Origin of the sequence: Aromatoleum diolicum (assembly GCF_012910955.1) — a bacterium.
GTDB lineage: Bacteria > Pseudomonadota > Gammaproteobacteria > Burkholderiales > Rhodocyclaceae > Aromatoleum > Aromatoleum diolicum.
The window spans coordinates 1-40,822 of sequence record NZ_WTVQ01000046.1 but is presented as its reverse complement, the minus strand read 5'-3'; the positions used below and the strand labels follow the sequence as shown (position 1 = coordinate 40,822).

39 protein-coding genes are annotated in these 40,822 nt (G+C 63.8%); 18 read left to right on the top strand and 21 right to left on the bottom strand.

Going from position 1 to position 40,822, the window contains the following annotated elements; genetic code table 11:
- On the top strand, positions 1 to 184 hold a 184-nt coding region (locus tag GPA25_RS19895; RefSeq protein WP_169262147.1), incomplete at its 5' end, for an integrase core domain-containing protein.
- 191 nt (positions 185 to 375) lie between these two features.
- On the opposite strand, the gene GPA25_RS19890 is transcribed toward GPA25_RS19895, so the two are convergent.
- A complete protein-coding gene (locus GPA25_RS19890) occupies positions 376 to 894 on the bottom strand; it encodes a GNAT family N-acetyltransferase (RefSeq protein WP_169262146.1) in 519 nt (172 codons plus the stop codon).
- A 212-nt stretch (positions 895 to 1,106) separates the two neighbouring features.
- Positions 1,107 to 1,292, bottom strand: a complete 186-nt coding sequence (locus tag GPA25_RS19885) for a CopG family transcriptional regulator (RefSeq protein WP_169262145.1) — start codon at positions 1,290 to 1,292, stop codon at positions 1,107 to 1,109.
- A 186-nt stretch (positions 1,293 to 1,478) separates the two neighbouring features.
- Between GPA25_RS19885 and GPA25_RS19880 the strand changes: the two genes are divergently transcribed.
- The 9 genes from GPA25_RS19880 to GPA25_RS19840 all read left to right on the top strand — a co-directional run bounded on the left by GPA25_RS19880 (position 1,479) and on the right by GPA25_RS19840 (position 10,605).
- Complete coding sequence (locus GPA25_RS19880) at positions 1,479 to 2,315, top strand: spermine/spermidine synthase domain-containing protein (RefSeq protein WP_169262144.1); 837 nt, start codon at positions 1,479 to 1,481, stop codon at positions 2,313 to 2,315.
- 21 nt (positions 2,316 to 2,336) lie between these two features.
- A complete protein-coding gene (gene hyfB, locus GPA25_RS19875; RefSeq protein WP_169262143.1) occupies positions 2,337 to 4,337 on the top strand; it encodes a hydrogenase 4 subunit B in 2,001 nt (666 codons plus the stop codon).
- Positions 4,334 to 5,281: a respiratory chain complex I subunit 1 family protein gene (locus GPA25_RS19870; RefSeq protein WP_169262142.1), complete on the top strand. Its 948-nt coding sequence runs from the start codon at positions 4,334 to 4,336 to the stop codon at positions 5,279 to 5,281. Before hyfB ends, GPA25_RS19870 begins: the two co-directional genes overlap by 4 nt.
- Position 5,282: 1 nt before the next feature.
- Positions 5,283 to 5,942, top strand: coding sequence for a formate hydrogenlyase (locus tag GPA25_RS19865; protein ID WP_169262141.1), 660 nt, complete (start codon positions 5,283 to 5,285; stop codon positions 5,940 to 5,942).
- Positions 5,943 to 5,944: 2 nt separating this feature from the next.
- Positions 5,945 to 7,402 carry a hydrogenase 4 subunit F gene (locus tag GPA25_RS19860; RefSeq protein ID WP_169262140.1) on the top strand — a complete coding sequence of 486 codons (1,458 nt, stop codon included), beginning with the start codon at positions 5,945 to 5,947 and terminating at the stop codon, positions 7,400 to 7,402.
- A gap of 1 nt (position 7,403) precedes the next feature.
- Positions 7,404 to 8,948 (top strand): hydrogenase large subunit, encoded by a 1,545-nt coding sequence (locus tag GPA25_RS19855; protein WP_169262139.1) that lies wholly within the window; start codon positions 7,404 to 7,406, stop codon positions 8,946 to 8,948.
- Positions 8,948 to 9,493, top strand: a complete 546-nt coding sequence (locus tag GPA25_RS19850) for an NADH-quinone oxidoreductase subunit B family protein (RefSeq protein WP_169262138.1) — start codon at positions 8,948 to 8,950, stop codon at positions 9,491 to 9,493. The genes GPA25_RS19855 and GPA25_RS19850 overlap by 1 nt, the downstream gene beginning before the upstream one ends.
- A gap of 102 nt (positions 9,494 to 9,595) precedes the next feature.
- Entirely contained in the window at positions 9,596 to 9,883 is a 288-nt protein-coding gene (locus tag GPA25_RS19845) for a type II toxin-antitoxin system HicA family toxin (RefSeq protein ID WP_169262137.1), read from the top strand.
- 272 nt (positions 9,884 to 10,155) lie between these two features.
- Entirely contained in the window at positions 10,156 to 10,605 is a 450-nt protein-coding gene (locus GPA25_RS19840) for a MaoC family dehydratase (RefSeq protein WP_169262136.1), read from the top strand.
- Between the two features lie 117 nt (positions 10,606 to 10,722).
- Here GPA25_RS19840 and folE2 read toward each other — a convergent pair whose 3' ends face one another.
- From folE2 to GPA25_RS19820, 4 genes are read right to left on the bottom strand one after another with little or no spacing between them, the layout of a single operon-like run.
- A complete protein-coding gene (gene folE2, locus GPA25_RS19835; protein WP_169262135.1) occupies positions 10,723 to 11,532 on the bottom strand; it encodes a GTP cyclohydrolase FolE2 in 810 nt (269 codons plus the stop codon).
- 56 nt (positions 11,533 to 11,588) lie between these two features.
- Positions 11,589 to 13,451 carry a 1-deoxy-D-xylulose-5-phosphate synthase gene (gene dxs, locus GPA25_RS19830; RefSeq protein ID WP_169262134.1) on the bottom strand — a complete coding sequence of 621 codons (1,863 nt, stop codon included), beginning with the start codon at positions 13,449 to 13,451 and terminating at the stop codon, positions 11,589 to 11,591.
- A gap of 23 nt (positions 13,452 to 13,474) precedes the next feature.
- The gene (locus tag GPA25_RS19825; RefSeq protein WP_169262149.1) at positions 13,475 to 14,344 is read right to left on the bottom strand and encodes a polyprenyl synthetase family protein; all 870 of its coding nucleotides are present in this window, start codon (positions 14,342 to 14,344) and stop codon (positions 13,475 to 13,477) included.
- Positions 14,345 to 14,367: 23 nt separating this feature from the next.
- Entirely contained in the window at positions 14,368 to 14,613 is a 246-nt protein-coding gene (locus tag GPA25_RS19820) for an exodeoxyribonuclease VII small subunit (protein ID WP_169262133.1), read from the bottom strand.
- 129 nt (positions 14,614 to 14,742) lie between these two features.
- Here GPA25_RS19820 and GPA25_RS19815 point away from each other — a divergent pair, with 129 nt between their 5' ends.
- The gene (locus GPA25_RS19815; RefSeq protein ID WP_169262132.1) at positions 14,743 to 15,843 is read left to right on the top strand and encodes an SRPBCC family protein; all 1,101 of its coding nucleotides are present in this window, start codon (positions 14,743 to 14,745) and stop codon (positions 15,841 to 15,843) included.
- A gap of 125 nt (positions 15,844 to 15,968) precedes the next feature.
- Here GPA25_RS19815 and GPA25_RS19810 read toward each other — a convergent pair whose 3' ends face one another.
- From GPA25_RS19810 to tsaE, 9 genes are all read right to left on the bottom strand, one after another.
- Entirely contained in the window at positions 15,969 to 19,046 is a 3,078-nt protein-coding gene (locus GPA25_RS19810) for an efflux RND transporter permease subunit (protein WP_169262131.1), read from the bottom strand.
- Between the two features lie 10 nt (positions 19,047 to 19,056).
- Positions 19,057 to 20,196, bottom strand: a complete 1,140-nt coding sequence (locus tag GPA25_RS19805; RefSeq protein WP_169262130.1) for an efflux RND transporter periplasmic adaptor subunit — start codon at positions 20,194 to 20,196, stop codon at positions 19,057 to 19,059.
- 386 nt (positions 20,197 to 20,582) lie between these two features.
- Positions 20,583 to 21,521, bottom strand: coding sequence for a 4-hydroxy-3-methylbut-2-enyl diphosphate reductase (gene ispH, locus GPA25_RS19800; RefSeq protein ID WP_169262129.1), 939 nt, complete (start codon positions 21,519 to 21,521; stop codon positions 20,583 to 20,585).
- 38 nt (positions 21,522 to 21,559) lie between these two features.
- Positions 21,560 to 21,988 (bottom strand): FKBP-type peptidyl-prolyl cis-trans isomerase, encoded by a 429-nt coding sequence (locus GPA25_RS19795; RefSeq protein ID WP_169262128.1) that lies wholly within the window; start codon positions 21,986 to 21,988, stop codon positions 21,560 to 21,562.
- Positions 21,985 to 22,524, bottom strand: a complete 540-nt coding sequence (gene lspA, locus GPA25_RS19790) for a signal peptidase II (protein ID WP_169262127.1) — start codon at positions 22,522 to 22,524, stop codon at positions 21,985 to 21,987. The genes GPA25_RS19795 and lspA overlap by 4 nt, the downstream gene beginning before the upstream one ends.
- Positions 22,517 to 25,336, bottom strand: coding sequence for an isoleucine--tRNA ligase (gene ileS / locus GPA25_RS19785; RefSeq protein ID WP_169262126.1), 2,820 nt, complete (start codon positions 25,334 to 25,336; stop codon positions 22,517 to 22,519). Before ileS ends, lspA begins: the two co-directional genes overlap by 8 nt.
- Positions 25,337 to 25,360: 24 nt before the next feature.
- A complete protein-coding gene (locus GPA25_RS19780) occupies positions 25,361 to 26,299 on the bottom strand; it encodes a bifunctional riboflavin kinase/FAD synthetase (protein ID WP_169262125.1) in 939 nt (312 codons plus the stop codon).
- 64 nt (positions 26,300 to 26,363) lie between these two features.
- On the bottom strand, positions 26,364 to 27,692 hold the full coding sequence (locus GPA25_RS19775) for an N-acetylmuramoyl-L-alanine amidase (RefSeq protein WP_246265908.1): 1,329 nt from the start codon (positions 27,690 to 27,692) through the stop codon (positions 26,364 to 26,366).
- Positions 27,689 to 28,204 (bottom strand): tRNA (adenosine(37)-N6)-threonylcarbamoyltransferase complex ATPase subunit type 1 TsaE, encoded by a 516-nt coding sequence (gene tsaE, locus GPA25_RS19770; protein ID WP_169262123.1) that lies wholly within the window; start codon positions 28,202 to 28,204, stop codon positions 27,689 to 27,691. Before tsaE ends, GPA25_RS19775 begins: the two co-directional genes overlap by 4 nt.
- Before the next feature lie 57 nt (positions 28,205 to 28,261).
- On the opposite strand from tsaE, the gene queG reads away from it, so the two are divergent.
- Together queG and murI are read left to right on the top strand one after the other, a co-directional pair.
- A complete protein-coding gene (queG, locus tag GPA25_RS19765; protein WP_169262148.1) occupies positions 28,262 to 29,284 on the top strand; it encodes a tRNA epoxyqueuosine(34) reductase QueG in 1,023 nt (340 codons plus the stop codon).
- A 45-nt stretch (positions 29,285 to 29,329) separates the two neighbouring features.
- Positions 29,330 to 30,133 (top strand): glutamate racemase, encoded by an 804-nt coding sequence (gene murI / locus GPA25_RS19760; RefSeq protein WP_169262122.1) that lies wholly within the window; start codon positions 29,330 to 29,332, stop codon positions 30,131 to 30,133.
- 40 nt (positions 30,134 to 30,173) lie between these two features.
- Here murI and GPA25_RS19755 read toward each other — a convergent pair whose 3' ends face one another.
- From GPA25_RS19755 to GPA25_RS19745, 3 genes are read right to left on the bottom strand one after another with little or no spacing between them, the layout of a single operon-like run.
- The gene (locus GPA25_RS19755) at positions 30,174 to 31,037 is read right to left on the bottom strand and encodes a rhodanese-like domain-containing protein (protein WP_169262121.1); all 864 of its coding nucleotides are present in this window, start codon (positions 31,035 to 31,037) and stop codon (positions 30,174 to 30,176) included.
- The gene (locus GPA25_RS19750) at positions 31,034 to 31,396 is read right to left on the bottom strand and encodes a SpoIIAA family protein (protein ID WP_169262120.1); all 363 of its coding nucleotides are present in this window, start codon (positions 31,394 to 31,396) and stop codon (positions 31,034 to 31,036) included. Before GPA25_RS19750 ends, GPA25_RS19755 begins: the two co-directional genes overlap by 4 nt.
- A gap of 60 nt (positions 31,397 to 31,456) precedes the next feature.
- Positions 31,457 to 32,344, bottom strand: a complete 888-nt coding sequence (locus tag GPA25_RS19745) for a DMT family transporter (protein WP_169262119.1) — start codon at positions 32,342 to 32,344, stop codon at positions 31,457 to 31,459.
- 163 nt (positions 32,345 to 32,507) lie between these two features.
- On the opposite strand from GPA25_RS19745, the gene glpK reads away from it, so the two are divergent.
- From glpK to GPA25_RS19730, 3 genes are read left to right on the top strand one after another with little or no spacing between them, the layout of a single operon-like run.
- On the top strand, positions 32,508 to 33,998 hold the full coding sequence (glpK, locus tag GPA25_RS19740) for a glycerol kinase GlpK (RefSeq protein ID WP_169262118.1): 1,491 nt from the start codon (positions 32,508 to 32,510) through the stop codon (positions 33,996 to 33,998).
- Entirely contained in the window at positions 33,995 to 35,584 is a 1,590-nt protein-coding gene (locus tag GPA25_RS19735) for a glycerol-3-phosphate dehydrogenase/oxidase (protein ID WP_169262117.1), read from the top strand. Before glpK ends, GPA25_RS19735 begins: the two co-directional genes overlap by 4 nt.
- Entirely contained in the window at positions 35,562 to 36,479 is a 918-nt protein-coding gene (locus GPA25_RS19730) for a DMT family transporter (protein WP_169262116.1), read from the top strand. Before GPA25_RS19735 ends, GPA25_RS19730 begins: the two co-directional genes overlap by 23 nt.
- 28 nt (positions 36,480 to 36,507) lie before the next feature.
- Here the strand turns inward: GPA25_RS19730 and GPA25_RS19725 are convergent, their stop codons facing one another.
- Positions 36,508 to 36,861 (bottom strand): DUF2917 domain-containing protein, encoded by a 354-nt coding sequence (locus tag GPA25_RS19725; protein ID WP_169262115.1) that lies wholly within the window; start codon positions 36,859 to 36,861, stop codon positions 36,508 to 36,510.
- A 109-nt stretch (positions 36,862 to 36,970) separates the two neighbouring features.
- On the opposite strand from GPA25_RS19725, the gene gcvA reads away from it, so the two are divergent.
- Positions 36,971 to 37,981 (top strand): transcriptional regulator GcvA, encoded by a 1,011-nt coding sequence (gene gcvA / locus GPA25_RS19720; RefSeq protein WP_169262114.1) that lies wholly within the window; start codon positions 36,971 to 36,973, stop codon positions 37,979 to 37,981.
- A gap of 9 nt (positions 37,982 to 37,990) precedes the next feature.
- On the opposite strand, the gene GPA25_RS19715 is transcribed toward gcvA, so the two are convergent.
- Complete coding sequence (locus GPA25_RS19715; RefSeq protein ID WP_169262113.1) at positions 37,991 to 39,343, bottom strand: ATP-binding protein; 1,353 nt, start codon at positions 39,341 to 39,343, stop codon at positions 37,991 to 37,993.
- Complete coding sequence (locus GPA25_RS19710; protein ID WP_169262112.1) at positions 39,340 to 40,101, bottom strand: response regulator; 762 nt, start codon at positions 40,099 to 40,101, stop codon at positions 39,340 to 39,342. Before GPA25_RS19710 ends, GPA25_RS19715 begins: the two co-directional genes overlap by 4 nt.
- 244 nt (positions 40,102 to 40,345) lie before the next feature.
- Between GPA25_RS19710 and GPA25_RS19705 the strand changes: the two genes are divergently transcribed.
- The coding region (locus tag GPA25_RS19705) for a Spy/CpxP family protein refolding chaperone (protein ID WP_169262111.1) at positions 40,346 to 40,822 on the top strand (477 nt) is incomplete at its 3' end.

The window sequence follows — 40,822 nt, the reverse complement described above, 5'->3', positions numbered from 1 at the left end:
GGCCGAACGGGTCAATGGCATTCTCAAGCAGGAATTCCTGCTCCAATTGCCCGACGATCTACACGAGGCTCGGCGCATGGTCAGTCAGTCTATCGCCATCTACAACACGGAACGGCCGCATTGCTCGCTACAATTGAAAACGCCCGATGAGGTTCATCGGGCGTCTATGCAGGCCAGCCATTAGGCCGGCTTATCCGTCACAACAGGTGTCAACCTAATTCAGGACGGGTCAGTGCGCGGGGAGTCTCCAGTCAGTCTCGTCCGGCCTCGGTGATTTCGCGCTGGCCCAGCTGGCGTTGTCTGTGCGCGTCCGGGCAATTTTCACGGTCGTCTGCGTTTCCCCGCGCCTGAGCGCAGCCGCGGCGTCGCACATGCCTAGGGCGCGACGGCTTCGAACTCCGGCTGGTAGAGCATTTTCCCCGGAGCAACCGGACGCACCGAAAGCTGTGCAACGAGCAGGTACTCCGGCGGCACATCGAACGGCGTTGTGATACCGAAGTTTGCGCCCGGGACAAAGCCGAAACGTGGGTAGTAGTCCTTATGCCCGAGTACGACGACTGCGTCGTAGCCTTGTTCTCTCAGGTATTCGAATCCTGTTCGGATAAGCGCGCTTCCGATCCCGGCCCGTTGATGATCGGGGAGCACGGCCATCGGGGCAAGGGCGGCCAACCGCTGCGCAGAACCGAGCAGGTCGGTGAAGAGGATGTGACCCACGATCTGCTCATTCAGCGCGGCAACGAGGGACAGGGCGAACTTTCCGTTCGCACGCAGCGTGTCTACCAGAGCTGCCTCCGTCTCGCGTCCGAAAGCCCTTTCGTTTACTTCGCGAACGGCAGGGATATTGCCCGGAATTTCGACGCGGATGCTGAGTTCGGTGGCCACGATGTCGGTCATGTCGGTATCCATCAAAGGCTCGGCAGGCGCGCAAATGCGGAATCACCGGTTACAGGCATTTTGCCCATGAAGGGCTGGCTCGGCGATCACATGCCGGGCGGTCCGGACAGTCGGAAAGTGCGCGTGTCGGAAACTCGGGCTTGTGGTCAGGTCCGCCTTGCCGCGATCGACGCAATTGGAGCGGGGCGTCAGGGGTGCGCGGATTCTCGCGTTCAGTTGGATCCCTTCAGCCACTCGGGCAAATCCCGTCCGCCCGCATTTTGCTGGATGTACTCGCGTATCAGTCGGCGCACGACTTGGGATGACGTGAGGTCCTGACTTGCGCAGATATCCTCGAAGATCTTCTTCTTCACGGGATCGATCAGGAGAGTCAGGCGCGCGGTTCTGTTTTCCTGCATACGGGTACTCGGATTAACATCAAATTAACATTGAAGATGCTTCATTGCGTAGCGTAATGTGTACGCTGTTATCACGCAATGAAAATTACGCGCCACGATCGGCGTCGACACATCAGACTATGTCGGCGCCAGAGCGCCTGAGTCATCACGAACATCACCGGACATGCTTCGGTTCGGAGCGTCAGCATGAACATGGACCAACTCGCATTGCTGAGATACTGCGGCGCAGCCCTGTCCCATCGCGGTGACGGGCGCCCCTATGTTGTCGATGCCGACGGAATGCGTACGCTGCATTTCGAGGCCCTGACGATACAGAGCCAGATGTGTCTCGACGAGCCGGACGCGCTGGCGATCGACTACACGCGTTCAATGATGGGTTTCCTGCTGTTCAATCCCGAACCGCGCGACATCGTGATGATCGGGCTGGGTGGCGGGTCGATCGCGAAGTACTGCCTGCGCACCTTGCCCGAGACGCGTTTCACGTCCGTCGAGATCAGCCCCGAGGTGATCGCATTGCGTGAGACCTTCGGCATTCCGCCGGACGATGAGCGGTTTTGCGTGGTGTGCGGGGATGGCGCGGATTACGTGCGGGATCGGTCGCATGCGCCGGACGTGCTTCTGATTGACGGGTTCGATCACACTGGCCAGCCCGCGAAACTCTGTTCGGCGGGTTTTTACGACGATTGCCATTCAATGCTCGCCGAAGGCGGCATCATGGCGGTCAATCTGTGGTCTGGCGATCGCCGCTACGGACTGTATGCGTCACGCATCCGGGAGAGTTTTGACGATCGCGTCGTCGCAGTCCGCGCCGAAAAAGACAGCAACCGGATCGTTTTTGCATACAAGGGCAAGATTTTCCCGCCGGCTCGGTCGCAGTTGTTCGACCGTGCGCGAATGCTCGCATCCGGACACCCGATCGGGATAATGTCGACAGCACAGCGCATCCAGCACCGGTTGGAGCGGCGCAGACAGCTTCAGCCGGATCTCTGGCACGGGGGCCGCAACCGCTCCAGCACGTACTGACAAAAATACAGGGGGACACGGGTGTTGCATCTCGACTGGATTCTGGTGCTCGTCGGCGCCTGGCTTGGCCTGGGCCTGATCGGGCTCCTGGTCTTGCGCAATACGGCGTTCGTCGCCCGAGTTCTGTTTCCGGCCGGCGGCGCGGTGGCCATCGCGCTTGCCGCAGTCGCGCTCGCCGCACTGTTCGACGTGCCCGAGACAGCCGTGCTGGTAGTGGGTTTGCCGGATCTGCCGTTCCATCTGCGTCTGGATGGTCTGTCGGCGTTCTTCCTGCTCGTAATCGGCGCGGCGGGGGCGGGCATCTCGATTTTTGCCGCAGGCTATTTTCGCCACGGAGAAGGAACGCCGCCCGGCCTGCTGTGCCTCGAATACCACGTCTTCCTCGCCAGCATGGCGATGGTGCTGCTGGCGGACGATGCCTATGCCTTCATGGTGATGTGGGAAACGATGGCGCTGTCGTCCTTCTTTCTCGTCACCGCCAACCATCGCGTGCCGTCGATCCGCCAGGCGGGGTTCCTCTACCTGCTGGTCGCGCACGTCGGCGCGATTGCCATCCTGTTGTGCTTCGGTGTGCTGCAGGCCAATACCGGCGACTACACCTTCGCCAACATGCGCGCGCAGTCTTTGTCCCCGCTGTGGGCCTCGGCCGCCTTCCTGCTCGCGACTTTCGGCTTCGGCGCCAAGGCAGGCATCGTGCCGCTTCACGTCTGGTTGCCGGAGGCACACCCCGCGGCGCCTTCGCCGGTTTCGGCGCTGATGAGCGGCGTGATGCTCAAGACGGCGATTTACGGCGTGCTGCGCGTCGGGTTCGATCTGCTGTCAGTGCAGATCTGGTGGTGGGGCGTATTGCTACTTTCGCTTGGCCTGATCACGGCGCTGTTCGGGGTGACTTTCAGTGCGGTTCAGACCGACATGAAGCGGCTGCTGGCCTATTCATCGATTGAAAATATCGGGCTGCTGTTTGTCGGTATCGGGCTCGGCGTGCTGTTCAAGGCTTATGGCATGGACTCCCTGTCGGCGCTGGCGCTGACGGCGGCGCTATATCACGTGATCAGTCATGCATTCTTCAAGAGTCTGCTATTCCTTGGCACCGGGTCCGTGCTGCACGCCACCGGCGAGCGCAGCCTCGGCAAGCTCGGCGGGTTGATGCGTCGCATGCCGTGGGTGGGCTGGCTGGTGCTGGTCGGAGTCCTCGCCAGTTCGGGTCTTCCGCCGCTGTCGGGTTTCGTCGCAGAGTGGTTGCTGTTGCAGAGCTTCCTGTTCACCACCGAGCTTCCGGACACCTTCCTCAACATGCTGATCCCGGTCATCGCCGCTGCGATCGCCCTGGTGGCGGCACTGGCCGGTTATGCGATGGTGAAATTCTTCGGCGTCATCTTTCTCGGGCAGCCGCGTGAGCCGAAACTCGCCGAGGCGCGCGATGCTTCGCGCCTCGAACGCGCCGGCCTTGTCTGGCTGGCGTCAGGCTGTGTCTTGCTGGGCCTGTTCCCGGTGCCGATCATCACGGTAATAGACCGCGTGACGCATTTGCTGATCGGTGCGGGAATCGCCGACACGGTGCGTCGCAACGGCTGGATCCTGTTGGCGCCGACTGCGCTCGATCGGGCGAGCTACAGTCCCGTCATCTTCCTTGTCGTTGTCTGTGTCGCGGTATTGCTGTCGATATGGCTCGTGCGTCGGTTCTACCATGGGCGACTGCGCTTTGCTCCACCGTGGGATTGCGGTTTTCCTGCGCAGACCGCACGCATGCAGGATACGGCCGAAGGCTTCGGGCAGCCGATTCGTCAGATCTTCGAGCCGGTGTTCCGCATGCAGCGAGAACTCCCTTCGCCTTTCGACGACAAGCCGGTCTACAAGGTGATCATCGAAGATCATTTCTGGCACTGGCTGTATCTGCCCATCGCGCATGCAACCGAGCTTTTCGCGCGCGTGGTGGGGCGCTTGCAGCAGGGGCGTATCGCCATCTACCTGCTGTACAGCTTCGTGACCCTGATCGTCCTGTTGTTGGTGGTCAAATCATGACGTTTTCCGGCCTTGTCTCGCAGTTGCTCGAAATCGTCCTGGCTCTGGCGTTTGCTCCGCTGCTTACGGGCTGGGTGAATCAGTGGCGGGCGTGGCTGCAGAATCGCAGTGCGCCGGGATTGCTGCAGCCATACCGGCTGCTGCACAAGCTGTTCAACAAGGATTCGGTGGTGGCCGAAACCGCATCGCCCATCTTTCGCATCGCGCCCTATATCGTTTTTGCGTGCATGGCGCTGGTGTGCGGCATTGCGCCGACGCTGTCGACCGACCTGCCGCTCGCACCGGCGGCGGACGCCATTGCCCTGGTAGGCCTGTTCGCACTGGCGCGGGTGTTCATCTCGCTCGCGGCAATGGATATCGGCACCTCGTTCGGCACGCTCGGTGCGCGCCGGGAAATGCTGGTCGGTTTCCTCGCCGAGCCGGCCTTGCTGATGGTGCTGTTTTCGGCATCGCTGATCACCCAGTCGACATCGCTGGCGAACATTGTCGAGTCGCTCGCACACGCGCCGTTCGCGATCTATCCCAGTCTGGCGGTGGCGGGTGTCGCATTCACATTCGTGTCGCTCGCCGAGAACGCCCGCATTCCCGTCGACAACCCGGCCACGCACCTCGAATTGACGATGATCCACGAGGCGCTGATCCTCGAATACTCGGGTCGGCACCTCGCGCTGATCGAGTGGGCGGCGTCGCTCAAACTCTTCGCCTACTCATGCATCGGGCTGGCCCTGTTCTTCCCATGGGGCATTGCGAACGCCGACACCCCGCTCGTGATGATCCTGGCGGTGCCCGTGCTCGTCGCCAAACTGGCGGTCGGGGGAATGCTGCTGGCACTGATCGAGACGATCAACGCCAAGATGCGGCTGTTCCGTGTGCCGGAGTTTCTCGCCACGGCCTTCCTGCTGGCGGTGATCGCACTATTGGTACATGTGCTGCTCGGAGCCTGACATGGAAGCGCTACTCGCCCAGAGCATCAACCTTTTCGCTGCGGTCCTGCTTGTGCTGGCTTTCGCGATGATCGCGCAGCGGCGCATCCTGACCCTGATCCACCTGTTCACGCTGCAAGGGGCATCGCTCGTCGCAGCGACGTTGGTAGTGGCGTATCTGACCGGACAGCATCACCTGTATTACTCGGCGGTGATCACCTTCGTGCTCAAGGTGGTCCTGATTCCCATCCTGTTGCATCGGGTGATCCAGCGGCTCAACGTGCGCTGGGACGTCGAGACCCTGTTTAACATCCCGACGACGATGCTGATCGGCATTGTGCTGGTGATCTTCGCCTTCAACCTGGCAGCGCCGATCGCGAGCCTGTCAGCCTCGATTGCGCACGGGACGCTCGGTATCGCGCTCGCCTGCGTGCTGCTGTCCTTCCTGATGATGATCGTCCGTGCCAAGGCCGTGCCGCAGGTGATCGGTTTCCTATCGATGGAAAATGGGCTGTTCTTCGCCGCTACCGCTGCGACCAGCGGCATGCCGATGATCGTCGAACTGGGCATCGCATTCGACGTGCTCGTCGGCATCCTGATTCTTGGTGTGTTCATGTTCCAGATCCGCGAGCAGTTCGATAGCCTGGACATTCGACACCTCGAAAAACTCAAGGACGAATAGACATGGAAGCCCTTCTGCTGGTCCTCACGATTCCCTTGGTCGGAGGCCTGCTGCTGGCGATCTGGGGCGACAGGCCGGTGGGCCAGGATCTCAATGCCGCCGTGAGCCTGCTGACACTGCTGGCCGCTGGCTGGCTGACTTCCGACATCATCCGTGACGGCCCGCTGCTGGTCTGGGGTGAATGGTTTTTCGTGGATGCGCTCAACGTCTTTCTGGTGACGCTGACCGCTTTTGTCGGCTTCACGACCTCCCTGTTCTCGCGCCCCTACATGCGTGTCGAACGCGATCACGGCAAGATGACGCCAGGACGCATGCGGCTGTTTCACAGCATGTACCAGCTGTTCAACGGCATGATGCTGGTGGCCCTGACCACCAACAACCTCGGCATTCTGTGGGTCGCGATGGAGGCGGCGACTTTGACCACCGTGCTGTTGGTGTCGGTCTATCGTACCGCCGCAAGCCTCGAGGCGGCGTGGAAGTACTTCATTCTGTGCGGCGTCGGTATCGCGCAGGCGCTGTTCGGCACGATCCTGCTGTACATGGCGGCGGAACGGGCCATCGGTGGCGGCGACAGCGCGCTGCTGTGGACCCATCTGGCCGCCGCCAAGCACCTGCTCGATCCGGGCATCCTGTCGCTGGCGTTTGTCTTCCTGCTCCTCGGTTACGGTACCAAGGTGGGACTCGTGCCGGTGCACAACTGGCTCCCGGATGCTCATGCGGAAGGGCCGACGCCGATTTCGGCGGTACTCTCCGGCCTGTTGCTGAACGTTGCGCTGTATGCCGTGTTGCGTTGCAAGGTGCTGGCAGACGGATCGCTGCAGAACGGTCTTCCCGGGCAGATGATGATCGGCTTCGGCCTCATCACGGTGGTCACCGCGGCCTTCTTCCTGTCGCGCCAGCGCGACGTGAAGCGCATGTTCGCGTATTCGTCGATCGAACACATGGGGCTGATGACTTTCGCGTTCGGCATCGGCGGGCCGGTCGCCAATTTCGCTGGTTTGTTGCACATGACCGTCCATGCGCTGATCAAGTCGGCGATTTTTTTTGCCGTCGGCCATGCGGCCCAGAAGGCGGGCTCGCAGTTGATGGACGATATCCGTGGCTTGCTCAAGGTGAGTCCCACCGTGGGCTGGGGGTTGATGCTCGGCTCGCTGGCGATTCTCGGCATGCCGCCGTTCGGCGTGTTTGCGAGCGAGTTCCTCATCCTGACGACCGCCATGCGCGAGGTTCCGTGGGCTACGCCATTTCTCCTGGTTGCGCTGGGTGTGGCATTTGCGGCCATCTTCAGCCGGGTGCAACCGATGGTGTTTGGCGAGACGTCGATGCGGCCACTCGCACATCCGCCGGCTCTGCTGCCGGTGTTCATCCATCTCGGTCTGGGCCTGATGCTCGGGCTTTACATTCCGCCCTATCTAAACGACTGGTACGTGCAGGCCGCCAGGATGATCGCAGGAGGCTGACATGCGCTTTTTCGGAATCGATTGCGAATTCGCACGTCTGGATGCGCCCCTTCCCATCTTTCGTGCGCGGGTGGACGCCGTACAGTGGCAGGATTTGGCACGCTCCGTCGTTGAAATACATGGCCAGCTGGTGAGCCTGTGGGGGGCTGACCATCGTGCCGCGGGAGGCGGATTTGAAGTGTCGGCTGCCTACCGCTGCGCTGACGGGCTGCTGTGGGCGTACCTCGCACTCGATACGGTGCAACCACGTTATCCGGACATCGCGCACCTGTTTCCCGCCGCGAACCGCATGCAGCGGGCGGCGCGCGACCTCGTCGGCTTCGTCGCCGACGGCAGCGGCGATGATCGCCCCTGGCTGCGCCACGATGCCTGGCCGGAAGACTATTTTCCGCTGCGTAATGAAAACACGGGTCAAGAGCGCTTCGATCCTGCCGCCGCCGATTACGCTTTCGTGCGTGTCGAAGGCGACGGGGTGCATGAGATTCCGGTCGGTCCGGTGCACGCCGGCATCATCGAACCGGGCCACTTCCGCTTCTCCGTCGTTGGCGAGAAGGTGCTGCGACTCGAGCAGCGCCTCGGCTACAAGCACAAGGGTATCGAGCGACGTTTTGTCGGCATGACGGTCGATGAGGGCGCGCGGCTGGCGGGACGGGTGTCGGGCGACAGCACGGTAGCCTATGCGTGGGCCTACGCGATGGCGGTCGAGTCGCTGTCGGCGGCCCAGGTGCCGGAGCGGGCATGCTGGTTGCGCGCACTGCTGCTCGAGCGCGAGCGCATCGCCAATCATCTGGGTGATCTCGGCGCACTCGGCAACGATGCAGCATTCGGCATGGCGCTTGCGCAGTTCTCGCGCCTGCGCGAAGACTGGCTGCGGGTGAATGCGAAGTGTTTCGGCCATCGACTGTTGATGGACCAGATCCGCCCCGGTGGCGTCGTCAGCGACCCGCCGCGCGATGCGCGCCAGATGCTGCGCGAACAAACCGCGGTCATGATTTCCGCGGTCAGCGAGTTGCAGTCCATCTTCGATGAGCACGCCGGCCTGCAGGATCGTCTCGTCACCACCGGGCGCATCACGCCGGACCTCGCACGGAAGCTCGGCCTCACCGGTCTGGCCGCACGTGCGAGCGGGGGTGTGGCGGACCTGCGTGCCGATTTTGGATGGGCGCCTTACGGCCACATCAGGTTTAAGCCATGCAGCCAGCAGAACGGCGATGTTGCGGCGCGCGTGAATATCCGTTTCGCCGAGCTGTTCGAATCGCTCCGCCTTAGCGATGCGTTGCTCGACGAACTGCCGCATGGACCGATCCACGCACCGACGGTTGCCCCGGCGAACACGAAAGGTGCCGGCTGGGTAGAGGGCTGGCGCGGAGAGGTCTTGGTGGCGCTGGAGACGGATGCAGTGGGTGCAATTTCCCGATGCCACTGCCACGATCCGTCCTGGCAGAACTGGCCGGTACTGGAGCACGCGGTGATCGGCAACATCGTTGCCGACTTTCCGCTGATCAACAAATCCTTCAATCTCAGTTACGCAGGACAGGATCTGTGATGTGGCAAGTGCTCAAGAGAATTGCGCGTACCGGCATCGTCACCGAACCGAAGCCGCAGCCCGCGTTGGAGTGGCGAACCGACGCCCAGCAGATTCACGCGGAAATCCTTGCCATCCTCGGACGTGCGCTGGCGATTCGCGAGGTGGACGCCGGCTCCTGCAACGGCTGCGAACTCGAAATCAACGCCCTGAACAATCCCTACTACAACATCGAGGGGCTGGGCATCAAGTTCGTCGCCAGCCCGCGTCACGCTGACATGTTGCTGGTGACCGGGCCCGTATCGCGGCACATGGAGATCGCACTGAGGCGCACCTATGATGCGACGCCGGCACCGAAACTGGTGGTCGCTGTCGGTGACTGCGGCTGCACCGGCGGGATTTTCGGCGAAAGCTACGCCAGTTGCGGCAGGGTATCCAACGTCATCCCGGTGGATGTCGCCGTTCCCGGTTGTCCGCCACCGCCAATCGACATCCTGCGTGGAATTCTCGCGGCCGTTTGCACAAGTCATCCGGATGACATTTCTGCCGATGCGGAGTCTAATTGAAAAGGAAAAGTTGGGTTTCCGACCGGGTTGTTAACCTGCGTAGTGCGGCCAATCGTGGCGCGCCGGGTCGCAGTATCGATCATTCAAGAGAGGGCTTCCATCATGAGCCACAAGCACATCAATCTGCTGCGCACGATCTTCCAGGACCCGATCAGCGCGAACATCCACTGGCGTGAGATCGAGTCCTTGCTGCTACACCTCGGCGCGACCATCGAGCCCGCGCATGGAGCGCGTTTCCGGATAGTGCTCAACAAGGTGGAAGGGTTTCTGCACTACCCGCATCACGGCAGCGAGTGTTCGAAGCAGGACATCAAGCAGCTGCGCGAGTATCTCGCCCACGCAGGTGTGAGCCCGTCGGCGTATGAATCTCGCGGCGATAGCGCGCACTGAACCGATTGGCCTCACGCCAGGGGCGTATTCGCCGTCACGAGCGGGCCCGGGTACGAGTTCCATTCGCCCGCTTTCGCTGCCCAAGAAGTCGTGCCGCAGGGCCATGGGACATGCTTGCCTGATGTAACACGATTGGCAAGGTGTTTGCGGTATGCTCTATGTATCGTTCCCGGTCGGCGGGATCGACGACACTTTATTGATTCCTTTCCTCGTATGCAAAGTGCTCACTATGAGGCCGTGTGTGTGGAGAGGGTTTGCAGGATGTGAATGACATGAGCGAACAGACGCGCGATTTTTCCGAGTTTTACGGGTATCAGTTCGAGGATTTGAAGATCGGCATGACGGCAGCGGTGGGACGCACCGTGGGCGAAGCCGATATTCTGATGTTTGCGGGCGTGTCGGGCGACACCAATCCCGTGCATCTCGATGGTGAATTTGCCGATGCTTCGATGTTCGGCGGGCGTATTGCGCACGGGATGCTGTCGGCCAGCTACATCTCGACGGTTTTCGCGACCAAGCTGCCTGGGCCTGGCTGCATCTATCTCGCTCAGACGCTGAAGTTCAAGGCGCCGGTAAAGGCGGGGGATACCGTTGTGGCGCGCGTGACCGTGAAGGAATTGATCACCGCGAAGCGTCGTGTGTTGTTCGATACCGTGTGCACGGTGGCTGGCAAGGTAGTACTCGAAGGCGAGGCCGAGATCCTGGTGCCGGCACGCAGCTGACGGTATGTGGTCCGGCGGCCGGATCGGTCCGCTGCAGAATCGAAAAAGCGGGAGTTCGCAACATGCGACTCCCGCTTTTTGTTGTTGATGGCCTGTCGGCCTTGAGTTCGCGTCGAATCAGTCCTCGATGCGCTTGTCGCGCTCGATCAGCGCATACGCCGAGTGGTTGTGGATGGATTCGAAGTTCTCGGATTCCACGACATAACGGTCGATGCGCGGTTCCGCGTTCATCAGGCCGGCGACGTCGCGCACCATGTCTTCGACGAACTTCGGATTCTCGTACGCGCGCTCGGTGACGTATTTTTCGTCGGTGCGCTTGAGCAGGCCGTAGAGCTGACATGAGGCCTGGCCCTCGACGAGCTGCACGAGTTCCTCGATCCACAGGAAGTCGTTCGTCTGTGCAGTTACGGTAACGTGTGAGCGCTGGTTGTGCGCGCCGTACTCGGAGATCTTCTTCGAGCAGGGACACAGGCTGGTCACCGGAACGACGACTTTCATGTTGAATACGTACTCGCCGTCGGCCTGGATTTCCGCCGTGAAGGTGACTTCGTAGTCCATCAGGCTCTGCACCCCGGAAACCGGCGCAGTCTTGTTGATGAAATACGGAAAGCTCATTTCGATGATGCCGGTTTCTGCCTCGAGCCGCTTGACCATCTCGCGCAGCATCGGCTGGATCGATTCGACCGAGATTTCACGCTCGTTGCTGTTGAGGATCTCGATGAAGCGCGACATGTGGGTTCCCTTGAAATTATGGGGAAGCCCGACATACATGTTGAACATCGCGATCGTGTGCTGCACGCCGCCACTCTTGTCGCTGACCCGCACCGGATGGCGGATGGACTTGATGCCGACCTTGTTGATGGCCAGCTGACGACTGTCCCGGGAGTTCTGGACGTCGGGGATGGCGTGGGTCTCGTGGGATTTCATGTCTCGTTCTCTGATTTGTTGCAGCTGAATGATCGTATCATTCCCGACAAATCCGCTCAACTATTGCAGGCATAGGTGCGTTCAATGGCGGCCAGGATGCCCGCGGGGTGCAGGCCGACCTGTTCGAACAGCTGTGCCTGGTCGCCGTGGTCGATGAAGTGGTCGGGCAGCCCCAGGCGCATCAGGCGCGGGCGCTGCGGCAGATTCTCGATCACGCGGGCGACTTCCGAGCCAGCGCCGCCGATCACCGCGTTCTCCTCGAGCGTGACGAGAAGCTCGTGGTTGCGTGCAAGCTCTTCGATCAGCGCAGTGTCGAGGGGTTTCACGAAACGCATGTTGGCGACGGTGGCGTCGAGCTGCTCGGCGGCCTGCAGCGCATTGGGGAGCAGGCTGCCGAACGCGAGCAGGGCGATCTTCCGGCCCTGACGACGGATTTCGCCCTTGCCGATGGGCAGTGCTGTCATCGCGGTGTCCGGCGCGACATTCATGCCACTACCACGCGGGTAGCGCACTGCTGCAGGACCGTCGTGACGGTAGGCGGTATAGAGCATCTGCCGGCATTCGTTCTCGTCGGCAGGGGTCATGACGACGAGATTGGGGATGCAGGCGAGGTAGGACAGGTCGAACGCGCCATGGTGCGTGGCGCCGTCGGCGCCGACCAGGCCGGCACGGTCGATGGCGAAGACGACCGGCAGGTTTTGCAGCGCGATGTCGTGGATGAGCTGGTCGTAGGCGCGCTGCAGGAAGGTCGAGTAGATCGCCACCACGGGCTTGAAACCTTCGCAGGCGAGACCGGCGGCGAAAGTCAGCGCATGTTGCTCGGCGATGCCGACGTCGTGGTAGCGGTCGGGAAACTCCTGCGCGAAACGCACCATGCCGGAGCCTTCACGCATCGCCGGCGTAATGCCGATGACCTTGTCGTCGCGCGCGGCGATGTCACACAGCCAGTCGCCGAACACCTGCGTGTAGGTGAGCTTGCCGCCCCCCTTGCCGGTCTGGATGCCTGCGCGGTGGTCGAACTTCGACACCCCATGGTAGAGGATCGGGTCGGCCTCTGCGAGCTTGTATCCCTGGCCTTTGCGTGTGATGACATGGAGGAACTGCGGGCCCTTGAGTTTCTTCAGGTTCTGCAGCGTTGGAATCAACGCGTCAAGGTCGTGACCGTCGATCGGCCCGTAGTAGTGGAAGCCGAATTCCTCGAACAGGGTGCCGGGGGTGATCAGCCCCTTGACGTGTTCTTCGACCTTGCGCGCAAAGTCGAGCATCGGCGGGGCGACGCCCAGAACCTTCTCGCCGGCGCGCCGCGCCGCATTGTAGGTGCTGCCGGACAGCATGCGCGCGAGGATCTTGGTGAGCGCACCAACGGGCGGCGATATCGACATCTCGTTGTCGTTGAGGATCACCAGCAGGTTGACGTCGCGCATATCGCCGGCGTTGTTGAGTGCCTCAAACGCCATGCCGGCGGACATTGCGCCGTCGCCGATTACCGCGATCGCGCGCCGGTCTTCGCCACGGTCATGCGCGGCCACCGCCATGCCGAGCGCGGCGGAAATCGACGTCGACGAGTGTGCGGTGCCGAAGGTGTCGTATTCACTCTCGCAGCGCCGAGGAAAGCCGGAAATTCCGCCGAAATGGCGCAGCCCGCTCATCGCGTCGCGGCGTCCGGTGAGAATCTTGTGGCCGTAGGTCTGGTGCCCGACGTCCCACACGATGCGGTCTTCCGGAGTATCGAAGATGTAGTGCAGAGCGATGGAAAGTTCCACCGTGCCGAGGTTCGAGGACAGATGGCCACCGGTCTTCGACACCGACTCGATCAGGAAGGCGCGCAGTTCGGTAGCCAGGGCATGCAGCTCGCGCCGCTCGAAGCGGCGCAGATCGGAAGGCGAGTCGATACGATGCAGCAGGGGGTACGAGGGCATGTTCGTGTCCGGCAGGTCGGAATTCAAAATCTTCGATGGACGATGAAGCTTGCCAGTTCGTCCAGTCTGGCGGCCTGCTCGCCGAAGGGCGCAATGGCGCTGCGTGCATTGGCGAGCAGCGACTCGGCCAGTGCACGGGCGTCCGCCATGCCCAGCAGGGTGACATAGGTGGGTTTGTTGTGGTCGGCATCCTTGCCCGCGGTCTTGCCGAGGGTGGCGGTGTCGGCCTGGGCGTCGAGGATGTCGTCGACGACCTGAAACAGCAGCCCGACGAGCTTGCCATAGTGGTCGAGCCGGGCGAGATCGTCGGGGGGCAGCGGCGTGCCGCATTGCGCGCCCAGCAACACCGAGGCGCGGATCAGCGCGCCGGTCTTGTGGATGTGCATGAACTCGAGTTCTTCGCGGCTCAGTTGCTTCCCGACGGCGTCGAGATCGATGGCCTGACCGCCTGCCATGCCGCGCGAGCCGGAGGCGCGGGCAAGCAGTGTGATCATCGCCAGCTGCACTGCAGGCTCATCACTGAGCGGGGTCTCGGCCAGCGTCTGGAACGCGAGCGCCTGCAAGGCGTCGCCGACCAGCAGGGCGGTGGCCTCGTCGTATTCGACATGCACAGTGGGTTTGCCGCGCCGCAGCACGTCGTCGTCCATGCACGGCAGATCGTCGTGGACGAGGGAATAGGCGTGGATCAGTTCCACCGCGCAGGCGATGCGGTCGAGGCGTTCGGGGTCCGCTCCGGCAAGCTGCCCGGCGGCATGCACCAGCAGCGGACGTACCCGCTTGCCGCCACCCAGCACGGCGTAACGCATGGCGTCGTGAAGACGATTCGGCGCGATGTTCGCTTCAGGCAACAGGGCAGCGAGGGCGGTTTCGGAACGTCGCTGGATGCTCTCCATCCAGGCTGCAAAATGGTTCTGGTTCACTCCGGGCTCCTCTTGTCTTCGGCGGGGGGCAGAGGAGCGAGCATGCCATTTTCGAGCTGGTGCACGCGTTGCTCTGCGGCCTGCAGGGTTTCCTGGCAGTATTTCAGCAGACCGGCTCCGCGCTGGTAACGTTCCAGCGCCTGTTCGAGCGTGATGCTGCCGGTTTCCATTTCCTGGACAATTGTTTCAAGTTCGGCGATGGCCGATTCGAAGGATTTCGGCGTGTTTGCCGTCTTTGCCATGACTCGAGACCGGACAGATAAAAGGAGGGAAAGTAACCGATCGCGCTACTGGCGGTCAAACTACTTCTCGCATAGAATCACCTGCTCATTTTTTCCGAATTTCTTGATCTACACGTGGGAGGTTCGGGGGTGTCCGACCTTGCATCCAAGGCCAAATTGTCCCCGGCGGTTTCTCAGTTGCCGGTATCGACGTACTTCGACGAAAAGATCTTCGAACTCGAAAAGCGTCTGTTGTTCCAGTCGGGGCCCGGGTACGTCGGTCATGAGTTGATGGTGCCGGATGTGGGCAGCTACCGCTCGCTCGAATGGCTCGATCATTCCAAGCTGCTGTTTCATACGGGTGACGGTATTCATCGTCTCTCCAACGTGTGCCGTCATCGTCAGGCGATCATGCTGGAAGGCTCCGGCACGGCCGAGCGCATTGTGTGTCCGATTCACCGCTGGACCTACAATCAGCGAGGTGATCTGCTCGGAGCACCACATTTTCCCGAAAATCCCTGTCTCAATCTGAAACGCGACACCCTGGAAAACTGGAACGGTCTGCTATTCGCCGGGCCGCGCTCGGCGGCGGCCGATCTGGCGGGCATGGACGTGGCGCCGCAATTCGACTTTTCCGGGTACAAGCTCGACCGCGTCGAGATCCACGAGTGCAATTACAACTGGAAGACCTTCATCGAGGTCTACCTCGAGGACTATCACGTTGTGCCCTTCCATCCGGGGCTCGGCAATTTCGTCACCTGCGACGATCTGAGCTGGCAGTTCGGTGACTGGTATTCGGTGCAGCGGGTGGGAATCACATCGCTGGCGAAACCGGGTTCGGCCACCTACCAGAAGTGGCACAAGGCGGTGCTCGACTACTACGGTGACAAGCGGCCGACGCAGGGCGCGATCTGGCTGACCTACTACCCGAATGTGATGGTCGAGTGGTATCCGCACGTGCTGGTGGTGAGCACGCTGATTCCAACGGACGTGAACAAGACTTCCAATGTGGTGGAGTTCTATTACCCGGAAGATATCGTCGAGTTCGAGCGCGAGTTCGTCGAGGCCGAACAGGCGGCTTACATGGAAACCGCCATCGAAGATGACGTCATCGGCGAGCGCATGGACCGCGGCCGTCGGGCTTTGCTGCAGGAAGGACGTAACGAGGTCGGCCCTTACCAGTCGCCGTACGAGGACGGGATGCAGCATTTCCACGAGTTCTACCGACGCATCATGGGGGCGCACTTGTGAGGCGCCGTTGAAGCGCGGTTGCGCGTTGAAACCGAAAGCCGGGTCTGCATCAGCACCCGGCTTTTTGTTGCCCGGGAGTCGGTCATCAACGCAGTGCTGAAATTTCATGTCCCTGCGGTGGGTTCTTACGGGCGAGCTCCCTCGGTGACGGCCCCCCGGTTGCGCCGTTGGCGCCACCAGTTCAGCAGATCATCGACCAGGGTGTAGATCACCGGAATCACCAGCAGGCTGAGGAAGGTGGACGTCACCAAGCCGCCGATCACGGCGATGGCCATGGGAGCCCGGAACGAGGGGTCTACGCCTAGGCCGAGGGCAATCGGCAGCATGCCCGCGCCCATTGCAATGGTAGTCATCACGATCGGGCGTGCACGCTTGCGGCAGGCGTCAATCAGTGCGTCGAAGCGCGTCAGCCCGCGGTCACGCCGCGCCACGATTGCGTACTCGACCAGCAGGATGGAGTTCTTGCTGGTTACCCCCATCAGCATGATGATGCCGATCAGCGAGGGCATCGAAAAACTGCTGCCTGTGAGCAGCAGCGCAACGAAGGCACCGCCCAGTGCGAGCGGCAGCGCTGCAAGAATGGTGAGCGGCTGGGCAAATTCGCGGAACAGTAGTACCAGCACGATGTAGATGCATAGCACTCCGGTCAGTATGGCAATTCCGAAACTGCGGAACAGCGTGCGCATCTCGTCGGCATCGCCAACCGGCTGCCAGCTGATGCCGGCAGGGAGTCGCTGCAGAGTGGGCAGGGCGCGCACCGCATCTTCAACTTCACCCAATGTACGGGTTGTAAGTTCGATATCGAAATTGACGTTGCGCCGACGGTCGAAACGTGAAATTTCTGATGGACCGCTCTCCACGCCGATTTCGGCGACATTGCCGAGCATCACATTTCCCCGGCGCCCGGGAACCGGGAGCCGCGCGAGGAACTCAAGGTCGCCGCGTGCCGCCTCGGGCAGGCGAACGACGATCGGAATCTGGCGCTCCGGAAGGTTGAGTTTTGCCAGTCCGACGTCGTAGTCGCCGGCGGTGGCAATGCGTAGCGAGTCGGATATCGCCGTGGCCGTTACGCCAAGGTCCGCGGCGCGTGCGAAGTCAGGCCGAACGATTACTTCAGGCCGTACCAGACTGGCGCTGGACGACACGTTGCCTATGCCCTGAATTGACCGCAGCTCGCGCTCCAATTCACGTGCGACCCGTGTCAGGACATCGCCGTCCTCGCCGGTCAGCGCCAGCACGTATTTTTCGCCGCCGCCGCCCAGCCCGACTCGCACCCTCACTCCGGGAAGCGCGCGCAGGCTCTCGCGCAGTTGATCTTCAATCGCCTGCTTGCTGATCGAACGTTGCGTGCGTGGCGTGAGATTGAGCGTAAGTGAGGCCTTGCGAACGTCGGGTGCGCCACCGGCGGAAAATGCATCAGTTCCCGCCGTACCCGCCCCGACGGCGGTGTATACGCGGACGACATGTTCGTTGCGGACCAGAATTGCGCGTGCTTCCTCAGCGGCCCGGAGGGTGTCTCGAAAACGGCTGCCGGGCGGCAGCTCGATGGAAACCAGTGTTTGCGACAGATCGTCGGGAGGCATGAAGGCGGTTGGCAGCAACGGGATCAGTGCCAGCGAGGCGATAAAGAATCCGGTTGCGGCAATGAACGTGATGGCGCGGTGGCGCAGGCACGCTTTGGTCATGCGCAGGTAGAGCTCGGTCAGCTTGCCCTCCTGTGGTCGATGGGTGGCCGGTCGCAGGAGATAGGCCGACATCATCGGCGTAAGCATGCGTGCGACCAGCAGGGAGGCCATCACGGCGAGCGCGGCGGTCCAGCCGAACTGCTTGAAAAACTTGCCGGAAATCCCGCTCATGAACGCGGTCGGCAGGAAGACCGCGACCAGCGCAAAGGTGGTCGCGATGACTGCGAGGCCGATTTCGTCGGCGGCCTCCATCGCTGCTTCATAAGGCGATTTGCCCATTCCGAGGTGCCGTACGATATTCTCGATCTCGACGATCGCATCATCGACGAGGATGCCGATTACCAGTGATAGCGAGAGCAGCGTGACGACGTTGATCGAAAATCCCAGGTAGTCCATGCCGATAAGAGCGGGGAGTACCGAAAGCGGCAGTGCGGTGGCGGCGATGAAGGTGGCGCGCCAATCCCGCAGGAAGAACCAGACGACGATGATCGCCAGAACAGCCCCTTCGGCCAGTAGCCACAAGGACCCGTGGTAGCCTTCGCGTACCGGATCGACGAAGTTGTAGGCCTCCGTAAATGCGACTTGTGGATGTGCCGTTGCCAGTTGCGTAAGCGCTTTGGCGACCGCTTCCGCAACCTCGATTTCGCCCGCGCCGCGTGCGCGCACGATTTCGAAACCGACTACCGGTTTGCCATCGAGCAGTGCTATCGAGCGTTGCTCGGCGACGGTGTCTTCAAGCCGCCCGAGCTGCCCCAAGCGAACGTCGCGCCCGTCGCTCAGCACGATTTCCATGGCGGCGAGTTGCTCTGCACTCGTCGCACTGGCAAGAGTGCGAACTGCCTGTTCGCCACCGCCTAACTCCGTACGGCCACCCGAAGACTCCAGCTGAATCCGTTTTAGCTGGCGGGAAATGTCCGCGACCGTGACGTTCAGTGCCAGCAAGCGTGCCGGATCCAGCTCCAGGCGCACCTCGCGCGTCGCACCGCCGACGCGTGACACGCGCCCGACGCCGGGAACAGAGAGCAGGGCCTTGGCAACCGTGTTGTCGACGAGCCAGGACAGTGCTTCCTCGTCGAGTGTGTCGGAGGACAGCGTGTAGGTGACGATCGGCAGGCCTGAAAGGTTGAGCCGCGAAATGACAGGATCCCGCAAGTCGCCTGGCAGTTCGGAACGTACGCGTGAGAATGCGTCACGCACATCATCAACCGCCTCCTGCGTCGGTTTCTCAAGTCTGAATTGTGTGCTGATCGTGGCAACGCCGTCCTGAATCCGGCTGAAGATACGCTTCACGCCCTGAAGCGTGGCGATCGAGTTTTCGATCCGGCGCACGACCTCGGTTTCGAGCTGCGCTGGTGCGGCGCCTTGCAGGCTTGTGCTGAGAATCACCGTCGGCAGATCGATGTCGGGAAAGTTCTGAACCTTCATCCGCTCGAACGACAGTGCCCCGAGAAGGCTCAGGATGATGAACAGCAACACGCCCGGTACCGGGTTGCGGATCGACCAGGCGGAAACGTTCATGCGTTCGCCCTCAGCCCGGTGTGGCCGCAGCGGTTGGCGGTGTGCTGGTCACCTCGACCTGGTCGCCGTCGCTGAGGAAGCCAACGCCGCTTTCCACAACCTGCTCGCCCGCCTCGATGCCGGACAGGATTTCGACGCGATCCCCCTGCCTCCGGCCGGTCACGACGCGCGTCTGTGAGAGTCGGTGGTCGGGTCCGATGCGGAACACGTGGGCAAAACCGTCGCGCAGCAGCACGGCCGACTGCGGCAGGCTGAGTGCCGGCGTCGCCGGCATCGCACCAAGCACGATCTCGCCATTCGCAAACATGCCGGCCTTGGCCCTGTCGCCGCTGACGTCGACATAAACCAGCCCGTTTCGCGTTTGTGGGTCGACGGACGGGGCGATACTGCGCACCTTGCCCGAAAGCTTTGCGCCGTTGGCCAGGCTCAGCGTCGCAAGGTCGCCGGGTCGGACCAGGCCGATGTCGTCGGCTCTGACCTCGGCACGCCATTCCACGCGACCACGAAGTATCAGGCGGAACAGCTCCTGTCCCGCTTGGGGGACCGTTCCCACCGCTGCCATGCGTGCCGAAATCAGCGCGTCGTCGGGCGCTACGATGCGTGTCTGGCGGATTCGCAATTCAGCAAGTTGCAGGCGCGCGGCGGCCACTTCGATGCGTGCCTTTGCGGTTTGCTCGGCCGTCAGATATTGGGTGACCTGCTGTTGACTCATCATTCCCGTCGGCTGAAAGCGCCGGGCACGGTCGGCGTTAGCGCGGGCTTCTGCATGTACGGCGCGCGCCTCTTGCAGCGAGGCCCGCACCTGAGCGAGATCGGCCTGCACAACGTCGTCAGCCAGCACCACCAGCACCTGACCCTTCTTGACCTTGTCGCCGACGTTGGCCCGTACTTCTGCAATGCGCAGCCCGCCGATTTCACTTCCGACGATCGTTTCCTGCCAGGCGGTAATACTGCCGCTCGCGGATATGGCCTTCGCCCATGTGACAGGTGCGGGACTGACGGGGCGCACGGTTAGTGCGGGGCGCGCCGTCTCGATCGCGGCTGGCACGTTCTGTGAGGGCTCTGCGGTTCGCGAGTCGCAGGCGCCCAGGCTTGCCAGCATGGCAAGGGGCGCCAGGAGCATCAGCCAGTCGAAATGCTTACGTTTCATGGCAGCAGTGGGAACCCTCGGGCTGCAAAACCTGTTGCCGGCCCGGAACGTGCGCGGTGAATTGCGCCTCATTCCGCTCAGGTGTGCGATTGACAGCCGAGAAAATTCACCGGCTCACGAGCACTTGCAGCATATTTAGCCTGCTCCTGAACGGGTTGGCAACTAAAGTGCGTGCGAAGGCGCAGAAGTGGTCCTGTGTGCAGCCCGCTACCGGCGGGGCTGCAAGCTGCGGGCGGTGTCGCCGCCCCCCCATGGGCCCGCACGCACCGTGCCGGAAATTTATCTTTCATGCACGGCTGCCTTGCCGTCGCAAGGTATGCGAACGCCGCCGGCTGCCAAGTGCTCGAGGCCGCTGCGCGTGTCGGCGGACGCTGACGGTGTTTCGCTCAGGCGCCTGCCTGCAGTTCCTTTGGAAGTGGGAAGGTGACCCGTTCCGGAACCCCTTCGAGGGTGCGCACCGAGCCGCCACTCAGAACTTTGAGACGTTCGATGACGGCGTCTACGAGGACTTCGGGTGCCGATGCGCCGGCCGTGACGCCCACGCGCTTCTTGCCTTCGAGCCACGCAGGGTCGATACCTTCGGCGTTGTCGATGAGATAGGCCGGCACACCCAGCAGTTCGGCAACTTCACGCAGGCGGTTGGAATTGGAGCTGTTGCGCGAACCCACCACGAACACGATGTCGACGCGCGGAGCCATGAACTTCACCGCGTCCTGGCGGTTTTGCGTGGCGTAGCAGATGTCGTCCTTCTTGGGGCCGACGATCGCCGGGAAGCGTGTCCTGAGCGCCGCGACCAGTGCGGCGGCGTCGTCGACCGACAAGGTCGTCTGGGTGACGTAGGCAAGTTTCTCGGGGTCGGCAACCTGCAGGCCGGCGACGTCCTCCACCTTCTCGACGAGATGGATGCCGTCCTTGACCTGACCCATCGTGCCCTCGACTTCGGGATGGCCCTTGTGCCCGATCATGATTATTTCGCGCCCCTGCTCGCGCATGCGACCGACTTCGAGGTGCACCTTGGTAACCAGCGGGCAGGTGGCGTCGAACACGCGCAGGCCGCGTTTTTCCGCGTCGTTGCGTACAGATTGCGGAACGCCGTGGGCGCTGAAGATCACGGTGTTGCCGGCCGGCACTTCGTCGAGTTCCTCTACGAATACCGCGCCCTTGGCGCGGAGGCCATCGACGACGAACTTGTTATGCACGACTTCGTGTCGCACGTAGATGGGCGCGCCAAAGCGTTCGAGCGCACGCTCCACGATCTCGATGGCCCGTTCCACTCCGGCGCAAAAGCCGCGGGGGGTGGCGAGCAGGATTTCATGTTCGTTCATGCTTGTCTCTGTCGGGGTCAGGGGTGAGGCCGCATGCATCAGAGGATGCCGATCACTTCCACCTCGAAGCGGATGGTTTTGCCGGCGAGCGGGTGATTGAAGTCGACGACCGCGGAGACGGCGTCGATCTCGCGCACGAGCCCCGAATAGCGGGAACCGTCGGGGGCGGCGAATTCCATGATGGTCATCGGTTCGATTTCTTCTTCCGGCATGTGTTCGCGCTTGACGCGTTCGACCAGCTCGGGGTTGTGCGGGCCGAAGGCTTCCTGCGGCGCGAGCGTAAACAGCTGATGTTTGCCGACTTCCATGCCGGCGAGCAGGCGTTCGAGCGTCGGCAGCAATTCGCCGACGCCCAGTTGCAGCGTCGCGGGGGTGCCTTCGAAAGTGCTGATGAGCGGCTGGCCGTTTTCCAGGGCGATGCGGTAATGCAGCGTTACCAGGCTGTTCGGTTGGACGGTCTGGGTCACGAAGGGTTCTCCGAAGTGGGGGTGGTACGCGGGGCGCGGAACTGCGCCCACAGCATCAGGGCGACCCCGACGGTGATGGCCGAGTCCGCGACGTTGAAGGCCGGCCAGCCGTAGCGGCCGATATGGAAATACAGGAAATCGACGACCGCGCCATGCACGACGCGGTCGACAACATTGCCGATCGCGCCGCCGATGATGAGGCTGAACGCCAGCGGCAGGATGGTCTCGCGCTGGTGCTGACGCAACAAGGTGAGCAGCCAGCCGCATACCCCCAGTGCCAGGGCGATGAAGAACCAGCGCTGCCAGCCGGAATGGTCGGCCAGGAAACTGAATGCCGCGCCCGGGTTGTACACCAGCACGAGCTGGAAGAAACCCGTTACGGGAATGTTGTCGCCGAAGTTCATGTTCGACAGCACCAGCCACTTGCTCAGCTGGTCCAGTCCGATCACCAGCGCGGCGAGTTCGAGCCAGCCATAGAATCGCCGTGTCAGCGGATTGCCGCTGCGCGACGCTTGCGAAGCGGCGGGGTTAGGCATGGGTGCGGGATTCCCCCTCGCCGAACAGGTTGGTGTGGCAGCGGCCGCACAGTTCCGGATGGTCGGCGTGGGTGCCGACATCGTCGCGGAAGTGCCAGCAGCGGCCGCACTTGGCGTGTGTGGACGGGGCGGCGTCGATGCCTTGATCAGCCTCGGCCTCGACGTGCAGCAATTCGGCGCGCGAGGTGATCAGTACGAAGCGCAGATCGTCGTCCAGGCTCGCGAGCGCGTCGTGACGTTCGCCGCTGGCGCGCACGGTGACTTCCGCCTGCAGCGAAGCGCCGATGCGGCCCTCCGTGCGCAGGCCTTCGAGCACCTTCTGCACTTCGGCGCGTGCTTCGCGGATCAGGCTCCAGCGGGCGACGGTGGCGTCGGCATCGGCGAACTCAGGCAGGGCATGCCAAACATGGAGCATCACGCTGTCGTCCGCGTTCTTGCCAACGACTTGCCAGATTTCCTCGGCGGTGAAGCTGAGGATCGGCGCCATCATGCGTGTGATCGCCTGCGTGATGTGCCACAGCGCGGTCTGCGCGGCGCGGCGGGCCGGGGCGTCGGCCTGGGTCGTGTACAGGCGGTCCTTGAGGATGTCGAGGTAGAACGCGCCGAGATCTTCGGCGGCGAAGTTCTGCAGCGCCTGCACGATCTTGTGGAATTCGAAACGCGCGTAGTCGGCGGTGACCTGCTCCTGCAGCCGGCGGGTGAGCGCCAGAGCATAGTGGTCGATGTCGAGCCATTGTTCGACCGGCACGCCGTTCTTCTCGATATCGAAGTCGGCCGTGTTGGCGAGCAGGAAGCGCAGCGTGTTGCGCAGGCGGCGATAGACTTCGACGACGCGGTCGAGGATTTCCTTGGAGATCGTCAGTTCGCCCGAGTAGTCGGTCGCGGCGACCCACAGGCGCAGGATTTCGGCGCCGAGCTTGTCGGAGACTTCCTGCGGTGCGACGACGTTGCCTTTCGACTTCGACATCTTCTTGCCCTGGCCGTCGACGACGAAGCCATGCGTCAGCAGGCCTTCGTAGGGCGCACGGCCGTCGATCGCGCAGCCGGTCAGGAGCGAGGAATGGAACCAGCCGCGATGCTGGTCGGAGCCTTCGAGGTAGAGGTCAGCCGGCCAGTGGCTGTCGGCGGCATGCGAGCCGCGCAGCACGGTCCAGTGCGTGGTGCCGGAGTCGAACCACACGTCGAGGGTATCGCGCATCTTGTCGTACTGTGCTGCGTCGGCGCCGAGCAGTTCGGCAGCGTCGAGCTTGAACCAGGCATCGATGCCTTCCTGCTCGACTCGCTTGGCGACTTCCTCCAGCAGTTCGAGGCTGCGCGGATGCGGTTCGCCGCTTTCCTTGTGCAGGAACAGCGGGATCGGCACGCCCCAGTTGCGCTGGCGCGAGACGCACCAGTCGGGCCGGTTGGCGATCATCGAGTGCAGGCGTGCCTTGCCCCACGCGGGGTAGAACTGGGTCTCGTCGATCGCCTTGAGCGCGAGTTCACGCAGGGTCGGGGCGCCGGCTTCGACGCTTTCGCGTCCTGCCAGCCGGTCCATGCCGACGAACCACTGTGTCGTCGCGCGATAGATCACCGGTGTCTTGTGGCGCCAGCAATGCATGTAGCTGTGCGTCAGAGAGCCGGAGGCGAGCAGGCAGCCGACTTCGGCGAGCTTGGCGACGATCTTCGGGTTTGCGTCCCACACCGACAGCCCGCCGAAAAAGGGCAGGCTGTCGGCAAACACGCCGTCGCCCTGCACCGGGTTCAGGATGTCGTCGTTGCGCATGCCGTAACGGGTGCATGTGCCAAAGTCGTCCAGACCATAGGCCGGGGCGCTATGCACGATGCCGGTACCGGCGTCGGCCGCAACGTAGTCGCCGAGGAACACCGGCGACAGGCGATCGTAGAAAGGATGGCGGAAATTCACGCGGTCGAGCGCGACTCCACGCGCGGCGGCGAGTATGCGGCCTTCCAGGGCGTAGCGTTCGAGCGCCGAGGCGCGCAGTTCGGCGGCGAGGATCAGCAGGCCCTTGGGCGTCTCGACCAGTTCGTACATGAACTCGGGGTTCACGTTGAGTGCCTGGTTCGACGGGATCGTCCAAGGTGTCGTGGTCCAGATCACCGCGTACACAGGCTGGTCGGGTAGCGCGGCCAGCCCGAAGGCATGCGCGAGTTTGTTGCGATCCGCGTCGGCAACCGGGAAGCCGACGTCGACGGCCGGTGATTTCTTGTCCTGGTATTCGACTTCCGCTTCGGCGAGCGCCGAGCCGCAGTCGAAGCACCAGTTCACCGGCTTCAGGCCCTTGAACAGGAATCCCTTGCGATACATCTCGCCGAGCGCGCGGATCTCGTCGGCCTCGTTGGAGAACTGCATCGTGCGGTAGGGATTGTCCCAGTCGCCGAGCACGCCGAGGCGGATGAAGTCCTTCTTCTGCCGTTCGATCTGTTCGCTGGCGTAGTCGCGGCACAGTTCGCGCGCGCGGTCGGCGGGCAGATGCTTGCCGTGCTGTTTCTCGATCTGGTGCTCGATCGGTAGACCGTGACAGTCCCAGCCCGGCACATACGGTGCGTCGAAGCCGGCCATGGTCTTGGAGCGGACGATGATGTCCTTGAGGATCTTGTTCACCGCATGGCCGATGTGGATGTCGCCGTTTGCGTACGGCGGGCCGTCGTGCAGGATGAACTTGGGGCGGCCGGCCGCGGCCTCGCGGATCTTGTGGTAGAGCTTCTTCTGCTGCCACGCGGCGATCCAGCCCGGCTCCCGCTTGGCGAGGTCGCCGCGCATCGGGAAGGGGGTGTCGGGCAGATTGAGAGTCTTGCGGTAGTCAGCCATGGTGGTTTCCGGCCTCAGGGGCAATCAGGAGCGAATGGGGTTGTCTGCAAACCAGGCGCGGGCTTGATCCGCATCCCGGCTAATCTGGGCGGTGAGGGCGTCGAGCGAACCAAACTTCATTTCGTCGCGCAGCTTGTTGAGGAAATGCACACGCAGATGCGCGTCGTAGCAGTCGCGGTTCCAGTCGAACAGATGAACTTCGAGCGTGGTCTTTCCCGCGCTGGTCACCGAGGGGCGCACGCCGATGTTGGCGACGCCGGCAACGGGCGTGTCGGCGAGGCCTTCGACGCTGACCGCAAATACGCCGGATAGCGCAGGGCGGCGGTGCTTCATCTGGATGTTGGCGGTCGGGTAGCCGAGCTTGCGGCCGATCTGGTCGCCGCGGATCACGCGCCCGGCAATACTGTAGGGGCGTCCGAGCAGACGTGCGGCGTGGGCGAGGTCGCCGTCGGCAAGGGCTTCGCGAACAGCGGAACTGGACGCGCGCTCGCCGGCGACGTCGAGCGTGTGCATCGCTTCGACGACGAAGTCCTGACTCGCGCCGCGTGCCTTGAGCAGTGAGAAGTCACCCTGACGTCTGGCGCCGAAGCGGAAATCGTCACCGATGATCAGATGGCGGACACCGAGTCCGCGCACCAGGATGTCGTCGATGAACTGGTCTGCGGTGAGCGCGGCGAAACGCGCATTGAAGCGGCACACGTATACCCGGTCCACGCCACTCGCGGCGAGCAGCAGCAGCTTTTCGCGCAGCGAGGCGAGGCGGGCCGGCGCGTCGGCGGGCGCGAAGTATTCGCGAGGATGCGGCTCGAACGTCAGCACCACCGCTGGCAGCGCCAGAGCGCGCGCGGTGTCGGTGAGCATCTGGAGCAAGGCCTGATGGCCGCGGTGCACCCCGTCGAAGTTGCCGATGGTGAGGACCGAGGTGTGTGCGGCGTGCTCGGGAATCCCGCGAAAAACCTGCATAACCGCCTGAAAAAAGCGGCAATTATAACGGCAACGGAGTGCCTCTGGGCGTTCGCGCCGTGGATCAGTCGAGCTGGGCGACCTTGGTGCGGCCGAGCGGCGGGTTGTCCTTGAAGTAGCGTCGCAGCCCTCGCATGATCGCGTTGGCCATTTTGTCCTGGTAGGCGTCGTCGTTGAGGCGTTGCTCTTCCTCGGGATTGCTGATGAAGGCAGTCTCGACGAGGATCGACGGAATGTCCGGCGCCTTGAGTACGGCAAATCCGGCCTGTTCGACATGCGCCTTGTGCAGCGTGTTGATGTCGCCCAGTTCATTGAGCACGGCCTTGCCGAGCTTGAGACTGTCGTTGATCGTCGCGGTTTGCGACAGATCGAGCAGCGTACGCGCGAGGTGACCGTCCTGCTTGGCGAGATTGACGCCACCGATGAGGTCGGCGTTGTTTTCCTTCTGTGCAAGCCAGCGTGCGGCCGAACTGGATGCGCCGCTCTCGGAGAGGACGAACACCGAACTGCCACGGGCGTCGGGGCGCACGAAGGCGTCGGCATGGATCGACACGAACAGGTCGGACTGCACACGACGGGCGCGCGTGACGCGCTGTTGCAGGGGCACGAAGTAGTCGCCGTCGCGCGTCAGTACCGCACGCATGCTCGGTTCGGCATCGATTTTCTGCTTCAGGCGACGTGCGATCGACAGGGTCACGTTTTTTTCGTAGCTGCCGCGAGCGCCGACGGCGCCCGGATCTTCGCCGCCGTGGCCGGGGTCGAGCACGATGGTGACGAGACGGTTCGCGGCAGGGCGGTTGGGGCGTTTCGCGCGCCCTGGCTGGTCCTGCGCATCGGGGCGCGGTTCCGGACGCGCGATCGCGGAGGATGCATCGCTGGTGCCGCGGTCGGTAGCGGTTTCGCCGGCGGCGGCGTCCAACGGCGAGGATTTCTCGATCAGCGCGAGCAGCGGGTCGACCGGGTTCGTCGGGTAGAGGTCGAGTACCAGGCGGTGCCCGTAGTTGCCGACCGGCTCCAGCGGGAACAACTGGGGGTTGATCTCGCTCTTCAATTCGACAACCAGGCGCACGACGCCCGGGCGGTTGCGGCCGGCGCGGATCAGCTTGATGTAGGGGTCGGACTCGAGCACCTTCGACGGCAGCGATTGCAGCACGCTATCGAATTCGACGCCTTCGAGGTCGACGACGAGGCGATGAGGGTCGGTGACGAGCAGGTGGCTGAACTTGAGCTGTGACGTACCTTCGAGGGTGATCCGCGTGTAATCGGCGGCGGGCCACACGCGCACCGCGAGCACAGTGGTCGCGGCCATGCCCACCGGGCTGACGAGCAGTGCAAGAGTAGCGCCGGCGAACTTGAGCAAGTCGCGCCGGCCGATGCCAGGTGTCGCGCTCATGAGGGCTTCCGGTTCAGCTCCGAATCCAGTTTGCTTATGCATGTCCGTCCTGCCTCCGTCAGTGCAGACGCCTCCAGGCGCCGGCCCGGACCGGATACGGTAAGGCACACTTCGAGATCCGGTGCCGCGATATAGGGGATGGCCTTGTCAGGCCATTCCACCAGGCACACCCCGTTTCCGGCGAAGTATTCATCCAGCCCTGCTTCCAGATATTCTTCTGGGACTGCGAAGCGATAAAAATCAAAGTGATATAAGTTTAATCTAGAAACAATATAAGGTTCAATCAAGGTGTAGGTGGGACTTTTCACTTTGCCGACGTGACCAAGTGCGCGCAGCGCCCCGCGTACGAGGGTCGTCTTGCCGGCGCCGAGGTCGCCGCGCAGGTAGATCACCAGTCCTGCGTGCAGCGTTGCAGCCAGTGCCGCGCCGGCCGCTTCGGTGTCGCGTTCGTCGTCGAGGTGCGCGGCAAACCGGCTGCCGCTATCATCTGCCGGGTGAAGAACTTGAATCATCAGGATATCTCTGCGGATGCTGCGTCCGACGCGTCGCTGACGGAACTCGTCGAGCGGATGAAAGGGTGGGCCAGGGAACTCGGTTTCGCGGCGCTCGCCGTGTCCGGCGTCGATCTTTCCGGCGCCGAACCGGGCCTTGAGGCCTGGCTCGCCAGCGGTTTTCACGGCGAGATGGATTATATGGCGCGCCACGGCATGAAGCGCGCGCGTCCGGCGGAACTCGTGCCCGGCACGCTGCGGGTCGTCAGCGTGCGCATGAACTATTGGCCGCAGGCGGCCGATGCGCGGACGGCCCTCGGCGACACGGGCCGGGCGTACATCTCGCGCTACGCGCTGGGGCGTGACTATCACAAGCTGATGCGCAGCCGCCTGCAAAAACTCGCCGAACGCATTGCCGCCGAGGCGCCGCACGGTTTTCGCGTGTTCGTCGATTCGGCGCCGGTGCTGGAGGTTGAACTCGCGAGCCGGGCCGGACTGGGCTGGCGCGGCAAGCACACGCTGCTGCTGAATCGTACCGCTGGCTCGTATTACTTTCTCGGCGAGATCTTCACGGATCTGCCCTTGCCGGTCGATGCACCCGAGGAGGCGCATTGCGGCACCTGCCGCGCCTGTCTCGACGCCTGCCCGACGGGCGCGATCGTGGCGCCGTATCGGGTCGATGCACGCCGCTGCATCTCGTATCTGACAATCGAATTGAAGGGGGCGATCCCCGAGGAACTGCGGCCGCTGATCGGCAACCGGATCTACGGGTGCGACGACTGCCAGCTGGTGTGCCCGTGGAACCGTTTCGCCCAACTCGGCGCCGAGGCGGATTTCGCGCCGCGCCACGGGCTGGATGCGGCGCGTCTGACCGAACTTTTTGCGTGGTCCGAAAGCGAATTTCTGGAGCGCATGGCGGGCAGCGCGATCTATCGCATCGGTTTCGCATGCTGGTCACGCAATCTCGCGGTGGCGCTGGGTAACGCGCCGGGTACGCAGGAAGTCATCGCGGCGCTCCAGGGGCGTGCCGAGGATCCGTCGGAGTTGGTGCGCGAGCACGTCGCCTGGGCGCTCGCGCGACATCGGGCGCGGGCTGCCTGAGCTTGCGTTAAAATTGCGCGTTCTCTCCCGACTCAGGTTCCCTACGTGGATTCCACCCGACCCATAGGCGTATTCGATTCCGGCATTGGCGGGCTGACCGTCGTGCGCGCGCTGATGGAACGCCTGCCGCTCGAGCGCATCGTGTATTTCGGCGACACCGCGCGGGTGCCGTACGGCATCAAGTCGGTGGCGACGATCGAACACTTCACCGCGCAGATCACCGACTTCCTGCTGCAGCAAAACGTCAAGATGCTGATCGTGGCGTGCAATACGATGGCAGCGGTCGCAGCGGATGTGGTGCGTCAGCGCGCGGGCGATATCCCGGTGCTGGATGTGATTGAGGCCGGAGCCCGCGCGGCCGTGGCCGAGTCGCGCAGTCGCAGCATCGGAGTGATCGGTACGCCGACCACCGTCAACAGCAATGCCTATGCCCGTCGCATCCATGCGCTCGATCCCGGGGTGCGGGTGTATTCGCAGGCGTGCCCGCTGTTCGTGCCGCTGGTCGAGGAGGGCTGGCTGGATCATCCGGTGACCCGGCTCACCGCGCAGGAGTACTTGAAGCCGGTGCTGGCCGAAGAGGTCGACAGTCTGGTGCTGGGCTGTACCCACTATCCCCTGCTGAAGCCGCTGTTGCGCGAGGTGCTCGGGCCGGGGGTGCGTCTGGTCGATTCGGCGATCACTACCGCCGAGCTTGCCGCGGCCAAACTCCACGCGCTCGGCATTGCCAGCAGCCATGCAGGGCCGGCGGGATATCGTTTCGTCGTGACCGATGTGCCGTTGCGCTTCCAGACTATCGGCGAACGCTTTCTGGGGCGCTCGCTGGGGGCGGTCGAGAAGGTGGAGTGGTAAGGCGCGGGACATGAGGCCCGGATCACCCGGGCCTGAATACTCAGCTGCCGGGCCCCGTTGCGATCGGTCGGGCGGGGTCGGCGCACCATTCGCTCCACGATCCCGCATACAGCCGCGAACCGGTCAGGCCCGCTGATTCCATCGCGAGCAGGTTGTGGCAGGCGGTGACGCCCGAGCCGCACTGGTGCACGACGCGCCGGGCGTCGCTACCCTTGAGCAAGGTGCCGAATTCCTCGCGCAGCACCGACGCCTGCTTGAAACGGCCATGGGCGCCGAGGTTGTCACGGAAGAAGCGGTTGATCGCACCCGGAATGTGTCCGCCAACCGGGTCCAGGGTTTCGTTTTCGCCGCGATAGCGATCAGGGCTGCGCGCGTCGACTAGCAGCATGTCCGGTCTGCCAAGGTGGTCGAGCACGTAGGAGGCGTTGACGACGCCCGGTTGCAGCGCCACCGTAAACGTTGCCGGCGTGGCCCTGGGGACTTCGGCAGTGAGCGCCTGGGCGGCTTCGCACCATGCGATCAGCCCGCCGTCGAGCACGGCAACGCGGTGATGTCCGAGCCAGCGCAGCAGCCACCACAGGCGTGCAGCGAACATTCCGCCGGCGTCGTCGTAGGCGATCACCTGCGTGTCGTTGCCGACGCCCGCCCGGGCCAGACGTTGGGCCAAGGCGACCGGATCAGGCAGCGGGTGGCGACCGTTGGTGCCCGTCATCGGGCCGGACAGGTCTTCGTCCAGATGCAGGAAGCGTGCTCCCGGAAGATGCGCGCGCGCGTAGACATCACGGCCGAAGTCGCCGTTGGCGAGATCATGACGGCAATCGAAGATCACCCAGTCCGGGTCGTCCAGGTGCTGGGCGAGTTCCTGCGCGCCGATCAGCGTGGCGTAGGAGGCCGCAGCGCTCACTGGGCGGGCTCCTCGGTGGCTTCAAGCCAGGAGCGTGCTTCGGTTTCGTCGTCGAAGACCAGCACGTCGGCGTCGACGAAGATCTGCGAGATCCAGGCGCTCCACGTGAGCCACTGGTCCTGGGTCAGTACGGCGATGCGGCCGAAGTCGTGCGCGTGCTGGCGCGAGAACTTGATTTCCTCCCACGCGACGTCAAGCGTGAAGCCGGCCATCTGGCGCAGGTCGAAGAGCAGATTCACCGGGCCTTCGAACTGGACCTTGTAATTGACCAGTTCCTCGAACTCCTTGTAGTCCGCGAGCGTGAATTCGCCGAAAACGGCAACGGCGACCAGATTGAGGCGATGGTCCGTTGTGATCATGACTTCCTCCGCATGGCGACTGGATGATGCGGACTACTATAGTCCCCGCCGATGGCCGGTTCAATCATGGCGTCCGCCCTCGGTCGCCGTAGCGCCAGGGACGGGCTGTGGCGGCTGCCGGGATGCGAGCGAAACCGCGGCACCGCTGGCGATGATCAGCACGATGGCGATCCATGCACCGAGCGGCAGCACCTCGTCCCACAAGAGCATGCCGAACAGGCTGGAAAAGATCACGGTCGTGTAGGCGAGGTGGGCCGCGACAATTGTCTTGCCGAAGCGATAGGCCCGCGTCATCGCAAGCTGTGCCAATGCGCCGAACAGGCCGACGCCGGCCAGTGCCGCGCCGCCCGGCAGGTCGATGGTCTGCAGATCGCCGGATAGCGCCCACGGGATGCCGAGCACGGTCGTGACGGCGGAGAACCACAGCACGGTGCGCGCTTCCGGTTCGCCCGCACGACCGAGTTCGCGCACGTTGATGTATGCGATGCTTGCGACCAGCCCGGAGCTCAGGCCGGCGCAGGCGCCCAGCCACTGGTTCGCCTGCAGCGTGGGCTTGAGCAGCAGGATCACGCCGACGAAACCCAGCGCGACGGAAGCCAGTACCGGGCCGCGCAATCGCTCGCGGAACCACAGGGCGAGCAACAGCGTGACAAAAATGGGCGACGTGTAGTTGAGCGTGACGGCGGTCGCAAGCGGCAGCGAAGCGATTGCATAGAAATAGCATATCAGCGCCGTCGAGCCGGCCAGGGCACGTGTCAACTGCAACCGCCAGTGGGGTGTGTAGAGCGATAGGCCGTGGATGCGCGCGATCAGCGCGACGATGAACAGGCCGACCAAGCCTCGGTAGAACACCAGTTCCCCGGTTGAGAAGGTGCCTGCGCCGAGCTTGACGCACACGCCCATGCAGGCGAAGAGCAGGCTGGCGACGATCATCCAGAGGGATTGCATGGCGGTTTGTTGCGGTGCGGCGAAAAGAGGTGATTGAATCACAAGCGGAGCTGCGACGCGACCCGGTGAGCGAATTGCCACCGGTCGGCGTGCATCGGGTGGGATGGTCAGGGTGCCGGCTGGCGAGTAGTCTTGCGGCATCGCGAGCCTTGCCGGAGGTGTCATGAGCTATCTGCTGGCCCTGGACCAGGGCACCACGAGTTCGCGAGCGATGGTGTTCGACGCGGATGGACGGGTGCAGGGCGTGGCGCAGCAGGCGTTTGCGCAGCATTTTCCGCAGCCCGGCTGGGTGGAGCACGATCCCCAGGAAATCCTCGCGACACAGTTCGATTGTGCCCGTGTCGCCCTGACCGATGCAGGCATCACGGCGGCGGCGCTGGCCGGCATCGGCATTACCAACCAGCGCGAAACCACGCTGTTGTGGGAGCGCGCCAGCGGTCGCGCGCTGGCTCCGGCGATCGTGTGGCAGGACCGCCGCACCGCGGCGGACTGCGACCGCCTGCGCGCGGCAGGCCATGCGGAGCTGATCCGCGCACGCACCGGTCTCGAGCTGGATGCGTATTTTTCCGCCACCAAGCTCGCGTGGTTGCTGGATAGCGTGCCGGGCGCGCGCACGCGCGCCGAGGCTGGCGAGCTCGCTTTCGGCACGGTGGATAGCTGGCTCGTATGGCACCTCAGCGGTGGGGCGCTGCATGTCACCGATCCGGGCAATGCCGCGCGCACGATGCTGTTCAACATCCACTCGGGCGACTGGGACGAGGATCTGCTGACGCTGTTCGGCATCCCGCGCGCGCTGTTGCCACGCATCGTCGATAGCAGCGGCGTGTGTGGCGAGACGTGTCCCGACCTGTTCGGCGCGGCGGTGCCGATTGCCGGGATCGCCGGCGACCAGCAGGCTGCCACTTTCGGCCAGGCCTGCTTTGCGCCGGGCATGGCGAAAAACACCTATGGCACGGGCTGCTTCCTGCTGATGAATACCGGCGCCGAAGTCGTTCGGTCGGACAACCGGCTATTGACGACAGTGGGCTGGCGCATCGCGGGGCAAACCAGCTACGCGCTCGAAGGCAGCATCTTCATGGGTGGGGCGATCGTGCAGTGGTTACGCGACGGCCTGGGCCTGATCCGGTGTGCGCACGATATTGAAGCACTCGCCGCGAGCGTGCCCGATAGCGGCGGCGTGGTGCTGGTGCCGGCTTTCACCGGACTGGGTGCTCCCTATTGGGATGCCTATGCACGCGGAACGCTGCTCGGGCTGACGCGCGGAAGCAGTCGTGCGCACATCGCACGTGCCGCGCTCGAAGCGATCGCACTGCAGACCGTCGACCTGGTTGCGGCGATGGACCGCGACGGCGCCGGGCCATTGACCGAGCTGCGTGTCGATGGCGGTGCGGCGGCGAACAATCTGCTGATGCAGATGCAGGCCGATCTGCTCGGGGTGCCGGTGGTACGGCCGCAGATGCTGGAAACGACGGCGCTGGGTGCGGCCTACCTCGCCGGTCTGGGTGTCGGGGTGTGGTCCGGTCCGGACGAAGTCGCGGCACATTGGGCGGTGGAGCGCCGCTTCGACCCGATGATGCAGGCGGATCAGCGGGCGGCGACGCTCGCGCTGTGGCATCGCGGTGTCGAACGGGCGCGGGGCTGGGCCGACGCATGAGCGCGGTCGATGGCAGTGGCTGCGAGCGCGTGACGAGTCAGGATCTGAGCCGTGCCGCCTTGCTTGCACGCCTGCGCGAGCGCTGCACCTGGGACGTGCTGGTGATTGGCGGCGGTGCGACGGGGCTGGGCTGCGCAGTGGATGCGAGTGCACGCGGGCACACGACGCTGCTGCTCGAAGCACACGATTTCGCCAAGGGCACCAGTTCGCGCGCGACCAAACTGGTTCACGGCGGCGTGCGCTATCTTGCTCAGGGCAATCTGGCGCTGGTCCGTGAAGCGCTGGCGGAGCGCTCGCACTTGCTAGCGAATGCGCCGCATCTGGTGCATCCGCTGCGTTTTGTCGTGCCGGCCTACCACTGGCTGGATATCCCGAAGTTCGGTATAGGCCTCACCTTCTACGATCTCCTCGCAGGGACCCACGGTATCGGCCATAGCCGCGTGCTCGATTCCGCAAGTACGGTGGTCGCGCTGCCGACGATCAATCCCGCCGGCTTGCGTGGCGGCATCGCATACTGGGATGCGCAGTTCGACGATGCCCGGCTCGCGATTGCGCTGATGCGAACGCATTTCGATCTGGGCGGACTGGCGCTGAATTACCTGCCGGTCGAGGGGTTGATCTGCGAGGATGGACGCGTGTGCGGTGCCGTCGCGCATGACGCGGAGACGGGTGAGTGTTTCCGCATCGCCGCACGCGCGATCATCAATGCCACCGGCGTCTGGGCCGACGCGGTCCGCCGCTTCGAGCGCCCCGAGGCGCGCGCGCTGCTCAAACCCAGCCAGGGCGTGCACCTCGTCGTCGATCGCGGGTTCTTGCCGGGCAGCGACGCCCTGTTGGTGCCGCAGACTGCCGATGGGCGCGTGCTGTTCGTGATTCCGTGGTGCGGCAAGGTGCTGATCGGCACCACCGATTCGCCGCGCGGTGATCTTCCGCTCGAACCCGAGCCGCTCGCCGGGGAGGTCGATTTCATTCTCGCCACTGTGGCGCCTTACCTCGTGCGAGCGCCGACGCGGGCCGATGTGCGCAGCGTGTTCGTCGGTCTGCGCCCCTTGATCGGCGCCGGCGACACTTCGGCCACCCGCAACCTGTCGCGCGAGCACTGCATCGAAGTGTCGCCCGGCGGACTGGTGACGATCACCGGCGGCAAATGGACCACTTACCGCCGCATGGCGGAAGAGACCGTGGATACCGCACAGTCCGTTGCGGGACTGCCCGGACGTTTCGCGGATACCGCGACGCTGCGCCTGCATGGTGCCGGGGAGGGCCCGTCGAAGGATGTCTACGGTAGCGCGCGAGCCACAGTCGACGCGCTGCCGGGAGCACGCCGTTTATTGCAGCACGGCTTGAGCCTCACCGAGGCCGAAGTGCGCTACGCTGCCCGCTGCGAGCTCGCGCGCAATGTCGAAGACGTGCTCGCACGCCGGCACCGTGCGCTGTTCCTCGATGCGGCTGCTGCGGCCGCAATGGCTGCCGAGGTGGCACGCCTGCTGGCGGAGGAACTGCGGCGGGATGCATTGTGGTGCGCCGCCGAGATCGAACGTTTTTCCACATTGGCGAGGCAATATGGCAGCTCATCAGCAACGTAATGCGGGGGCGGGGCGTGTCCCTGTCGGGCGCGTTGCAGCGACCGTCGACGAGCCCCGTGTGACGATCGCGCGCACCGCATCGCTGACCCTCGTGGCGATGCTCGCCTTTGCCGCAAACTCGGTGCTGTGCCGCTTGGCGCTGCAGCACACGGCCATCGATCCGACCAGCTTCACGGTGATCCGGCTCGTGTCCGGGGCGGTGATGCTCGCAGTGCTGCTGCAGTGGCGCCGCCTGGTGCCCGGCAGGGCCGGCAACTGGGGCTCGGCGCTGGCCTTGTTCGCCTATGCTGCGGGGTTCTCGTTCGCATACGTGTCGCTGCCGACCGGAGTCGGTGCGCTGCTGCTGTTCGCAGCGGTACAGACGACCATGATTCTCACGGGGCTGGCACGCGGCGAGCGGCTCGGCGCACAACAGAGCGCCGGCCTGTTGCTTGCCTTCGGTGGCCTCATCTATCTGCTCTTACCCGGGTTGTCGGCGCCACCGCTGGTCAGGGCATTGCTGATGATCGGCGCCGGTGTCGCGTGGGGCGTGTATTCGCTGCGCGGTCGTGGCATCCGCGACGCGCTTGCGGCGACGGGTGGAAACTTCCTTCGCACGGTGCCGATGGCGATCGGGCTGGGCATACTCGGCATCGGCGACGTCAGTGTCGACATGACCGGAGTGCTGTATGCCGTGCTATCGGGTGCGCTGGCCTCGGGGGCTGGCTACGCCGTATGGTACGCCGCGCTGCGAGGGCTCACTGCCACCCGCGCCGCGACCGTTCAGCTCAGTGTGCCGGTGATCGCGGCGCTCGGCGGGGTAGTCTTGCTCGGCGAGGCCGTGACGCTGCGGCTCACGCTGTCGTCAGTGGCCATCCTCGGCGGCGTCGCGCTGGTTCTGCTCAAGCGGCGATAAGGGGCGCTGCCTGTCGTCCCCCGACGGATCAACGCGCCGGGCGGCAGCGCGTGCGTTCCGCCGAATACACCGTGGCACCGAGCAGTGCGCGGGCGATCTGTCGAGTGCCAGTCAGGAGCCCCGCGGAAACCCGCGACAAGGCACTGGCAGGGGGCGGTTCAAGGCGGATGCGACTCGCCCGGTCGGCCTCGATGACCATGTGGCCGGAGCCGGGGATGACGAAGCGCTCGCCCGCGTTGAGTTGCTTGTCCTGTGAAGATCCCTCAAGCGTGAGCCAGGCACGGCCCTGTTCGAAGATGACCGTCCAGCCGCTTGCGTCCTCGATCGAGACGAGGTTTCCTGCGTCCATGTTCCAGCTTGAACGTGCTAGTCTCGCTTCCATGATGCCTCCTCGTCATTGCAGCGGAGCGGGTTCCGTGACTGCATTGTGGATACGGAAGGGACTTTTTAAAATCGATCTTTTCTTGCCTTTATGTGAGTAGAGTTCACATATGGAAAAGCCTGGCAGACTCCCCCCACTTCCCGCCTTGCGGATGTTCGAGGCTGCTGCGCGACTCACCAGCGTGTCGCGTGCGGCGGATGAACTCTTTGTCACCCACAGCGCCGTCAGTCATCAGATCCGCGCCCTGGAAGAACATCTCGGCTTTGCGCTGTTCCAGCGGCAGGGGAGGGCGGTGGCATTGACCCCCGCGGGGGAAGAACTGCTTCGGGCGGCAAACACGGCGCTGCGGCAGCTTGCGGATACCGTCACAAGTCTGAAGCGGCGCGCCAACCCCAATCGCCTGTCGGTGAGTGTGATGCCGTCTTTCGCCGGCCGCTGGCTGGCGCCGCGCATTGGCGCATTCATAGACCGGCACCCGGCTGCGGAGGTGAATGTCACCTCCGCCAACACGCTCGCGGATTTCAGCCGTGATGCCGTTGACGTCAGTATCCGTTGGGGCCCCGGCGGCTATACCGGCGTGCGGGCGGAGCTCCTGATGGACGACGTGCTGTTCCCTGTCCTCAGTCCGGCGCTGTGTTCGGAACATCGGCTGGGGACGCCCGCGGATCTGGCCGGGCTATCACTCCTCAGGTCGGAAGGGGAGGACTGGCTGCCGTGGTTCCGCACTGCCGGCCTTGACTGGCCGGAGCCGACCAGTGGTCTGATGATGTCCGATTCGGGTCTGGTGCTGCAGGCCGCCATCGAGGGGCGCGGTGTCGCGCTCGCTCGCCGTAGTCTTGCTGCGCTGGCGCTGCGTGCCGGCAAGCTGGTGCGCCCGTTCGATATCGCAATTGCGGCTCGGCATGCGCCGGACGGTGTCTGTGCCGGCAGTTTTCCGTCCGGCCTGCCGTTCGAGCAGCGGCCGCTGTGGCGTTACTGGATCGTCCTGCCCGAGCGCGCGGCAGACACGCCGCTGCTGACGAGCTTTCTTGACTGGTTGCGTGCCGAGGTTGCGGTCGATCTCGCTGCGCCGCTCGAACCGCTGCCGGCGGGGCGGGGGACTTTCGCTCTCCTGCGCTGAGCAGATCCGTCAGCGCATCGTAGCGTCAGTTGCCGCCGCGACGCGCGGCAGCGTCATGATTGCCTCCAGCCCGCCGTCTGCGCAGTTCTCCAGCCGGACCTCGCCGCCCTGCGCCCGCAGCAGGTTGCGCGCGATTGCCAGCCCGAGGCCGGTGCCGCCGGTTTCACGATTGCGCGACGCCTCGGTACGATAGAACGGCTCGAACACCTTTTCTAGTTCTTCGGCCGGCAGGCCGGGACCGTGGTCGCGCACACGGATTTCAAATGCTGTCGGCAATGTCGCAAGTGCAATGTCTACCCGATCGCCGAATTTCACACCGTTTTCGATCAAATTCCACACCGCACGCTGCAAGCCACTCAGTTGACCCAGGCAGGGGGGCGCGATCTGACCGGAAACGGTGACCCGCCAGCCCATGTCCGCCGCGTCCTCGCGCAGCGCGGCCACCAGTGCGTTGAGGTCGATCGATTGTTTCGCGGCGCTTGCGTCGAGGCTGCGTGCGTAATCCAGACCTTCCTTCGCGAGCGCCTGCATCGCGTCGAGATCGGACTGTATCTTCGCCCGCAGGGACTCATCGTCCACGAGCTCGGCACGTAATCGCAAGCGCGTGATCGGTGTCTGTAAGTCATGCGAAATCGCCGCAAGAATGCGAGTGCGCTCGCCTACATGCTGCAGAATGCGTTCCTGCATGCGGTTGAAGGCATGGGCGGCCTGTGACACCTCGGCCGGCCCGCCAATGTCGAGCGGAGCCCGATTCGGGTCTTCTCCGAGTGCATCTGCGGCTGCGGCCAGCCGCGAAATCGGACGCGTGGCGACGCGCACCGCGAACCAGGTCAGGAGGGTCACGCCGACAATCAGCGCGAGCAGCGAAGTCACCAGGCTCCCGGGCGGGGGCGCCAGGGGGCGGCCGCCGAACATCGGTCCTGGCAACCGGACCAGCAAGGGGGTACCGTCCGCAAGGTGCAGGCTGGCGATCATCTGCACGCGATGTGGATGATCGTCGCGTTCGCGCGTCCGCGTCAGCAGTGCGATATCGCTCTCCGGCAACGCCTGGCGCAGTGCCTGGGCGAGCGGCGAATCAGCGGGCAGCGGTCGTACGTCCGGCGGTGGATCATCCAGGACAAAGCGCAAACGCCGGCGGCCGAGCGTGTCGATCCAGTCCGCACGCTGTCCGGGCGTCAGGTGGTTGAGCACATCGACCGCGGCGACGATCTCCCGCGAGACTCCTTCGAACAGCACGTCGCGGGCATAACGGTCACGCTCGCTGATGAACAGCACCACACTGACCGTTAGCACCACCGTCATCCCGCCCAGCCAGATCAGCATCAGGCGGGCGAACAGCGTACGCGTCCACGCGAGTTTCACGTCGAGCCTTCCGCGGGCGAAGCTGCAAGCACCGTGCTTGCAAGCACATAACCCTCGTTGCGTACGGTCTTGATGATGCCCGGCTCACGCGCGTTGTCACCGAGGCGCTGGCGCAGGCGGCTCACCATCAGATCGATCGAACGGTCAAACACATCGGCCTCGCGCCCCTGGGTCAGCTCCATCAACTGATCACGGTTCAACACGCGCTGTGGGTGGGCGAGAAACACCGCCAAGAGTCGGTATTCCGCGCCGGACAGCGGCACCACGGTGCCATCGCTGGCGATCAGGTGTCGGCCCACCGTATTCAATCGCCAGCCGGCAAAGCGCAGCTCGCTCGCATGTTCGGCCGGATGGGTGTCGAGGTTCGGCGGCAGCGCCCGCGCGCGGCGCAGGATTGCGCGAATGCGGGCAAGCAGTTCGCGTGGTACGAAAGGTTTGGCGAGATAGTCGTCCGCCCCCATTTCCAGCCCGACGATGCGGTCCATGTCCTCGCCCCGGGCGGTCAGCATCAGCACCGGTGTATTGGCATGGCTACCGCCGCCGCGCAGGTTGCGGCACAACGTCAGCCCGTCTTCGCCCGGCATCATGATGTCGAGCACGATCAGGTCGACGCGATGGCGTTCCAGGGCCGCCTTCATCTCGCGCCCGTCGGCAGCAGTCGAGCAGCGCAGCCCCTGCTTTTCAAGGTAATCGGCGAGCAGGCCGCGGATCTCGCGGTCGTCATCGACGATGAGGATGTGGTCCTGAGAGTTGGTCATGGCGTGAGCATCGTGCGATCCAGGCAATAGAGGGCGGAATCGGGATTGCGATGGGATCGAGTCCGTGGCCGAATCATACGGCGTGAGCCGGGCTGTTTTGTATCCCAGAGTATCCCCGGCGCCGATCGAGACACGACCATGCAAACTCGGGCCCTGCAGACAAATCCCGCTTACATCACGGTGATCAAATGGCTCCGTCGCCTGAATGAACGGGCGTTTTCAAACAGGACACTGGAGACTCATCATGAAAACCTGGATCAAGACTTCGCTCGCTGCCGCGCTTGCTGCCACCGCCGGCCTCGGCGCTTCTGCCGTTTTTGCTGCACCTTGGGGCGACTGCGATGGGTCACGCGGCGGCAGCATGCACGGCATGAAGCATCACATGGACCCTGAGGCCATGTCCGAGCGTGCCACCGAGCGGCTCGCCAGCCTTCAAGCGGCGCTTGCCCTCAAGCCTGATCAAGCGGGTGCGTGGGAGCAGTTCAAGGGCGTCATGCAGGCGAAGGCCAGGAAAGTGGCCGAACACATGCAGGCGATGCGCACGCAGGACCGCCCGAAAACGGCGCTGGAGCGGATGGAGCGCATGGAAACCTTCGGCAAGGAACGGATGGAATCGATGCAGGAGATGCGCAAGGCCACCGAGGCGCTCTACAGTAAGCTTGACGACGCACAGAAACAGACCTTCGACAGCCAGTTTCGCATGGGGCGGGAAGGGATGGGA

What these genes read in the sequence shown, in the direction of transcription:
- folE2 (WP_169262135.1), bottom strand. Translation starts at nt 11,532, where the DNA reads ATGAAATCCCACGAGACCCACGCCATCCCCGACGTCCAGAACTCCCGG.
- GPA25_RS19850 (WP_169262138.1), top strand. Translation starts at nt 8,948, where the DNA reads ATGTGGCAAGTGCTCAAGAGAATTGCGCGTACCGGCATCGTCACCGAA.
- GPA25_RS19885 (WP_169262145.1), bottom strand. Translation starts at nt 1,292, where the DNA reads ATGCAGGAAAACAGAACCGCGCGCCTGACTCTCCTGATCGATCCCGTG.
- GPA25_RS19840 (WP_169262136.1), top strand. Translation starts at nt 10,156, where the DNA reads ATGAGCGAACAGACGCGCGATTTTTCCGAGTTTTACGGGTATCAGTTC.
- GPA25_RS19880 (WP_169262144.1), top strand. Translation starts at nt 1,479, where the DNA reads ATGAACATGGACCAACTCGCATTGCTGAGATACTGCGGCGCAGCCCTG.
- tsaE (WP_169262123.1), bottom strand. Translation starts at nt 28,204, where the DNA reads ATGATTCAAGTTCTTCACCCGGCAGATGATAGCGGCAGCCGGTTTGCC.
- GPA25_RS19745 (WP_169262119.1), bottom strand. Translation starts at nt 32,344, where the DNA reads ATGCAATCCCTCTGGATGATCGTCGCCAGCCTGCTCTTCGCCTGCATG.
- GPA25_RS19810 (WP_169262131.1), bottom strand. Translation starts at nt 19,046, where the DNA reads ATGAACGTTTCCGCCTGGTCGATCCGCAACCCGGTACCGGGCGTGTTG.
- GPA25_RS19860 (WP_169262140.1), top strand. Translation starts at nt 5,945, where the DNA reads ATGGAAGCCCTTCTGCTGGTCCTCACGATTCCCTTGGTCGGAGGCCTG.
- GPA25_RS19775 (WP_246265908.1), bottom strand. Translation starts at nt 27,692, where the DNA reads ATGAGCGCGACACCTGGCATCGGCCGGCGCGACTTGCTCAAGTTCGCC.
- glpK (WP_169262118.1), top strand. Translation starts at nt 32,508, where the DNA reads ATGAGCTATCTGCTGGCCCTGGACCAGGGCACCACGAGTTCGCGAGCG.
- GPA25_RS19820 (WP_169262133.1), bottom strand. Translation starts at nt 14,613, where the DNA reads ATGGCAAAGACGGCAAACACGCCGAAATCCTTCGAATCGGCCATCGCC.
- GPA25_RS19730 (WP_169262116.1), top strand. Translation starts at nt 35,562, where the DNA reads ATGGCAGCTCATCAGCAACGTAATGCGGGGGCGGGGCGTGTCCCTGTC.
- GPA25_RS19870 (WP_169262142.1), top strand. Translation starts at nt 4,334, where the DNA reads ATGACGTTTTCCGGCCTTGTCTCGCAGTTGCTCGAAATCGTCCTGGCT.
- queG (WP_169262148.1), top strand. Translation starts at nt 28,262, where the DNA reads ATGAAAGGGTGGGCCAGGGAACTCGGTTTCGCGGCGCTCGCCGTGTCC.
- GPA25_RS19865 (WP_169262141.1), top strand. Translation starts at nt 5,283, where the DNA reads ATGGAAGCGCTACTCGCCCAGAGCATCAACCTTTTCGCTGCGGTCCTG.
- GPA25_RS19710 (WP_169262112.1), bottom strand. Translation starts at nt 40,101, where the DNA reads ATGACCAACTCTCAGGACCACATCCTCATCGTCGATGACGACCGCGAG.
- GPA25_RS19805 (WP_169262130.1), bottom strand. Translation starts at nt 20,196, where the DNA reads ATGAAACGTAAGCATTTCGACTGGCTGATGCTCCTGGCGCCCCTTGCC.
- GPA25_RS19725 (WP_169262115.1), bottom strand. Translation starts at nt 36,861, where the DNA reads ATGGAAGCGAGACTAGCACGTTCAAGCTGGAACATGGACGCAGGAAAC.
- ileS (WP_169262126.1), bottom strand. Translation starts at nt 25,336, where the DNA reads ATGGCTGACTACCGCAAGACTCTCAATCTGCCCGACACCCCCTTCCCG.
- GPA25_RS19890 (WP_169262146.1), bottom strand. Translation starts at nt 894, where the DNA reads ATGACCGACATCGTGGCCACCGAACTCAGCATCCGCGTCGAAATTCCG.
- GPA25_RS19855 (WP_169262139.1), top strand. Translation starts at nt 7,404, where the DNA reads ATGCGCTTTTTCGGAATCGATTGCGAATTCGCACGTCTGGATGCGCCC.
- gcvA (WP_169262114.1), top strand. Translation starts at nt 36,971, where the DNA reads ATGGAAAAGCCTGGCAGACTCCCCCCACTTCCCGCCTTGCGGATGTTC.
- GPA25_RS19750 (WP_169262120.1), bottom strand. Translation starts at nt 31,396, where the DNA reads ATGATCACAACGGACCATCGCCTCAATCTGGTCGCCGTTGCCGTTTTC.
- GPA25_RS19825 (WP_169262149.1), bottom strand. Translation starts at nt 14,344, where the DNA reads ATGGAGAGCATCCAGCGACGTTCCGAAACCGCCCTCGCTGCCCTGTTG.
- GPA25_RS19735 (WP_169262117.1), top strand. Translation starts at nt 33,995, where the DNA reads ATGAGCGCGGTCGATGGCAGTGGCTGCGAGCGCGTGACGAGTCAGGAT.
- ispH (WP_169262129.1), bottom strand. Translation starts at nt 21,521, where the DNA reads ATGAACGAACATGAAATCCTGCTCGCCACCCCCCGCGGCTTTTGCGCC.
- GPA25_RS19780 (WP_169262125.1), bottom strand. Translation starts at nt 26,299, where the DNA reads ATGCAGGTTTTTCGCGGGATTCCCGAGCACGCCGCACACACCTCGGTC.
- lspA (WP_169262127.1), bottom strand. Translation starts at nt 22,524, where the DNA reads ATGCCTAACCCCGCCGCTTCGCAAGCGTCGCGCAGCGGCAATCCGCTG.
- GPA25_RS19845 (WP_169262137.1), top strand. Translation starts at nt 9,596, where the DNA reads ATGAGCCACAAGCACATCAATCTGCTGCGCACGATCTTCCAGGACCCG.
- dxs (WP_169262134.1), bottom strand. Translation starts at nt 13,451, where the DNA reads ATGCCCTCGTACCCCCTGCTGCATCGTATCGACTCGCCTTCCGATCTG.